Annotated in this window: 41 protein-coding genes (2 of these 41 running past the window's edge); 25 read left to right on the top strand and 16 right to left on the bottom strand. The window is 67.5% G+C overall.

Annotated features, from left to right (window positions below; all coding sequences use genetic code 11):
* Positions 1-700: the 3' portion of a zinc-binding alcohol dehydrogenase family protein gene (locus IEY58_RS08150; protein ID WP_189044468.1), read on the top strand. The gene continues 314 nt to the left of window position 1, outside the view; 700 of the gene's 1,014 nt are visible here — the last part of the coding sequence; its start codon lies beyond the left edge, outside the window; it ends in the stop codon at positions 698-700.
* Positions 701-887: 187 nt separating this feature from the next.
* Here IEY58_RS08150 and IEY58_RS08145 read toward each other — a convergent pair whose 3' ends face one another.
* The 7 genes from IEY58_RS08145 to IEY58_RS08115 all read right to left on the bottom strand — a co-directional run bounded on the left by IEY58_RS08145 (position 888) and on the right by IEY58_RS08115 (position 7,023).
* Positions 888-1,445 carry a hypothetical protein gene (locus tag IEY58_RS08145; RefSeq protein ID WP_189044466.1) on the bottom strand — a complete coding sequence of 186 codons (558 nt, stop codon included), beginning with the start codon at positions 1,443-1,445 and terminating at the stop codon, positions 888-890.
* Between the two features lie 121 nt (positions 1,446-1,566).
* The gene (locus IEY58_RS08140; RefSeq protein WP_189044464.1) at positions 1,567-2,274 is read right to left on the bottom strand and encodes a class II aldolase/adducin family protein; all 708 of its coding nucleotides are present in this window, start codon (positions 2,272-2,274) and stop codon (positions 1,567-1,569) included.
* A gap of 14 nt (positions 2,275-2,288) precedes the next feature.
* Complete coding sequence (locus IEY58_RS08135) at positions 2,289-3,278, bottom strand: substrate-binding domain-containing protein (protein WP_189044444.1); 990 nt, start codon at positions 3,276-3,278, stop codon at positions 2,289-2,291.
* A 37-nt stretch (positions 3,279-3,315) separates the two neighbouring features.
* A complete protein-coding gene (locus tag IEY58_RS08130) occupies positions 3,316-3,843 on the bottom strand; it encodes a MarR family winged helix-turn-helix transcriptional regulator (protein WP_189044443.1) in 528 nt (175 codons plus the stop codon).
* Positions 3,844-3,901: 58 nt separating this feature from the next.
* Positions 3,902-4,705 (bottom strand): sugar phosphate isomerase/epimerase family protein, encoded by an 804-nt coding sequence (locus tag IEY58_RS08125; protein ID WP_189044442.1) that lies wholly within the window; start codon positions 4,703-4,705, stop codon positions 3,902-3,904.
* Complete coding sequence (locus tag IEY58_RS08120) at positions 4,705-5,865, bottom strand: dihydrodipicolinate synthase family protein (RefSeq protein WP_189044440.1); 1,161 nt, start codon at positions 5,863-5,865, stop codon at positions 4,705-4,707. Before IEY58_RS08120 ends, IEY58_RS08125 begins: the two co-directional genes overlap by 1 nt.
* A 3-nt stretch (positions 5,866-5,868) precedes the next feature.
* Complete coding sequence (locus tag IEY58_RS08115) at positions 5,869-7,023, bottom strand: Gfo/Idh/MocA family protein (RefSeq protein ID WP_189044438.1); 1,155 nt, start codon at positions 7,021-7,023, stop codon at positions 5,869-5,871.
* A 402-nt stretch (positions 7,024-7,425) separates the two neighbouring features.
* Between IEY58_RS08115 and IEY58_RS08110 the strand changes: the two genes are divergently transcribed.
* Complete coding sequence (locus IEY58_RS08110) at positions 7,426-8,064, top strand: VPLPA-CTERM sorting domain-containing protein (RefSeq protein ID WP_189044436.1); 639 nt, start codon at positions 7,426-7,428, stop codon at positions 8,062-8,064.
* Positions 8,065-8,145: 81 nt separating this feature from the next.
* Here IEY58_RS08110 and IEY58_RS08105 read toward each other — a convergent pair whose 3' ends face one another.
* The 4 genes from IEY58_RS08105 to IEY58_RS08090 all read right to left on the bottom strand — a co-directional run bounded on the left by IEY58_RS08105 (position 8,146) and on the right by IEY58_RS08090 (position 18,562).
* Positions 8,146-9,828 carry a response regulator gene (locus IEY58_RS08105; protein WP_189044434.1) on the bottom strand — a complete coding sequence of 561 codons (1,683 nt, stop codon included), beginning with the start codon at positions 9,826-9,828 and terminating at the stop codon, positions 8,146-8,148.
* A gap of 13 nt (positions 9,829-9,841) precedes the next feature.
* Complete coding sequence (locus tag IEY58_RS08100) at positions 9,842-16,168, bottom strand: HAMP domain-containing protein (RefSeq protein WP_189044432.1); 6,327 nt, start codon at positions 16,166-16,168, stop codon at positions 9,842-9,844.
* A 510-nt stretch (positions 16,169-16,678) separates the two neighbouring features.
* A complete protein-coding gene (locus tag IEY58_RS08095) occupies positions 16,679-17,572 on the bottom strand; it encodes an NmrA family NAD(P)-binding protein (protein WP_189044430.1) in 894 nt (297 codons plus the stop codon).
* A 114-nt stretch (positions 17,573-17,686) separates the two neighbouring features.
* The gene (locus IEY58_RS08090) at positions 17,687-18,562 is read right to left on the bottom strand and encodes a helix-turn-helix domain-containing protein (protein ID WP_229743568.1); all 876 of its coding nucleotides are present in this window, start codon (positions 18,560-18,562) and stop codon (positions 17,687-17,689) included.
* Between the two features lie 456 nt (positions 18,563-19,018).
* Between IEY58_RS08090 and IEY58_RS08085 the strand changes: the two genes are divergently transcribed.
* Positions 19,019-19,663, top strand: coding sequence for a hypothetical protein (locus IEY58_RS08085; protein ID WP_189044428.1), 645 nt, complete (start codon positions 19,019-19,021; stop codon positions 19,661-19,663).
* Between the two features lie 80 nt (positions 19,664-19,743).
* On the opposite strand, the gene IEY58_RS08080 is transcribed toward IEY58_RS08085, so the two are convergent.
* The gene (locus IEY58_RS08080) at positions 19,744-20,343 is read right to left on the bottom strand and encodes a TetR/AcrR family transcriptional regulator (protein WP_189044426.1); all 600 of its coding nucleotides are present in this window, start codon (positions 20,341-20,343) and stop codon (positions 19,744-19,746) included.
* Between the two features lie 99 nt (positions 20,344-20,442).
* On the opposite strand from IEY58_RS08080, the gene IEY58_RS08075 reads away from it, so the two are divergent.
* The gene (locus IEY58_RS08075) at positions 20,443-21,480 is read left to right on the top strand and encodes a saccharopine dehydrogenase family protein (RefSeq protein WP_189044424.1); all 1,038 of its coding nucleotides are present in this window, start codon (positions 20,443-20,445) and stop codon (positions 21,478-21,480) included.
* Positions 21,481-21,520: 40 nt separating this feature from the next.
* Here IEY58_RS08075 and IEY58_RS08070 read toward each other — a convergent pair whose 3' ends face one another.
* The 4 genes from IEY58_RS08070 to IEY58_RS08055 form a co-directional block, all read right to left on the bottom strand.
* Positions 21,521-22,189 carry a TetR/AcrR family transcriptional regulator gene (locus IEY58_RS08070; RefSeq protein ID WP_189044423.1) on the bottom strand — a complete coding sequence of 223 codons (669 nt, stop codon included), beginning with the start codon at positions 22,187-22,189 and terminating at the stop codon, positions 21,521-21,523.
* Positions 22,190-22,268: 79 nt separating this feature from the next.
* On the bottom strand, positions 22,269-22,802 hold the full coding sequence (locus IEY58_RS08065) for a DUF3617 domain-containing protein (RefSeq protein WP_189044421.1): 534 nt from the start codon (positions 22,800-22,802) through the stop codon (positions 22,269-22,271).
* A gap of 14 nt (positions 22,803-22,816) precedes the next feature.
* A complete protein-coding gene (locus tag IEY58_RS08060; protein WP_189044419.1) occupies positions 22,817-25,759 on the bottom strand; it encodes a caspase family protein in 2,943 nt (980 codons plus the stop codon).
* Positions 25,756-26,781, bottom strand: coding sequence for a YMGG-like glycine zipper-containing protein (locus IEY58_RS08055; protein ID WP_189044417.1), 1,026 nt, complete (start codon positions 26,779-26,781; stop codon positions 25,756-25,758). Before IEY58_RS08055 ends, IEY58_RS08060 begins: the two co-directional genes overlap by 4 nt.
* 371 nt (positions 26,782-27,152) lie before the next feature.
* Between IEY58_RS08055 and IEY58_RS08050 the strand changes: the two genes are divergently transcribed.
* The 21 genes from IEY58_RS08050 to IEY58_RS07950 all read left to right on the top strand — a co-directional run.
* Entirely contained in the window at positions 27,153-28,886 is a 1,734-nt protein-coding gene (locus tag IEY58_RS08050; protein ID WP_189044415.1) for a tetratricopeptide repeat protein, read from the top strand.
* 168 nt (positions 28,887-29,054) lie between these two features.
* Positions 29,055-30,098, top strand: coding sequence for a type VI secretion system protein TssA (gene tssA / locus IEY58_RS08045; RefSeq protein ID WP_189044413.1), 1,044 nt, complete (start codon positions 29,055-29,057; stop codon positions 30,096-30,098).
* 113 nt (positions 30,099-30,211) lie between these two features.
* Positions 30,212-30,742 carry a type VI secretion system contractile sheath small subunit gene (gene tssB / locus IEY58_RS08040; RefSeq protein WP_189044405.1) on the top strand — a complete coding sequence of 177 codons (531 nt, stop codon included), beginning with the start codon at positions 30,212-30,214 and terminating at the stop codon, positions 30,740-30,742.
* A 4-nt stretch (positions 30,743-30,746) separates the two neighbouring features.
* Positions 30,747-32,240 (top strand): type VI secretion system contractile sheath large subunit, encoded by a 1,494-nt coding sequence (gene tssC / locus IEY58_RS08035; RefSeq protein ID WP_189044396.1) that lies wholly within the window; start codon positions 30,747-30,749, stop codon positions 32,238-32,240.
* A gap of 75 nt (positions 32,241-32,315) precedes the next feature.
* Entirely contained in the window at positions 32,316-32,801 is a 486-nt protein-coding gene (locus tag IEY58_RS08030) for an Hcp family type VI secretion system effector (RefSeq protein WP_189044388.1), read from the top strand.
* A gap of 152 nt (positions 32,802-32,953) precedes the next feature.
* Complete coding sequence (locus IEY58_RS08025; RefSeq protein ID WP_189044386.1) at positions 32,954-33,763, top strand: type VI secretion system accessory protein TagJ; 810 nt, start codon at positions 32,954-32,956, stop codon at positions 33,761-33,763.
* Positions 33,764-33,768: 5 nt separating this feature from the next.
* Positions 33,769-34,299: a type VI secretion system baseplate subunit TssE gene (gene tssE / locus IEY58_RS08020; RefSeq protein WP_189044384.1), complete on the top strand. Its 531-nt coding sequence runs from the start codon at positions 33,769-33,771 to the stop codon at positions 34,297-34,299.
* Positions 34,299-36,176, top strand: a complete 1,878-nt coding sequence (gene tssF / locus IEY58_RS08015) for a type VI secretion system baseplate subunit TssF (RefSeq protein ID WP_189044376.1) — start codon at positions 34,299-34,301, stop codon at positions 36,174-36,176. The genes tssE and tssF overlap by 1 nt, the downstream gene beginning before the upstream one ends.
* Positions 36,140-37,207 carry a type VI secretion system baseplate subunit TssG gene (tssG, locus tag IEY58_RS08010; protein ID WP_189044367.1) on the top strand — a complete coding sequence of 356 codons (1,068 nt, stop codon included), beginning with the start codon at positions 36,140-36,142 and terminating at the stop codon, positions 37,205-37,207. The genes tssF and tssG overlap by 37 nt, the downstream gene beginning before the upstream one ends.
* Before the next feature lie 70 nt (positions 37,208-37,277).
* Entirely contained in the window at positions 37,278-40,022 is a 2,745-nt protein-coding gene (tssH, locus tag IEY58_RS08005; RefSeq protein WP_189044365.1) for a type VI secretion system ATPase TssH, read from the top strand.
* A 47-nt stretch (positions 40,023-40,069) separates the two neighbouring features.
* Positions 40,070-41,410, top strand: coding sequence for a type VI secretion system baseplate subunit TssK (gene tssK / locus IEY58_RS08000; protein ID WP_189044363.1), 1,341 nt, complete (start codon positions 40,070-40,072; stop codon positions 41,408-41,410).
* 167 nt (positions 41,411-41,577) lie between these two features.
* Positions 41,578-43,149, top strand: a complete 1,572-nt coding sequence (tagH, locus tag IEY58_RS07995; RefSeq protein WP_189044354.1) for a type VI secretion system-associated FHA domain protein TagH — start codon at positions 41,578-41,580, stop codon at positions 43,147-43,149.
* 53 nt (positions 43,150-43,202) lie between these two features.
* Positions 43,203-43,691: a type VI secretion system lipoprotein TssJ gene (gene tssJ, locus IEY58_RS07990; protein ID WP_189044352.1), complete on the top strand. Its 489-nt coding sequence runs from the start codon at positions 43,203-43,205 to the stop codon at positions 43,689-43,691.
* A gap of 40 nt (positions 43,692-43,731) precedes the next feature.
* The gene (icmH, locus tag IEY58_RS07985; protein ID WP_189044350.1) at positions 43,732-45,126 is read left to right on the top strand and encodes a type IVB secretion system protein IcmH/DotU; all 1,395 of its coding nucleotides are present in this window, start codon (positions 43,732-43,734) and stop codon (positions 45,124-45,126) included.
* 75 nt (positions 45,127-45,201) lie between these two features.
* Positions 45,202-48,804 carry a type VI secretion system membrane subunit TssM gene (gene tssM, locus IEY58_RS07980; protein WP_189044348.1) on the top strand — a complete coding sequence of 1,201 codons (3,603 nt, stop codon included), beginning with the start codon at positions 45,202-45,204 and terminating at the stop codon, positions 48,802-48,804.
* 16 nt (positions 48,805-48,820) lie between these two features.
* Positions 48,821-49,621: a type VI secretion system-associated protein TagF gene (gene tagF, locus IEY58_RS07975; protein WP_189044339.1), complete on the top strand. Its 801-nt coding sequence runs from the start codon at positions 48,821-48,823 to the stop codon at positions 49,619-49,621.
* Positions 49,622-49,628: 7 nt separating this feature from the next.
* Positions 49,629-50,384 (top strand): PP2C family protein-serine/threonine phosphatase, encoded by a 756-nt coding sequence (locus IEY58_RS07970; protein WP_189044337.1) that lies wholly within the window; start codon positions 49,629-49,631, stop codon positions 50,382-50,384.
* Between the two features lie 120 nt (positions 50,385-50,504).
* Positions 50,505-51,068, top strand: coding sequence for an OmpA family protein (locus IEY58_RS07965; protein ID WP_189044335.1), 564 nt, complete (start codon positions 50,505-50,507; stop codon positions 51,066-51,068).
* Positions 51,069-51,184: 116 nt separating this feature from the next.
* Complete coding sequence (locus IEY58_RS07960) at positions 51,185-52,729, top strand: alpha/beta fold hydrolase (RefSeq protein ID WP_189044333.1); 1,545 nt, start codon at positions 51,185-51,187, stop codon at positions 52,727-52,729.
* Between the two features lie 207 nt (positions 52,730-52,936).
* Positions 52,937-54,721, top strand: coding sequence for a ShlB/FhaC/HecB family hemolysin secretion/activation protein (locus IEY58_RS07955; protein ID WP_189044331.1), 1,785 nt, complete (start codon positions 52,937-52,939; stop codon positions 54,719-54,721).
* A 27-nt stretch (positions 54,722-54,748) separates the two neighbouring features.
* Positions 54,749-57,671: the 5' portion of a two-partner secretion domain-containing protein gene (locus IEY58_RS07950; RefSeq protein ID WP_189044329.1), read on the top strand. Its footprint extends 10,472 nt past the window's final position; only the first 2,923 of its 13,395 coding nucleotides appear in the window; its start codon is at positions 54,749-54,751; its stop codon lies beyond the right edge, outside the window.

The raw sequence follows: 57,671 nt of genomic DNA, 5'->3' as shown, positions 1-57,671 counted from the left end.
GGACGAGCGCATCGTCGGGCGCAAGCCTACGTCGCTCTCCTTCACCGAGGCGGCAGCACTGCCGCTCACCGCGATCACCGCCTGGGAACTGCTGTTCGATCGCTTGGGCGTGCCCTACGGCGTCAAGACCCAGGAGGGCGCCATCCTGATCATCGGCGGCGCTGGCGGCGTGGGCTCGATCCTGATCCAGCTCGCCCGGCGCCTGACCGGTCTCACGGTCATCGCCACCGCCTCGCGGCCGGAGACGGTCGAGTGGGTGAAGGTCATGGGCGCCCATCACGTCATCGACCATCGCCAGCCGCTTACCGAAGGTCTGAAGGCGATCGGGCTGCCCGCGGTGCCCTATATTGCCGGCCTGACCGCCACCGACCGGCATCTGCCGGCCATCACCGACGCGCTGGCGCCGCAAGGCCATTTCGTGCTGATCGATGACCCGAAGGTGCTCGACGTGGCGCCGTTCAAGCGCAAGAGCGCGTCGGTGCATTGGGAGTTCATGTTCACGCGCCCGGTGTTCCAGACCCCGGACATGGCGGCCCAGGGCCGGCTCTTGAACGAGGTGGCCGATCTCGTCGACGCGGGCGTGCTGCGCACGACACTGAACGAAACGCTGGGCCCGATCAATGCCGACAACCTGCGCCGGGCGCACGCGCAGATCGAAAGCGGCACCACGATCGGCAAGCTCGTGCTGGCTGGCTTTTAGAGGGTGATGGAGGCGCGCTTACGGTCACGCAGCCACCGGTCCGTTATCTCCCTCTCTGCCCCATTGGGGCGGAGAGGGCCGGGGTGAGGTGGGGAGCACTTCACTATCAACGCCTTGCGCGGCGCAGCCACCTCATCCTAAATCCTTTTCCCCCTGAAGGGCGGAGAAGGACTTGACTGGCGCCCGACTAGAAAGGAATCGGGTCCGGGCTGTCGCCCGAGAGCAGCATCTGGGGCACCTGGTGGAATTTCCAGGCCGACGTGTCGTCCGCGCGGTCCAGCACCCAGACCACGTCGAACCGGGTGCCCGGCCAGCTCTGCGGGCAGAGCGTGTTGTTGCCGACGATGTCGTTGACGATCGTCGGAATGTCCTGGTGCTCCCACGCCACGAGGACCGGGATCGTGAGGCCGGCGAGCTTGGGGGCGAGGTCCTTTTCATCGCCCTTGGTGAAATTGGTCGACAGCGGCACGTTGATGAGCGTCGAGAGCTCCAGCACCGTGTGCTGCGGGCGCCAGCTGTTGCTGTGCTTTGCCACCTTCGAGGCGTAGATCGCCTGCGGTTGCGCGAGCTTCGGGTCGAGCGGCGTGCCGCTGAGCGGGGCGAAGAAGCGGGCGAGCGCGCCCGATCGCTGCCAGCCCCGGACGATCAATTCTTCCGGATCCTGCTGGCCGGCCGCGGAAACGCCTTGAGCCGCGTCGGTCGGTTTCTCGGCGTGGCGGATGAGCATGATCTTTCGAGCCGTCATGGGTCGGGCCCTTCCAGATGCGTGATGCGATGGATCTATTGACGATACGACTCGGGGGGAGGGCGCGCAAGTTTTCGTTGAGCGCATCGATGGTCTTCGCGCCGCCGGCTAGGATTGGCCGTCAGGGGCGGGCGGCAGCCTCGCGCCACAGGTTCCAGGCGCGATCGATCTGGCCGTCGTTGGTCGCCGACGCGGCCGCCGCTTCTTCGGCAGTCAGGAACACGGGCGGGCCCAGCCGAAGGGCGTCGGCCTGGAGCCGGGCGTTCACCTCGGTATAGACCGCGCGGAACACAGCCTGGCGGATGGTATTGCCGACGACTGTCGAGCCGTGGCCGCGCATCAGCACGACGGCGGCAGGCCCCAGCCGTTCGGCGAGTGCGACACCCAGCGCCGGTGTGCGAATCAGCATGTCGGTCGCCGGGCCGGCCGTATCGCGGATCTCGAACACGGGTACGGCCTCGGCCAGGAAGCCGCTCATGTGGCAGATCGGGCGGAGCGGCGCCTCCGGCACCACGCCGAACGGCACCACCGCCGGCGAGTGGCTGTGGACGACCGCCATCACGTCCGGCCGCGCCCGATAGATCTCGCCATGGATGAAGCGCTCGAGATAGGGGCGCGGGCCGTTCGGGTCGACCAGCGTGCCGCCCAGATCGAATTCCAGGATGTCGGCCGCCTGCACCTGGGCCGGCGCCATGCTGCGCGCGAGCAGGAACCGATCGGCCCGGCCCGGATGGCGGGCGCTCACATGGCCGAAGCCGTCGACGACGCCCTCGTGGAACAGGATATGGTTGGCGGCGACCAGTTCCTCGATCGTGGCGGCGAGATCCATGGGCGGGCTGCTCCTCAGATGCGGAAGCGGGAAAGCACTTGGCTCGGGAACAAGTCCTCGGGTGTCAGCAGACGATGGCACACGCCCTGCTCGTGGGCGTATTTCAGGAACGCCTCCAGCGTCGTGCGGTTGGCGTCGACGCCGTAGGGCCAATGGTCTTCGCCGAACAGGTCCTGGGCGCGCCTGGCATGCTCGAAGCACCAGGGGATCGGGAAGCGCGGCGCCGTCACCTCGAGCGCGCGGGCGACGCTCCGACGCTTCGCCTCCTCGAACGCCTTCAAGAGGCTCATCGCGACCCAGGGATTGGTGTCGACCACATCGCGCTTCAGTGCCACCACATGCATGATCGGGAAGATACCGGTCGTGCGGTAATAGTCCGCCTCGACCGCCATATAGTCCTCGAACAGCCGGCGCACGTTTGGATGGCCGTGCTCGAAACAGTCGGGCGCGTGGGCGGTCAGCACCGCGTCGACCTCGCCTTCCACCAGCATTTGGCTGAGGCTTTTGGTCGGCGCCGGCGTCAGCCGAATGCCCTCAGGCAGGTCGAGCTTGACCTTTTCGCCGCGGCCCGGTTCGTTCACGCCGGCCTGGATCCAGTCGATGCTCTTGAGATCGACGCCGTACTGATGCTTGAGGAAGCCGCGCGAATAGACTGCGGCGGTCTGCGCCCATTCCGGGATGCCGATGCGCTTGCCGGCCAGGTCCGTCGGGCTCTGCACCGGCCCGTCGCGCCGGACATAGACCGACGAATGCCGGAAGATGCGCGACGGGAACACTGGGATCGCGGTCAGCGAGCGGTCGCCCTGGGAGATCAGCGAGGCGTATTTCGCGAAGGACAGTTCCGACACGTCCCATTCGCGGTGCTTCAGGAAGCGGAAGAAGATTTCTTCGATCGGCAGGCTCAAGGCGGTGAGCCGGATGCCCTCCGGCACCACCCGCCCGGCGGTCAGGTCCTCGACATGGTCGTAGCGGCTGATGGCGAGCGTGAGCGGGATTTCGTTCATGAGAGCAGCCCTTCGAGCCGGGCGTGACGGCCCGATATTACTTCGCTACCGAAGCTTCTTGTCCGGCATCGTCAATGTCAAGCCGTTCGCCGCCGCGCCGTTCGGCCTGGCAGCGCGCCAGATTGCCGCGGATGCGGTCGAGCACCAGGCGCAGGAAGCCGATCTCGCCGTCGCTCAGGCCATCGAGCGCCGCCCGGTTCGCCTCGATGGCGAACGGCAGCAGGCGATTCTTGAGGTTGCGGCCGGTCTCGGTCAGATGGACATGGATCTTGCGCCGGTCGTCGGCCGAGCGGCGCCGCTCGATATAGCCGCGCTGCTCCATGTTCCGGAGCTGCTCGACCGTCGTCTGCTCCGTGGCGCCGACGCGCTGGCTCAGCTGTCGCTGGGTAAGCCCGTCTTCCTCCCAGAGCGCGCGAAAGAAGTACCACATGCCCATCGGGATGTCGTAGGGCGCGAGACGGTCCTGCAGTTCCTGGGCGAACTGGCGCTGGGTCGCGCGCAACGCGGCGCCGATGCTGTAGGCGAGCGGATAATCGACGGTGGTCTTTGTGGCGGGATCGATCATGACACAGGTCGAAATTAGTTCGGCGCCGAAGGAGTATACCGTCACCAGCTCCCGCAAATCAAACGGCGCTCGTGAAGCGCTCCTTCATCACGCCCAGGACCTCGTCCGGATCGCGCCGCCACCAGTCGCGCTCGGACATGATCTCGACCTCGATCAGGCCGTGATAGCCCGCCGCCTCGACCTGGGCGCGCAGGTCCGGGATGTCGATGACCCCGTCGCCCATCATGCCGCGATCGAGCGCTGTGTCGCGCGTCGGCACCAGCCAGTCTGAGACATGGAAGCCCAGGATGCGCGATCCGGCGCGCGCGATGCTGCGCGCGATCTCCGGGTCCCACCAGATATGATAGACGTCGAGCGCCACGCCGACGCCGTCGCCCAGCGCATCGGCCAGGTCGAGCGCCTGGGCCGTGGTCGAGAGCACGGCGCGGTCGGCGCAGGTCATGGGGTGGAGCGGTTCGAGCGCCAGCTTGACGCCGGCTGCGCGCGCATGGGGCAGGACGGCGGCAAGCCCGTCGGCAACCATGCCGCGGGCGCGGGCCAGGTCTTTTGAGCCCGGCAAGAGCCCGCCTACCACCATGACCAGGCAATCCGCACCAAGCGCTGCCGCCTCGTCGATCGCCCGTTTATTGTCCTCGATCGCATTCGGCAGGGTGAACATGCCGCCGCGGCACAGGCCCGAGACGTGGAGGCCCGCGTCGCGGATGTGACGGGTGGCCCGCTCCAGCCCATAGGCCGCGAGCTTGTCGCGCCAGGGCGAGATGCCAGGAATGCCGTGGCGCGCGCAGCCCTCGATGCATTGGGCGAGCGTCCACTGTTCCCGGACCGTGATCGTGTTGAGCGACAGGCGCGAAAGGTCGGCCATCACCGGACTCCGTGGAGCGCCATGACCATGGCCATGCGCCGGCAGGCCTCATCCGGGTCGGCGAGCAGGCCCGCCTGGTCGGCCAGGCGGAACAGTTCGGCCAGGTGCAGAGCGCTCCGGGCCGACTGCTGGCCCCCGACCATGGCGAAATGGTCCTGGTGGCCGTTGAGGTAGGCCATGAACACGACGCCGGTCTTATAAAAGCGGGTCGGCGCCCGGAAGATGTGGCGCGACAGCGGTACGGTCGGCGCCAGGATCTCGTGGAATTGCGCCTCATTGCCGCGCGAGAGGTTGCCGAGCGCCGCGGCCGCGGCTGGCGCGATGGCGTCGAAGATGCCCAAGAGCGCATCCGAATGGCCCTGATCGTCGCCGGCGATGAGCTCTGCATAGTTGAAGTCGTCGCCGGTATACATGCGCACGCCGGCGGGCAGGCGCCGACGCATGGTGATCTCCTTGTCCTTGTCCAGGAGCGAGATCTTGATGCCGTCGATCTTGGCCGAGTGGGCTGCGATCACGTCGAGGCAGGTCGCCATGGCGTCTCTATGGTCGGCCGCCCCCCAATAGCCCGCGAGCGCCGGGTCGAACATCTCGCCCAGCCAATGGATGATGACCGGGGCCCGCACCTGGCCGAGGATGCGGTCATAGACGCGCATATAGTCGTCAGGTCCGCGGGCCGCCGATGCCAGCGCGCGTGATGCCATCAGGATGATCCGGCCGTTGAGTTTCTCGACCGCGGCGCATTGCGTCTCGTAGGCAGCGATCACGTCATCGATCGTGACGTCCGGCCCGGGCGTCAGATGGTCTGTGCCGGCGCCGGACGCGATCAAGGCACCCGGCACGTCGCGGGCAGCGTCGAGCGCGCGGCCGATCAACTCGAGGCTGGCCGGCCAGTCGAGCCCCATGCCGCGCTGCGCCGTATCCATGGCTTCGGCGACGCCGAGCCCCAAGGACCAGAGATGGCGGCGATAGGCGATGGTGCGGTCCCAGTCGATCGCCGGCGCGCCCCAGGGATCATGCTCGGCCAGCGGATCGGCCACGACGTGGGCGGCGGAAAACGCGATGCGCGAAAACGGCGGCGTGGCGGCCGGGAAGGCGCGTGGCGGCCGGGTCTGGTAATTTTCGACCGTGCGGTCGGGCCGGGGCAGGTGGATGCTCGGCATGGCTCAGATCTCCAGCGCCTCGAGGTCGATCCAGCGCCGCTCGCGCCAGGACTGGAGCCCGGCTTCGGCCAACTGCACGCCCTTGGCGCCGGCCGCGAGGTCCCACGGGAAGTCGGCGACCTCGCCCGCGACATGGCGCAGGAACAGCTCCCACTGCGCGCGGAAACCGTTCGGGTAGGGGATGTTGTCCGGCACTTCCTCCCAGGCGTCGAAGAAATCGATCGGCTGGACGATGTCCGGGTTCCACACCGGCTTCGGCGTGTTGACGCGCGACTGGGTCCGGCACTTCTGCAGGCCGGCGACGGCCGAGCCCAGGGTGCCGTCGACATGGAAGGTCACGAGGTCGTCGCGCCGCACGCGCGTGCACCAGGAGGAATTGATCTGCGCCACGATGCCGCCATCAAGCTGGAACGTGGCATAGGCAGCGTCGTCCGCGTCGGCCTGATAGGTCCGGCCCTGTTCGTCGACCCGCTCAGGGATATGGGTGGCGCCCAGGCACGAGACCGATTTCACCGCGCCGAACGTATTGTCGAGCACGTAGCGCCAGTGGCACAGCATGTCGAGGATGATGCCGCCGCCCTCAGCCGCCTTGTAGTTCCACGACGGCCGCTGCGCCGGCTGCCAGTCGCCCTCGAACACCCAATAGCCGAACTCGCCGCGGACCGAGAGGATGCGGCCGAGGAAGCCGCTGTCGATCACCAGCTTGAGCTTGCGCAGGCCGGGCAGGAACAGCTTGTCCTGCACCACGCCATGCTTGATGCCGCGCTCTTTGGCGAGGCGCGCGACGGCGACGGCGTCCGCCAGGTTGTCGGCGATCGGCTTCTCGCAATAGACATGGCGGCCGGCCTCGATCGCCCGCTGCAGCAGGCCCGCGCGCAGCTGGGTCGTGGCCGCGTCGAAGAAGATCTCGTCCTTGGGGTCGGCCAGCGCCGCATCGAGGTCGGTCGTCCAGCGCGGGATGCCATGGGCACGGGCGAGCGCCTCGAGCTTCGCGGCGTTGCGGCCGACCAGGATCGGGTCGGGCATCAGCATGTCGCCCGACTTGAGCTTCAAGCCGCCGTCGGCGCGGATCGCCGCGATCGAGCGGATCAGATGCTGGTTCGTGCCCATGCGGCCCGTGATGCCGTTCATCACGATGCCGATCCGCCGTTCCGCCATGGCGTCCTCCCCTTCGTGTCGAGCCGCCGGCGTTGGTGCCGGACGATAAAGTAACTAGTTGGTTACTTTCGGGCGGAGGCGGGGCGGAGTCAAGCGGGTGAGGGGGCTCATCGGCCGGCACCCAGCCGGGACTTGGTGCGCGTTGCGCCCAGATTTCGGCTGTGTGCGAAATAAAATTCACCGGGGAGATGAGACTCTAGTGCAGGTCGCGCATTTTATCGGCAATATCTGTGTTTACGGTTGAGTAACCAATATTGAGAGCAATTAAGATAAATTTTATTAATGTGTCGTTAGTTTTGACAAATCTGCTTGGCGAGAAATTGAATTGTTCAGGCTTTAAGCCAAAATTTGAAATTGGCACGCTGTTTGCTGACAATGGTTCCGTCATAAATGATGGGGACGATGATGAAGAAACTTCTTTTGGCCCTGGGCGCCATCCTCGCGATGTCGACCGCGAACGCCAAAGCGGACGTGATTTTCAATTCTTCGCTGGCCGGCGGTTTCGCCTATACCGAGACGAGGCCGTCGAGCTTCAATTACGCCGCCGTCTTGCAGTTCAGCCAGAACGTCACGGTGTCTGAACTTGGCGTCTATACGAGCGTCGACAATGCGCAGAACATCAAGTTTCTGATTTTCTCGAGCGGCGTGTCCGGCGGGGCGGAAAGCCTGCTGCTGAGCGATACCAAGAGCTTCGCTCAAAATTCGGCTCAAACCTTCATCTATTCGGATCCGATCGATTTCACGTTCCTGGCCGGCCGCACGTACGATGTGGGCATCCTGGGGGCGAGCGGGTCGATCACCGGCAAGTATGTGCCCGGCAATTACACGCAAGACGGCGTGACGGAGATCAGCCGGAACGCCAACTTCAACAATTACAACGCGCCGACGACGGGCGACTATGCGGGCGTGTCGCCGTTCGTGGAACTGGTGTCGGGCCCCACTTCCGTCCCCGAACCCGCGTCGGTCACGGTTCTGGCCGCCGGTTTGATCGGGCTCCTGGCCTTTGCCCGGCGGGCGCGCTACGCGCAGCAAGGTCGCTGAGAAAACCCTGAAACCGTCGCAGGCGGGCCTCGGCGCAGGAGGCCTCGCCCACGCCGGCGAAGCAAGCCGTCGGTCGTTTCCTTAGAGGCGCATGGCCGGCTTCGCTGCCAGCAATTTCACGAGCAGATCCGCCAACGCCTGCTGACGGTAGGGCTTGGACAGGAATGAGATCGAGGCGCCTTCGTGGTTCAGCGCATCGGCGTAGCCGGTGGCGACGATGATGGGCAGGTCGGGCCAGCGCCGGCGGAGCTCGGCCGCGAGCTCGAGACCGGTCATTCCCGGCATCGCGTGGTCGCTGATGACGCAGTCGATCGCGAGGCCCGCCGTGAGCAGCGACAGCGCGTCGCTGGCCGACTTGGCGCAGAAGGCGGCGTGACCGAGGTCTTCCAGCATGGCGGCGACGGCATCGCTCACCAATTCGTCGTCCTCGACGACCAGAACCTTGTACATCGCGACGCCGGTTGGCGGTGATGTCGCCGCCGGGGCGACCGCGGGGCCGGTGTCCGCCTGCTGTTCCGGGAAGAACAGCGACACGGTGGTGCCCTCGCCCGGCTGGCTGGCGATCTTGAGGAAGCCGCCGGACTGCATCATCAGGCCGTGCACCATGGAAAGGCCAAGCCCCGTGCCCTTGCCGAGCTCCTTCGTGGTGAAGAAAGGTTCGGTTGCGCGTTTCAAGGTGGCCTCGTCCATGCCGAGGCCGCGATCGACGACCGAGATCGAGACATACGGCCGGGCTTGACCGGTGGCGGCCTGCGGGTCGACCGCCTGTTGGCGCTCGGCGGCGATCACGACCTGACCGGCGGTCGCCATCGCGTCGCGGGCGTTGAGGACCAGGTTCAGCAGAGCGAGCTCGAGCTGATTGGGATCGGTATGGATCGCTGGCAGGCTGTCGGGGAGCTCGGTCACGAGCTGGCACGACGGCCCGAGCGAGCGGGACAGCATCTCGGTCATGCCGAGGATCAGGCGGACGACGTCGAGCCTTTCGGATTTCAGCTCCTGCCGGCGGGCGAACGCCAGCATGCGCTTCGTCAGGTTGGCGCCATGCTCGGCCGCGCGCACCGCGCCCTCGAGCAGGCTGCGGCTGCGCTGATCCTCGCCCAGGCGTTTCTCCAGCACCTCGAGATGGCCGAGGATCGCCATCAGCAGATTGTTGAAGTCGTGGGCGATGCCGCCGGTCAGCTGGCCGAGGCTTTCGAGCTTCTGCATCTGATGCATGGCGCTCAACGAGGCTTCGTGCGCGCGCGTCCGCTCCTCGACGCGCCGCTCGAGCTCCCCGTTCTGGTGCTCGAGTGCCGCGTTTGCATCGGCGAGCTGCAAGGTCCGCTCCGCGACGCGGGCTTCCAGCGCCGCGTTGAACTGTTCGAGCTCATGGGTCTTGCGGAATAGATCGAGAAAGACCCGCACCTTCGCGCGCAGCAGGCTGGGTGCTACCGGGACCGGAACATAATCGACGGCGCCCTCCTCATAGCCGCGCATCAGGTCAAGGTCCGTCACCTGCACGGCCGAGACGAAGATGATCGCCGTGGTCTGGTAGCGCGGATGCTCGCGGATCATGCGCGCCAGCTCGAACCCGTCCAGCTCCGGCATGCACACGTCGATCAGGATGACTGCGATCTGATGACGGATCAGCATTTCGAGCGCATCGCGCGCCGAATTCGCCTTGATCAGGTTCTGGCCCAGCTCCTCGAGCACGGATTCGTAGCTCAGGAGCTTGGCGGGCTGGTCGTCGACCAGCAGAATATTCAGCTTCTCACGTGCTTCCAAGGCGGTGTCTTTCCTAACGGTGCAGCCACATCCGCAGAGCCGAAAGCAATTGTTCGGTGTTGACCGGCTTCGCCAGGTAATCCGAGGCGCCCGCTTCGAGGCATTTTTCCCGGTCGCCCTTCATCGCCTTGGCCGTCAGCGCGATGATCGGCAGGCGCCGGAAGACCGGGTTCGACCGGATGACCTGCATGGTCTGATACCCGTCCATCTCAGGCATCATGATATCCATCAGCACGATCGCAAGATCAGGCGTGGTCTCGACCAGGTGGATCGCCTCGCGCCCGGTGGTCGCCGCCAGCACGTTGATGCCGCGCCGCTCCAGCACGCTCGATAGCGCGAAGATGTTGCGCGCGTCGTCGTCGACCAGCAGGACTGTCTGGCCAACCAGGTCCTCGTCGGAGCTGTGCAGCTGCTCGATCATGCGCTGCTTCTCCAGCGGCAGGTCGGCCACGACCCGATGCAGGAACAGCGCCGTCTCGTCCAGCAGGCGCTCGGGCGATTCGACGCCCTTGACCACGACGCTGCGCGCCATGGTGTGCAGCCGCGCATCCTCTTCCGGCGAGAGTTCCCGGCCGGTGAACACGACGATCGGCACGAGCGACAGCTCCGGATCGTCGCGGATCTCGTCCAGCAGGTCGAAGCCGCTCATGTCCGGCAGCTTGAGGTCGAGCACGACGCAGTCCCACGTGCCGATGCGCAGCATGGCGAGCGCCTCTTTGCCGGTCTCGACGCCGACCATCTCGACATCGTCGTGGCCGAGCAGTTCCTTGATGCCGAGCTGCTCGGCCGGGCTGTCCTCGATGATGAGCAGCCGCTTGCGGCGCGGCTTGGCATATTCCTTGAGCCGGGCCAGTGCCGCTTCCAGGCCTTCGGTCGTCGTGGGCTTGGTCACGAACGAGAAGGCGCCGCGCGCGAGCCCGTGCTGCCGGTCTTCGTCGAGGGTCACGATCTGGACCGGGATATGCCGCGTCGCGGCGTTCTGCTTCAGCTGGCTCAGCACCGTCCAGCCGAGCATGTCCGGCAGGAAGACGTCGAGCGAGACGGCGGTCGGCTGATAGTCATGGGCGAGTGCCAGCGCCTCGGTGCCGGTCATGGCAACCAGGACCTTGAGGCCCGCGTCGTGCGCCAGATCGACGATGATCCGGGCGTAATGAGGATCGTCCTCGACGACCAGCAGCACCGCGTCGCCCGCCGTGAGGGTCGCGCGATCGTCCTCGACCCCCTCGACCACCCGCTCGACGGTCTTGAGCGCCTGCTGGGTCACCAGGTGCTGGGTTGCGGCGAGTTGGGTTGCCGCGTGGACCGGCTGCCCGCTCGGCTGGCGCAGCGTTGCCGCGACGCCGGCGTAGGCGATCGGCAGGTAGAGCGTGAAGGTGCTGCCGACATCCATCACGCTGCGGAGCTGGATCTCGCCGCCCAGGAGGTTCGCGAGCTCGCGGCTGATGGCGAGGCCGAGGCCGGTGCCGCCGTATTTCCGGCTCGTGCTCGCGTCGGCCTGCTGGAACGCCTCGAAGATCATCTTCTGCTTTTCGGGCGGGATGCCGATGCCGGTATCGGCGACCTCGAATGCCACGACCTGAGGGGCGGTCGACAGCACCGGATGGTCCGGCGTCCAGCCGCTCTTCGCCGCCGAGATCGAGAATTTGACGCCGCCTTGCGAGGTGAACTTGAAGGCGTTCGACAGCAGGTTCTTCAGCACCTGCTGCAGGCGTTTCGAGTCCGTGACGATGCTGCGGCCGGCGTTGTGCTCGACCCGCACCTCGAACGAGAGGCGCCGATTGTCCGCCTCATGGCGGAACGGGCGGCTGATCACATCGGCCAGGTTCTGGAACTGGATCTCCTCGGCGTCGACCGAGACCGTGCCGGACTCGATCTTCGACAGGTCGAGGATGTCGCTGATCAGGTTCAGGAGGTCGGTGCCGGCACTATGGATCGTGCGGGAGAACTCGACCTGCTTCGGCGTGAGGTTGCCGTCCGGGTTCTCGCCCAGCTGCTGGCCCAGGATGAGGATGCTGTTGAGCGGCGTCCGGAGCTCGTGGGACATGTTCGCCAGGAACTCGGACTTGTACTTGGACGTGAGCGCCAGTTCGGCCGCCTTCTCCTCGACTGCGCGCCGCGCTTGCTCGATTTCCTGGTTCTTGCGCTCGACCTCGACGTTGCGCTCGGCCAGCTGCTGGGCCTTCTGCTCGAGCTGCTCGTTGGTCTGCTGTAGCTCGGCCTGCTGGGATTGCAGCTCGATCGCAAGCTGCTGGGACTGCTTCAGCAGGCCCTCCGTCTGCATCGTCGCCTCGATGCTGTTCAGCACGATGCCGATGCTGGCGGTGAGCTGTTCCAGGAACGAGATCTGCAGGTCTGTGAAGCTGCCGACCGAGGCGAGCTCGATCACCGCCTTGACCTGCCCTTCGAACAGCACCGGCAGGATGATGATGTTGCGCGGCTGCACGCGGAACAGGCCCGAATGGATCGGCACCGCATCGGACGGCACCTCGGTCACGAGCATGCGCCGCGTCGTCTGCGCGCATTGCCCGACCAGGCCGTGCCCGGGCATCAGCCGTTCGGGATGGCCCGCGGCCTCGTCGTCGGCGAAGGCGGCAAGCAGCCGGAGGCTCGCATCCGGTTCGACCAGATAGATCACGCCGTTCTGCGAGTTGATCAGCAGCGCCAGCTCGCTCAGCAGCATGCGCGCCACGGTCGCGAGATCGCGCCGGCCCTGCAGCATGTTGGTGAAGCGGGCGAGGTTGGTCTTGAGCCAGTCCTGATCGGTATTGCGGTCGGTCGTGAGCCGCAAATTGTCGATCATGGTGTTGAGATTGTCTTTGAGCTCGGCCACCTCGCCGCGCGCGTCGACCTGGATCGAGCGCGTCAGGTCGCCCTTGGTCACGGCGGTCGCGACCTCGGCGATCGCGCGCACCTGGGTCGTGAGATTTGCCGCCAGCAGGTTGACGTTGCCGGTCAGGTCCTTCCAGGTGCCGGCCGCACCTGGCACGTTCGCCTGGCCGCCCAAGCGCCCTTCGACGCCGACCTCGCGCGCCACCGTCGTTACCTGATCGGCGAAGGTCGCGAGCGTCTTCGTCATGTTGTTGATCGTCTCGGCGAGGGCGGCCACCTCGCCCATCGACTTCACCGTCAGGTTCTGTTCCAGGTCGCCGTTGGCGACCGCGGTCACGACCTTGACGATGCCGCGCACCTGCTCCGTCAGGTTCGCGGCCATGACGTTGACCGTGTCGGTCAGGTCCTTCCAGGTGCCGGCGACGCCGGGCACCACCGCTTGGCCGCCGAGCTTGCCCTCGGTGCCAACCTCGCGGGCGACGCGCGTCACCTCGGAGGCAAAGGCGTTCAGCTGGTCCACCATCGTGTTGATGGTGTTCTTGAGCTCGAGGATCTCGCCCTTCACGTCGACCGTGATCTTGCGCGAGAGATCGCCGCGGGCCACCGCCGTCGTCACCTCGGCGATGTTGCGCACCTGGGTCGTGAGGTTCGCGGCCAGGAGGTTGACGTTGTCGGTCAGATCCTTCCAGGTGCCGCCGACGCCGGGCACCACCGCCTGGCCGCCGAGCCGCCCCTCGGTGCCGACCTCGCGCGCGACGCGCGTCACTTCGGCCGCGAACGAGCGCAGCTGCTCGACCATGGTGTTCAAGGTTTCCTTGAGCAGCAGGATCTCGCCGCGCACGTCGACCGTGATCTTCTTCGACAGGTCGCCGTTCGCGATGGCGGTCGCGACCTCGGCGATGTTGCGCACCTGGCCTGTCAGGTTCGACGCCATGAAATTGACGCTGTCGGTCAAGTCGCCCCAGGTGCCGGCGACGCCCGGGACCACCGCCTGGCCGCCCAATTTGCCCTCGGTGCCGACCTCGCGGGCGACGCGCGTCACTTCCGAGGCGAAGGCGTTCAGCTGATCGACCATCGTGTTGATGGTGTTCTTGAGCTCGAGGATCTCGCCCTTCACGTCGACGGTGATCTTGCGTGAGAGGTCGCCGCGCGCGACCGCTGTCGTCACCTCGGCGATGTTGCGAACCTGGGCCGTCAGGTTGCCGGCCATGGAGTTGACGCTGTCGGTCAGGTCCTTCCAGGTGCCGGCCACACCCGGAACCTGCGCCTGGCCGCCCAAGCGCCCTTCGGTGCCGACCTCGCGCGCCACGCGCGTCACCTCGCCCGCGAAGCGGTTGAGCTGGTCGACCATCGTGTTGAGCGTTTCCTTGAGCTGCAGGATCTCGCCGCGCACGTCGACGGTGATCTTGCGCGACAGGTCGCCGTTCGCGATGGCGGTCGCGACTTCGGCGATGTTGCGCACCTGGCCGGTCAGGTTGCCGGCCATGGAATTGACGCTGTCGGTCAGGTCCTTCCAGGTGCCGGCGACGCCCTTGACCTCGGCCTGGCCGCCCAATTTGCCCTCGGTGCCGACCTCGCGGGCGACGCGGGTCACCTCGCCGGCGAACGCGTTCAGCTGGTCGACCATCGTGTTGATGGTCTCCTTGAGCTGCAGGATCTCGCCCGAGACGTTGACCGTGATCTTTTTCGACAGGTCGCCCTGGGCCACGGCGGTCGCGACCTCGGCGATGTTGCGCACCTGGCCGGTCAGGTTGCCGGCCATGGAATTGACGCTGTCGGTCAGGTCCTTCCAGGTGCCGGCGACACCCTTGACCTCGGCCTGGCCGCCAAGCTTGCCCTCGGTGCCGACCTCACGCGCGACGCGCGTCACTTCGGAGGCAAAGGCGTTCAGCTGGTCGACCATCGTGTTGATGGTGTCTTTGAGCTGCAGGATCTCGCCCGAGACGTTGACGGTGATCTTCTTCGAGAGGTCGCCGCTCGCGATCGCGGTCGACACTTCGGCGATGTTGCGCACCTGGGCCGTCAGGTTCGACGCCATGGAATTGACGCTCTCGGTCAAGTCCTTCCAGGTGCCGGCGACGCCCAGCACGTTCGCCTGGCCGCCCAAGCGCCCGTCGGTGCCGACCTCGCGCGCGACGCGCGTCACCTCGCCGGCAAAGGCATTCAGCTGGTCGACCATCGTATTGATGGTCTCCTTGAGCTGCAGGATCTCGCCCGAGACGTTGACCGTGATCTTCTTCGAGAGATCGCCGCCGGCGATGGCGGTCGCGACCTCGGCGATATTGCGCACCTGGGCGGTCAGGTTCGACGCCATGAAGTTGACGCTGTCGGTCAGGTCCTTCCAGGTGCCGGCGACGCCGGGCACCGTCGCCTGGCCGCCCAAGCGCCCTTCGGTGCCGACCTCGCGCGCCACGCGCGTCACTTCCGAGGCAAAGGCGTTCAGCTGGTCGACCATCGTGTTGATGGTGTCCTTGAGCTCCAGGATCTCGCCGCGCACGTCGACCGTGATCTTGCGCGAGAGATCGCCGCGCGCGACCGCCGTCGTCACCTGCGCGATGTTGCGCACCTGGTCGGTCAGGTTGCCGCACATGGCGTTGACGCTGTCGGTCAGATCCTTCCAGGTGCCGGCGACGCCGGGCACCGTCGCCTGGCCGCCCAGGCGCCCTTCGGTGCCGACCTCGCGGGCCACGCGCGTCACTTCCGAGGCGAAGGATCGCAGCTGGTCGACCATCGTGTTGATGGCTTCCTTGAGCTGCAGGATCTCGCCGCGCACGTCGACCGTGATCTTCTTCGACAGGTCGCCGTTCGCGACGGCGATCGTCACGTCCGCAATGTTGCGCACCTGGTCGGTCAGGTTCGACGCCATGGAATTGACGCTCTCGGTCAGGTCCTTCCAGACGCCGGTCACCTCGCGCACCTGCGCCTGACCGCCGAGCTTGCCGTCGGTGCCGACCTCGCGCGCGACGCGCGTCACTTCCGACGTGAACACGCTCAATTGCTTGATCATCGTGTTGACGATCGTCGCCGAGCGCAGGAACTCGCCCTTGAGCGGCCGGCCGTCCACGTCGAGCCGCACCGTTTGCAGCAGGTCGCCCTGCGCTACGGCGGTGATCGCCCGGGTGACGGCGGTCGTCGGCCACAAGAGATCGTCGATCAGCGTGTTGATCGACGCCTCCATCTCGCCCCAGGCGCCATGCATCATGCTGAATTTCACGCGCTGCCGTGTCTTGCCGTCGCGCCCGACGACCTGGCCGACCAGTTCCAGCTGCTGCGCCATCCGCTGGTTGGCGGCGACGATCTCGTTGAACGTGTCCGCGACCTTGCCGGCAAGGCCGGTCTGATCGCTCGCGAGGCGCACGGAGAAATCGCCGACGCGCATCGCCTGCAAGGCCTTCAGCAGCGGATTGAGATCGAGATCCTGGTCATCGGCCGCTGCCTGAGCCAAGGCGCCGACGCCGGGGCCGCGGGACGTCAGAACGGCGTTGGACGACGTGTTTCCCTCTTGCGGCATGATCTGTCTCTTATGTCGGGCAAGACGACAATGGTGCTTGGATATTTCCTTTAGACAGGCCGGTCGTTGTTCAGGCCTTGGCCTAACGAGCTTTGGAGGCGATCGACCGGCGGCCGAACGAATTCTTTCCGGAACCGGGGGAGATTATCATGGCCTCAGCCGGGCGCGATGCCGAAATTCCTGGCATTGCGGCAAGGCCCGGCATCCGTCGCGAGGCGGCGGTGCCGTGGTATGGGTGCTAAGCGCCTTTCCAGATACGCCCGGGACGAGCTATCAGCGCCCCGTCCTAGCGGCGTTGGGCGCTAAATCGCCGTGTAACCGCCGTCGACCGCGATCGTGGCGCCGGTGACGTAGGAGGCGGCTTCGTCTCGGCCGCAGACGCCCGCACCCTCATGGCTGAGCACATTGCCGTCAGCGCGGTCGACGCGGTTGAGGAGGGGCTCGTCCGCATCTCCCTCAACAAGCGCCGGGTGTGAGATGCGTGCTGACGAAACGCCCGCGGCGGCCGGCTTAGCGGGACGACAGGAGTGCCGCGAAGACGGCCGAGAGGTCCGTTGTGCCGCGGCGAAGCTCGCCGACCCCCGCTTCGGCGTCGATCTGCCCGGCATTGTGTGCGTCGTAGAGTTCGCTCACGAGCGCGGCATAGCCAGGGCTGAGGCCGCCGCGCTCCAACGTCGCCATCCATTGGGCGCGCGGCAGCTCCCGTGCCACGACCGGGCGGCCGACGATTCGGCCGAGCGCTGCCGCCGCGTCCTCGGCCGTGTAGCGGCGCGGGCCTTCGGCGTGAATGATGCGCGGCCCTGCGCCATCGACCCCGGTGCCGTCAGCCGGCGTCGTCAGCAACGCCGCCGCGATCGGCCCCAGATCCGGTGCCGAGATGGTCGGGAACCGCTTCGTCACCGGGTGGTGGAGCATCGGCAGGATGCCGGTCTCGGCCGCGACGGCAATGACGCGGACCCAGTTCTGCATATGCTCGGCCGAGCGCAGAAACGTGAGCGACGCCGGCAATGCGCTGAGCCGCACCTCCATATGATGGAACGCCAGCGTGACGCCCGTGCCCGCGGCGAGCTCGGCGCCGTAGTCCGAGATGGCGAGCACCGTCGGGACGGCGGCCGCGGCGAGCGCGCCTGCGACCGTGTCGATGGTCCGCCGCATCTCCGCTGCCGGGTCATCGGCACGGAACGGGACCGGGCAGATGATTTGCGCGGCCGTGGCACCTTCAAATGCCGCGCGGAGTGCTGCCGGGTCGTTCAGATCGGCAACGGCGATTTCGCAGCCTAGTGCGCTGAGCCCCTCGGCGCGCGCGAGATCGCGCACCACGGCGCGGACGGCGGCGCCATTCGCGCGAAGGGCCGCCACTGTGGCCCGCCCGGCCTTGCCCGTTGCGCCTAAGATCACGTACATCCTCGTCTCTCCGCCCTTGATGATACCGGACGAGGATGCCTGGCAGCCGCGGGCCGGTCGCGCAGAGGCGGCCCGATCTTGAGCAGATTCAGCCGGGAAAATCGGGCTGCCCGCTCATCGCGACTGCCGGATGAGTTCGCGCGGGCTCACGCCCAACAGGCGTCTCATCCAATGTGCCAGATGGCTCTGATGGGCGAAGCCCGCCGCCAGCGCCGCTTGGGCGATCGCCATCTGGCCGCCGGCGAGCAGGGCCCGCGCACGCTCGACCCGGCGCGCAATCACATAGCCGTGGACCGGCTGACCCATGGTCTGCCGGAACAGGAGCTTGAGCTGCGTCAAACTGAGCCCGGCCACGGCTGCGAGCTCGGCAAGGCCGAGTTCCCGGTCGAGGTTGTTCTCGATGAACTCGACAAGGATCCGACGCTGCCGCGGGGTCAGCTCGCCGGAAGAGACAAGCGGCCGCACGCCGGCGCCCTCGGCGAGGCGCGCCGCAAGCGCGATCCCCAGGCTTTCCGCATAGAGGCGGCCGGAGGGCGCCGGCGCCTCCAACTCCGCCTTGAGCGCCCAGGCGATATGCTCGATGCGCTCGTCGCGCATCTGGAAGCGAGGCGCCAGAATCGCTCGACCGCTGTTGAGGCTGGATTCATCGGCCGCCCGTGCCAGCAGCATCGGGCTCAGCGAGATACGGAAGATGGTGCAGGGGCGATCATCCGCCCATTCGCCGTCGAGCCCGGCCGGCACGAGGTCGATATCGCCATGGGCCTGCACCCTTCGGTGCCTCTGCCCGTCGCAGCGGCAATCGGCATTGACCGCCGGCCCGAAATGGATGCCGAGCCGATGCCAGGCCGAGCCGGGGACCCTTGTGAGTCCCGGCTCGACCCGGCGCAACTCGCAATGGAGGCCCGCCCAGCCGTGGCCTTCGCTCGACAGAATGATCGCGCCGGACGGAGAAGCCCGGAGAGTTGCCGGCCGTTGCATGAGAGAAGCCATCGACTACCTTGCGGGATATCAAGACAAACAGCTTAGCCTAAGTATAGCGGCTTGAGATCAACTGCGCTCCGGCGCGAGATTCTGGCGCGAGATTCTGGACCGCATCGGCTCAAATTCCATGAGACCAGCGGCGGCGGCTGGCTCGAATTGGGGGCGACCCGGCGCAGATTAATCGAGACGGGCGCGAAGTCATCAGCGTCGGCGCATATTCGATGAGACAGATCACAGTGGCAGGCTTGCCGTCACCATCATGGCGCGATGATCACGGACTATTTCCTTGGCGGAAGGGCAAGAAGGTCCTCGAAGGTGTTCATGGAAGCGCTATCGAGAGACAATTAGGTGATCGTATTCACACCGCATTCTCGCTCTGATTGTGTCAGGCTTCTCTGGTCGGCATGATGATCTGCATCGGACGATCGACATCGTGCACCATCGATTTGTTCGACGAGGGCGGCCATGTGGAAGAGGATCGGCGGGCATACGATACAGGCTCCGAAGCAGGTAACATTTCAGAAGACGGTTCGAACGGTAGACGGCTCCACCCGCATGGAGACGGTAACACGACCAACAAATGGTGTCGTTCACGGGAGAACGCCCGAGGACCTCGTCGCTTATCTGGCAGAGAACGCGATGAGCTCCGTCGACTTTCCACTCCCTCCTACCGGGTTTCAACTCGTAGCGCAGGGCAACGCCGTCGGAAGGGCTGCCGGGGACGATAAGTCCCTTGTCGCTGGGCCGCTGAATAGCTGCGCGTCAGTCATCTATGTGGACGGGACCAATTTTGGAACTAGAGCTTATGTTCACCATGCGCCAGGAGGCATACTGAGGCCTTCGCGCACGAGCGCTGCAACCGAAGAAAAAAAGTCGGATGGAGAAGATGGCGATATCGAGAAGGCGCTCGCCCATCTCAAGATACCTGTCCATCAAGCATACGTGATCTATGCTCACTCCAACCTGAATGATTTTGATTTTTATAGCGAATACATAAAAATGCTTATCAACGCTGGAGTTCGGGAAAATCGCATCATCCAGATCAGGATAGATGGTGGTTTTTGTGGCTTCGGGATCACTTCCGACCGGGTGCTATGCTGTTATGGTTAGCGCGCCCTCATGCGATCGCAGCCTGAATTCTCGTTTTGTCAGCTTAGCGTGAATTCCTGTCCTTTCTATGGCGTCACCCCTTAGATGTAGCGGCTTGCCTCGATCAGCGCCTGCGCCGCGCGGCGGAGCAGGGGCGTCGACTCGCCGGGTTCGAAGAGCTGTGAGCTCACAAAAGCGCCGTTGATGAGTACCGCAAGCTGGCCGGCAAGTTCATCCGGGCGGGCGACGCCCAGTCGCTCCGCAATGGCTTTCAGCCGCAGGCGCATCTGGCGCTTGTGGGCGGCGGCCACCTTCCGCGCCGGATGGTCGATCTCGGGGAATTCCGCGGCAACGTTGATCTGCGGACAGCCGCGGTAATTGGTGCGCCCGACCCGTTCGCCGATCCATTGGAGGTGAGCGCCCAGTTCGGCCATGGCATCGTCGCGATGCCGGTCGGCGACGCGATCCCAGGTCCCCCAGAAATCCTCGTCCTCGCGCTCGAGAAAAGCGGCGACGAGATCGTCCTTGGTCCCGAAATGCCGGTAGAGGCTCGTCTTGGCCACGCCGGCCTTCTCGACGACGAGATCGACGCCGACCGCCCGCACGCCGTGCCGGTAGAACAACATGCTCGCGGTTTCGAGAATTCGCGCCCGGACGTCGGCGGTGCTGTGAGCGTCTGAAATCACGGCGGTCTTCGGCATTGGTGTCTCCCGATCGGCTCTTTAGCACATCCATGCTTGACACGCTACAGACCTGTACGTATCGATAGAACAAACAGGTCTGTAGCGTGAGAGGCAAGAATGAGCACGAACAGCAGGCGAGCGACCGGACCGGCCGTAGCGGTCGTCGGTGCCACGGGGCACACGGGTCGCTTCGTTGTCGCGGAATTGCAGCGCCGCGGGATCGCGCCGATCGCAATTGGCCGCGACGCGGCGGCACTCGACGCAAACTTCCACGACCAGGGGATCGTCTGCCGCCGGGCATCGGTCGATGATGCGGCGTCGCTTGATCGGGCGCTTGATGGCGCCTGGGCGGTCATCAATTGCGCAGGCCCCTTTCTCGACACGGCGGGCGCCGTGGTGTCCGCGGCGTTGCGCGCCCGCATCCATTATCTCGACGTCACTGCCGAGCAGCCGAGTGCGCGGGCCGTGCTCGACAATTACGATGCCGCCGCGCGCGATGCGGGCGTCGTTGTCATGCCTGCCATGGGATTCTACGGCGGTTTCGCCGATCTGCTCGTCACGGCCGCGCTCGGCGACTGGGACAGCGCAGAGGCGATCGAGATCATGATCGGTCTCGACAGCTGGCATCCGACGCGCGGCACGCGCATCACGGGCGAGCGGAACACTGCGCGGCGCCTGGTGGTCACCGGCGGACAACTGGCGCCCCTCCCGTTGCCTGCTGCCGAGAAGCATTGGGAGTTCGGCGATCCGCTCGGCCGTCAGGCCGTGGTCGAACTGCCGTTTTCCGAGATCATCCTGATCGCGCGGCATGTGAAGACGGCCGAGCTCCACACCTATCTGAGCCGCATCGCGCTCAGCGATATCCGCGATCCGGCGACGCCGGCCCCGCAGCCGGCGGATGCGACGGGACGCTCGCCGCAGCGCTTCGTGGTCGATGCCGTCGTGAAGCGCGCTGGAGAGAGCCGCCGTATCGCCGCGCGCGGACGGGACATCTACGCCTTTTCGGCGCCGCTCGTCTGTGAGGTGGCCGAGCGCCTGCTCGAGGGCAAGTTCAGCAGTGTGGGGGCACACGCGCCCGGCGCGATCCTGGATGCCAGGGACGTGCTGGCGGCGCTCGCATTCGATCACCCTGCGTTCGAAATGATGGGGGCGTGACCGCTGCCGGCCCTCACCAAATCGTCAGGTGCCCGGCGCCTCACGCCGCCCGCAAATAGCCCATCACCACCGCCACCACATGCTGCTCGCGCGTCCGCATCTCGTCGGGGGCAGCGAGCGGGCGGCCGAAGATGGCGGAGAGCGTGTGGATGTTGGAGCAGTAGAAATAGCTCAAGGCCGCGATCGAGATATAGAGCTGCATCGGGTCGACGCCGGGGCGGAATACGCCCTTGGCCTCGCCGCGCGCGAGCAGGTCGCCGAGCATGGCCAGCAGCGGCGAATACATCTCGCGCACGCGGGTCGAGCGCTGCAGGTTCCGGCCGCGCTGCAGGTTCTCGTCGTTCAGAAGCGCCAGGAACTCCGGATGGTCGGCGTGGTAGCGGAAATTGAAGCGCACCAGTGCCACCATGCCGTCCTCAGGTTCGAGGCGCATCAGGTCGAGTGCGCGCTCCTTGAGGCGCATTTCCTCGTAGACCCGCTCGAGCACGGCGAGCCACAGCGCCTCCTTGTTGCCGACATAGGCATAGATGAGGCGCTTGTTGATGCCGGACCGCTCGGCGATCGCATCGACCCGCGCGCCGGCGAAACCTCGCTCGGCGAACTCTGCGAGGGCCGCGTCGAGGATGCGCCCGCGCTGCGCCGCATGGCGCTGCGGCGCCTCGGGCTCCGGGGAGGCGACGTCAGGCGGTGTGTCGAGCAGGCTCGTCATGGTCCCGACACCGTGACCGCAAGCCGCCGCCGGTGCAAGGGCGCCCGTAACCGGCCAGTTACGAGGTCAGTTCGGCGGGTCAGTTCATCGGCTTGACCGAGCCGCAGTCGGTCGATACCCAGTGGCCGGTCTGGGTCGCGTCAACCGACAGGGGGATGGTGTTGCCCGAGCTGTCGGTACGGACGCCCGACATCTTCACCGTGCCATGGACGTGGGTCCGGTCGTCGAACACCACGTCGACATGGCCGTGGCCGTTGTTCTGCGGGCTTTCGCACACGAGGTCGAACGACAGGCCCTTGGCGCTGCGCTGGACGTTCTCCTGACGGCATTTGCCGCCCTGGTTCGGCTCGCCGAACCGGGCGAGCGTCTCATCGGTCACGCACATCTGGCGGGTGCTCGACGTCGGCGTGCCGCCCGGCGGGTTGACGCCCAGCTTCTTCATCTTCTCCTGCATCGCCGGCGGGATCGTGATGCCGGCGATGGTCGTCGTCACCTGCATCTCCCAGAGCCCGGTGTCGAGCGGGATATCCGACGCGCGCGCGGCGCCGGAGACCAGTACCGCCAAGGCGGGCGCAAGAATCGTGGCCGGAAGGATGATGCCTCGCTTCGTCATACCGTATCTTCCCCTCAATGCAGGATCTTGCCGACCGGGAAGGAGCGGAGCTCGCTCTGTGCCGCCTTGAACTCGGCATCCTGCTCGTGGCCCTTTTCCCGGGCCAGCTGGCCCACGCGCTTGGAGACATATTCCCCAAGCGCCAGCGCGCCGATGTCGCCGTCGGCGTCCTGCCCGGCCCGGCCGTGCAGTGCTTCGTTCAACGCATAAACGAAGACGCCGTTCCGGTTGTCATAGCTGTCGAGCGCCTCCTGCACCGAGCTCGACGCCGCCAGGATATAGCGGCCGCTCTCGTGGCCGACGTTCGCGAGGTCGTCGGCCGTCACCGTGCCGGAATGGCAGGTGTCGAGGAACAGGAGCGCATCGTGTGCCTGGATGCGCGAGAGCGCGGTCACGAGCGTCGTCTCGTCGATGGCGCCGCGCGCCAGTGCCCCCATGGACGAGATGTCGGCGACGTCCTGCGGCACCAGCAGGAAACGATGGGCATCGTCGCTCGCGACACCATGGCTCGCGACATAGAACAGGAACGTATCGCGGCTGCGCACCAGATGGGCCAGGCGCTCGAACGCGGCAAGGATGCCGGCCCTGGTCGCCTCCTGGTCGGTCAAGAGCGTGAGATCGACCGACTTATAGAGCGGGGCGGACGACTGCTTGATGCTGTCGGCGAAGGTCTTCGCGTCGGCCACGGCGAAATGCAGCGCCAGGTTCGGCAGCGCGTAGCGATCGATGCCGATCGCCAGCACGTAGAGCGTGCCGCGCTGGTCGCCCGACGCCTCCTCGGCGCTCGAGAAATCCAGGATCGGCGTCTCGGCGAAGATGCTGTTGCCGCCATCGTAGGCGCGGATCTGGACGATGTCGTGGCCGGGGTCGAGCGGCACGTCGATATCGGCGGTCCCGGCATTGCTGGCGAGGGGCGGCGATGGGAAGCGGCCGGCGTTGCGCTCGTTCACGAAGGCATCGATGGCGCCCACGCCGAGGCCGCGGTCGCCCAGCTTCAGATGCAGCCGGAGCGTGCCGGCGCCGGGCGGCAGCACCGCCTCGTGCCGCGCGCCGAACGCGACGGCCGTGCAGCCGCCGGCGGCAGGCACGCAGGCGCCGGTGACCTCGACCGTCGGCTGGCGGGCCAGGCGCCCGCGGATGTCGCCGAGTTCGGCCAGGTGCGCGCGGGCCGGCCCGGGATCGCCGGCAAGCCGGGCGCGGACCGCGGCCGGCGCATAGAGCGTGCGATAGGCTTGGGACGAGCTGACCCATTCCGGCTGCTGATTGTGGGCGCGGTTCAGATGGACGCCGATCAAATCGTCGCCGCCGCGGTCGGCATGGTCGAACAGGCCTTCGGGCGTGAACAGGATCCAGCGTGCGCCGTCGCCATGGATGAAGAGCGCCGCGCGCTCGGTGAGCGGCGCAGTGGCCTCGAGCCCGTACCAGCGAACCGTGCCGTCGAGCAGGGCGGCGATCGCGACCTTGCCGTCGGCGCTCGCACTGACCGCCCAGACGGCGGCCGGCACCTCGACCGCGGCGATCGGCTTGCCGTCGCGCCCGACCAGGCGCAGATGCGTGTCCGTGCCGATCAGCACGCGCTCGTCGCCCGGCAGGATGGTGAGGGCGCGGGCGAACTCCGCCTTGTCGAGCGCGACCGCGGCCGGCCCAAGCCGCGGGGCGTTCGAATCCTGCCAGCCGCTCGGGGCGAGCCCCGGTGCCGTGAGCCGTGGTCCGGCGAGGCCCGGAGCATTGTCCGCGGCCTTGGTCAATTGCCGGTTCGCGGCATCGAACTGGAGCGTGCCTTTGCCGGTCGAGAATTCGATCGTCTGGCCGTCGGCCGAGACGGCGAAGCGGCCGCCGCGCGCCGGGCGCAGGTCGACAAGCGGCGCTTCCGGCTTGCGGGCAATCTTGCCATCCGCGCCGATGCGGCCCCAGCCCGGATCCTCGGTCGCATAGACGGCACCGCCGCCGGGCACGGCCAGAATGTGCCGGATCGTGTCGCCCGCGGCCGGCAGGTCGACGGCAGGCCCCAGTCCGAAGTCGCTCCAGCGGCGCAAGACGTTGGCGGCCTCATTGCCGGTGCCGCTGCCCTTGTCGCTGCGGGCGTAGCCGCCGGCCAGAAGCTGAACGCCGCCGCGATCGTCGGCGGCCCAGGCAAGCGCCAGCAGGCCCGAGCCCTTGAGGCCGGTCGTATCGGGCGTGAACACAGGCTTCAGGCTCTGGGCGTTCAGCACGTCGACGCGCAGCCGGCCCTGCTTGTCGGCATTCTCATAGGCAACGCCCAGGAGCCCGCCATCGGGCGAGAGCGCCAAGCCCCAGGGCTTCAAGCCTGGGGCCGGCTGTGCCTCGACGAGCTTCTTGCCGTCCGCGCCATAGACCCGGACCTTGCCGTCCGCGGCGGCGGCATAGAGCCGGTTCTGCCGGTCGATCAAGACCGTGCGCACCGGGCCCTCGATCGACCGGTCCTCGAACAGCGACTTGCCGTTCGTGGCGTCCCAGACCCGGACGCCGCCCTGCATCAGGCCGGCCGCGAACCGCGTGCCGTCGGGGGCGACGGCGAGATCGCTGACCGGCGCCGGCAGGCCGGGCAGGAGGCTCGTGAGCACGCTCTTGTCCGCGTCGAACACATAGATCGAAAAGCCGTTGCCCCAGCTGCCGCCGGTGGCGCCGCCGGCGAACACGCGGCGGCCGTCGGGCGAGAGGGCGACTGCATAGATCTCGCCTTCCTCCCGCGGGCCGATCGGTGGGCGCAGCACGGCCTTCTCGCGCCCGTCGGGCAGCGACCAGAGCCGGACCGTCTTGTCGAAGCCGGCGCTCGCCATCAGGTGGCCGGAGGCGTCGACCGCCAGGCGCGGAATGGCGCCGGTATGGCCGCCCGCCTCGATGCGCAGGTAGGGCGTCTGCGGCGGCTCCTCGGCCGTGGCTGCAGCCAGTGGCCAGAGGAGCGCCAGAAGAACCGCGAGTGCCGCGCGGATCAACCGGCGACCTCGAAGCCGCTCGCGACCGCGGTCTCCGAGACGGCGACGCTTTGCGCAAAGGCGTCGCGCCGGGCGGCGTTGCTGCCGTCGAGCGTGCGGACGTCGCTGCCGTTCGTAGCCGCGGGGGCGCTCGGCACGCTGACCGGCACCGACCGCGATCCCGCCTGCTGCAGGTCGGCGACCTGAGCATAGCCGCGGGCGCCCGTGTCGGTCTGGACCAGCGCATAGTCGCCGCGCTTGACCGTCACCGTCACCGGCTGCTTCGCCTGGATCTGGGCGATGTCGGGCGCCGCCGGGTCCGGACGCAGCTTGAGCGTGCCGGCACGCCGCATCGTCGCGGGCTTCGCCGGATAGGACTCGGCCGAGACGAAGGCGGGCACCGGGCTCGGCGCCAGGTTGTCGGCCGCGACGTCGAACTGCTGGCCGCGCTGTGCGATCTGGCCGTTGATCTTCTGGGCGAGCGCCAGGTCGCGCTGCGCGCGCTGGCGCACGACGCCCATCTGCGCCACTGCCGTCGGGCGGTCGATCTGATGGGCGGCATAGGCGGCATTGATCTGGCCGGCCTGGCGGAAGCGGCAATCCATCAACTGGTCGAACGCGAGCTGAGTCTTGTCGATCTGGGCGTTCTCGCGGGCGAGGTCGCCCTGGACCTGGTTGAACATGCCGGCCTGGTCGCGCTGCTGCTGGCGCACCGCCGTCCAGTAGCCGCCGGCAGCACCGAGGGCGGCACCAGCCGCGGCGCCGATCGCCGCCCCCTTCACGTCCTTTGAGAAGAGCGCGCCGGTCGCGGCGCCGAGGAGGCCGCCGATCGCAGCACCCTTCAGGATATCCTCGGCATAGAAATCGCCGGTCGAATCGAGGGCGACCAGCTGCTGGCGGCAGGAATCCGTGCCATCGTCCGCACCGATGCGGGAACTCTGGGTGCTGATGCCGGCCGCGGCGCAGCCGTTCAGGACGGCGAGCGACGCGACGAGGGCGACACCCCGGCGGGCAATCTCAATTTTCTTGTTGTGCTGAGCCATCGCGACACCATCGTAAAGTGGCGCCCCGCGGCGGTATCGGCCGAGCCGCCGCCGGGCACGAATATGAGCAAGCGAACAGACCAGGACGGAAGATGCGCCAGTATACCAGGGTACGCAATCCCGGCGCTCGTCCGTCTGTCGGCGGTCATTCTTACTGAAATCGATGACGGTTCGTGAGAGGTGGCTCACAGCGAGAGCCGCACGAGGAGAATGACGCCTCGCCATGATTGCGCGTGGGTCAATTCCCTGAGACAGTCGCGTCCGCGTTGCAGGCGGGCGAGGGGGCTCGGCCCCTGTTGCGGTGTGAACGCGGTCACCGGTGCGCGTCACCGGACTAGGGTCGAATGGGCGCACGATCGGGGGGAGGATCGATGCTGAGCGACGCGGCGGCTGTGGAGATGCAGATCCGGGACTGGCTGGTCCAGGCGACCGCCTTCCACAAGGCGGCCCTGCTGACCGAGGCCGCTGAACTTTACGAGCGCATTCTCGCCGCGGACCCGGGCCATGCGGCGGCACTGCACCTTCTGGGCGCGCTGCGTCATGTCCAGGGACGGTTCGACGAGGCGTCCCGTCTGCTCGAGGCGGCGGCCGCGGCGGCGCCCGGCAATGCGTCCGTCCATCATGCGCTCGGCGCGGCACTGCGCGGGGCCGGCCGGATGGACGAGGCGCTTGCGGCCTATGACCAGGCCATCGCCTTGCGCCCCGACCTTGCCGAGGCGCACAACCACCGGGCCGTGGCCTTGCAGCAACTGGGGCGCCTCGAGGCGGCGATCGACGGCTATCAGGCGGCGATAGTTCTCCAGCCGAACTACGCTGAGGCCCACAACAATCTCGGCACGGCGCTTCGCCGGGCCAAGCGTCCGGACGAAGCGCGTGTGGCCTATCGGGCGGCGCTGACGCTCCGGCCCGGCTATGCCGACGCGCTCGCCAACCTCGGCAAGCTCGAGGCCGAGGCCGGCGAACGGCTGGCGGCGATTGAGGCCTATCAGCGGCTCATCGACCTGCACGGTCCCGACGTCGATGTGCTTCAGGCGCTGGGCGACCTGCTTGTCGTTCTCGACCGGGACGAGGAGGCGCTCGGCTACTACGCCGCAGCGCTCGAGCTTCGCCCGCGCGATGTGGGGCTGCTTGATCGGCTGGGCGTGGCGCTTCTGTCGCTCAACCGCCGCGCGGAGGCGCTCGGCATCCTGCACACCGCCGTCGGCATCGATCCCCGCCACGCGCCGGCGCAGCTGCATTACGGCATCGCGCTCGAGAAGGCGGGACAGGTCGAGGAGGCCATGGCGGCGCAGCGCACCGCCATCGCGCTCGATCCGGCCCTGCCGCTCGCCCGCTTCTCGCTCGGCGTCCTCTGCCTTGCTGTCGGCCGCTCGGACGAGGCGCATGCGCTCTTCGCCGACTGGTGCCGGGACCAGCCGGACCATCCGGTTGCGCGGCACATGCTGGCCGCTGTTTCCGGCGTCGATGTTCCGGACCGCTGCTCGGCCGACTACATCGTCGATACGTTCGACGCCTTCGCCAAGACGTTCGACCAGCAGCTCGAGCGCCTCGAGTATCGCGCGCCGCAGCTGATCGGCCGGCTGCTGCAGGCCCATGCCAGAACGGACGACCAGGGGCTCGCGGTCGTCGATCTCGGCTGCGGCACCGGCCTCTGCGCCGAGGCGGTACGGGCTTTCTGCGGCACGCTCGTCGGCGTCGACCTGGTGTCGGAGATGCTGGAACGCGCGCGGCGCCGCGCGCTTTACAGCGAGCTCGTCCGGGCGGATCTGGTCGATTTCCTGACGGGCCGGCCCGCGGCGTTCGACCTCGCGGTCGCCGCCGATTCACTCATCTATTTCGGCGATCTCGCACCGCCGCTCGCGGCGACGGCGGTGGCGCTGCGCGACGGCGCGCGGTTCGCCTTCTCGCTCGAGGCAGGGGCTGACGGCGGGACCGACTACATGCTGGCGCCGTCGGGGCGGTATCAGCACACCGAGGCTTATGTGCGCAGCTGCCTCGCCGCCGCCGGGTTCGGGCTTGTCGACTGGTGGCGCGAGCCCCTCAGGACGGAAGGCGGCCGGCCGGTCGTCGGCCACATCGTCCTGGCCGAAAAAACCTCGCGTTAATCGTGTGGCCACACCCGTTCACATTGACACGGCGGGGCACTCAGGATAGCCTCAAAATATTGAAAACGCTTAGTGACAAGGTTGTGGCAGAAACGAACGATCTGCCCGAATCGGGTCCTTGTCCTGTCTCCGCTTTTTTTGATCTTTCTCTCGCAATTCGGTTTGACCGTGGCGGCTTTTGATATCGAGCACCTGCTGGCAGAGATCAGTCCGGACGCCCCATGCGGCGAGAATCTGGAATATGACGCTGCGTTCATCGCGCTGGAACAGGCGGCGAAGCCCAAGGCCGAGCAGCAGTTCGGCACCACGATCATCCCCGGTGAGGAGCCGGATTGGGTCGAGGTGCGCCGGCTCGCGCTCAAGTTGCTTGAACGCACGAAAGACTTGCGGGTCTACGACCAGCTGCTGCGCGCGTCCCTCCGCCTCGACGGCGTGACGGGTTTCGCGGGCGGCCTTGCGCTGCTGCACGGCGTGCTGGGGCGCTATTGGGAAGGGCTCCATCCACAGCTCGATCCGGACGACGACAACGACCCGACGTTCCGGGTCAACGTTGTTGCCGGCCTGTGCGATCCCGAGAGCTTCCTCCAGCCGCTGCGCGAGACGCCGCTGGTGAGTTCGCGCAATTTCGGCCGGTTCGGGCTGCGCGACATTGCTGCCGAGGGCGGCGAGGAAGGGCGCGCAGACCAGGCGGCGGTCAACGGGGCCTTCCTCGAGGCCGCGGTCGACGCTTTGCGGGAGACGGCGAACGCTATCCGCCGTGCCGCGGACGATGTTCGCGGCATCGAGAACGTCATTACCGACCAGGTGGGTGCCAGTAACGCGCCCGATCTCTCCGCACTCGGCGCCGTGCTGCGCGAGGCATCGCGCGTGATGACCCAGCGGCTCGAAGCCCGCGGTATCCGCGAGGAGGAGGAAGTGGTGCCGGCCGAGGAAGCGGTAGCGGACGAGGTCGACGGGGCGGCGCCGGCGGCGCCGCGCCCGGCCGGCGGCATTTCGGTGCCCGGACAGATTTCGAACCGTGAAGATGTTCTCAAGACGCTCGACCGGCTCTGCGAATATTATGCGCGCTACGAGCCGTCGAGCCCGGTCCCGCTGCTGCTGCGGCGGGCGAAGCGCTTGGCGCCGATGAGCTTCCTGGACGTTTTGCAGGACCTCATCCCCGACGCGGTCACCAAGGCCCAGATATTCAGCGGCCCGGCCGCGGAGGAGTGAGGCCGTGGCGGCGCCTGCGGATAATCGACGGAAAAGCAAAGGGACGGTGCCCGCGCGGTTCAAGCGCCTGACACTGGCCAAATACCCGAGAAACCCAGGGAAGAGAGGCGGACATGGCCAAGGCAAGTAGTCAGAAATTCATCGCCCGCAACCGGGCGCCGCGCGTCCAGATCGAGTATGACGTCGAGCTCTACGGCTCCCAGAAGAAGGTGCAGCTGCCCTTCGTCATGGGCGTGTTTGCCGATCTCTCGGGCAATCCCACGGAGCCGCTGCCGTCGGTCGCCGACCGCAAGGCGGTCGAGATCGACGTCGACAATTTCGACGAACGCCTGAAGGCGATGAAGCCGCGCGCCGCGTTCTCGGTGCCGAACACGCTGACCGGCGAAGGCAATCTCCAGGTCGATCTCACCTTCGAGAGCATGGAGGACTTCACGCCGGGCGCCATCGCCCGCAAGGTCGGCGCGCTCAACCAGCTGCTCCAGGCGCGCAGCCAGCTGTCCAATCTCGTGACATACATGGACGGCAAGACGGGGGCGGAGGAACTGATCGGCAAGCTGCTGACCGATCCGGCGCTGCTGCAGGCGCTGGCGTCGGCGCCGAAGCAGACGGAAGCAGAGTCGTCATCGACCGGGTCGGGGGAATAAGCCAATGTCCGAGCTGCAAGGCGCGGCCGCGCAGGGCGCGGCCCAAACGATCGAGTTCAACGAGTTCGCCAACCTGCTCGAGAAGGAGTTCCGACCGAAGAGCAGCGAGGCGCAGTCGGCGGTCCAGTCCGCGGTCAGGACGCTGGCCGAGCAGGCCCTTGCCAGCTCGATCACGATCTCGGCGGACGTGGTCAACACGATCAACGCGATCATCGCGCAGATCGACCAGAAGCTGACTGAGCAGATCAACCTCATCCTGCACAACGAGGATTTCCAGAAGCTCGAGGGGGCGTGGCGCGGCCTGCACCATCTCGTCAACAACACCGAGACGGACGAGCTGCTGAAGATCCGGGTGATGAACATCTCCAAGAAGGATCTCGCCAAGAACCTGAAGAAGTACAAGGGCACGGCCTGGGACCAAAGCCCGATCTTCAAGAAGATGTACGAAGAGGAATACGGCCAATTCGGCGGCGAGCCTTATGGCTGCCTGGTCGGCGACTATCATTTCGATCATTCGCCGCCGGACGTCGAGCTCCTGTCTTCGATGGCGCAGATCTCTGCGGCGATGCACGCGCCGTTCATTTCCGGCGTGGCACCGTCGCTCATGCAGATGGATAGCTGGGCCGAGCTCAGCAATCCACGCGATCTGACCAAGATCTTCCAGACGCCGGAATATGCCGCCTGGCGCTCGCTCCGGGAGTCCGAGGACGCGCGCTATATCGGCCTCGCCATGCCGCGCTTCCTGGCGCGTCTGCCCTATGGCGCCAAGAGCGACCCGGTCGAGGAATTCGATTTCGAGGAAGAGACCGAGAGCGCGGACAGCAGCAAATATGTCTGGGCCAACTCGGCTTATGCCATGGCGCTCAACATCAACCGGTCGTTCAAGCTCTACGGCTGGTGCTCGCGCATCCGCGGCATCGAGTCCGGCGGTGCGGTCGAGGGGCTGCCGACGCACACGTTCCCGACGGACGACGGCGGCGTAGACATGAAGTGCCCGACGGAGATCGCGATCAGCGACCGGCGCGAGGCCGAGCTCGCCAAGGCGGGGCTCATGCCGCTCATCCACAAGAAGAATTCGGACTTCGCGGCCTTCATCGGCGCCCAGTCGCTGCAGAAGCCTGCCGAGTACGAGGATCCGGATGCCACCGCGAACGCCAATCTTGCGGCGCGGTTGCCGTACCTTTTTGCTACTTGTCGCTTTGCCCACTACCTGAAATGTATCGTCCGCGACAAGATCGGCTCCTTCAAGGAGCGCGAGGACATGCAGCGCTGGCTGCAGAAGTGGATCACCCAGTATGTCGACGGTGATCCGGCCCGCTCCAGCGAGGAGACCAAGGCCATGAAGCCACTTGCGGCGGCGCAAGTGGTGGTCGAGGAAGTCGAGGGCAACCCCGGCTATTACACCTCGAAATTCTATCTTCGTCCGCACTATCAGCTCGAAGGCCTGACCGTCTCGCTGCGGCTGGTCTCCAAGCTGCCGTCGGCGAAGGCCGCCTGACATGTGACACGCGCGACACTCGCTGAGTGTCGCGCACTTGTACTCTATTCATAATTAGCGCAATGGGAGACGACGATGGCCGTAGATATGTTTTTGAAGCTGGACGGTATTGACGGCGAGGCCAAGGATTCCGTTCACAAGAAAGAGATCGACATTCTCGCCTGGTCTTGGGGCATCTCGAACAGCGGCACGTTCCACATGGGCGGCGGTGGCGGTTCGGGCAAGGCGAACTTCCAGGACATTTCGGTCACCAAGTATATCGATTCGTCTTCGAACGCCCTGATGCTCAACTGCTCCAGCGGCGAGCACGTCGCGACCGGCACGCTCACCGTCCGCAAGTCGGGCGGCAAGGAGCCGCTCGAGTACATCAAGCTCGAGCTCAAGAAGATCCTGGTCAGCTCGATCTCGATGGGCGGCTCGGGCGGCGAGGATCGCCTCACCGAGAACGTCACGCTCAACTTCGCCGAATTCTCCTACGGCTACACCGAGCAGAAGGAAGACGGCTCGGGCGAGGCCGAGAAGTACGCCAAGTGGAACATCGAAGAGAACAAGAAGGTCTGATCCCATAACCGCGCTTCCCGGTCCCAAGAGGATCGGGAAGTGCTGCCGGGACAGGATGATGACGAGAATGCGAGGCCGGCGGCGATGGTCGCCGCCGGCTTCGTTCTATCCGGCCGGTTGGGTCGGACCGCGTGCTGGGGAAGGGGGACCGCATGTTTGAAGACCTGCTCCGCGAAGGCGATCTCTCGAAAACCCTGGCGGAATTGCAGGGACGCGTTCGCAAGGACCCATCGAACGCCCATCTCAGGACCTTTCTGTTCCAACTCCTGTCGGTCGAGGGCAGTTGGGACCGGGCGCTGACTCAGTTGAAGGTCGTGGGCGAGCTTGACGCGGGTGCCTTGCCCATGGTGCAGACCTATCGGGAAGCGCTGCAATGCGAGGCGCTGCGGGCGGCTGTCTTCGCCGGCGAGCGCTCGCCCCTGCTGTTCGGCGAGCCGGAGCGCTGGATGGCGCTGCTGCTGGAAGCGCTCAGGCTGTCGGCCAATGGCGCGGTGGCACAGTCCCAGGAGGTGCGCGCCGAGGCGTTCGAGCTGGCGCCAACCAGCACCGGCGCCATCGAAGGCGCCGGGTTCGACACCCAATCCTTTGCCTGGCTCGCAGACGCCGACGTGCGGCTCGGGCCGATGATCGAGGCGATCGTCAACGGCCGCTACTACTGGCTGCCGCTCAACCGCTTGCAGCGCATCGAGATCGAAGCGCCGCAGGATCTGCGTGACGTCGTCTGGCTGCCGGCGCAGCTGACGCTCACGACCGGCGGCGAGACGGTCGCCCTGCTGCCGACGCGCTATCCGGGATCGGAGCGCGCGGAGGAGACGGCCCTGCGCCTTGCCCGGCGCACGGACTGGGTCGATGAGGGCGAGGAGATGTTCACGGGGCTCGGGCAGCGCATGTTCGCGGCCGACACCGGCGAATATCCGATCATGGACGTGCGCCGGATCGTCATCGACGCGCCAGGCGCGTAGCGGGCATGGCGGAGCTCACCCAGCAGGAACGCCTGCAGCCGTCGCTGCTGGACCGGCTGATCGACATGGCGCCGGAAGAGAAGCAGGAGTCGCGCGACCAGCGCGTGCTGTCGCTCCGGCGGTTGCGCGAGGGTGTGCTGCGCGATCTCGCCTGGCTCCTCAACTGCACCAATCTCGCGACGGTCCAGGACCTCGATCCCTATCCGCATGCCGCCGATTCCGTCGTCAATTTCGGCACGCCGGCGCTGGGCGGTCTCACGGCGTCCAATTTCCAGCAGATCTCCGGCGATATGGAACGGCGGCTGCGCCAGGTGATCGCCACGTTCGAGCCGCGGATCCTCAAGAACACGCTCAAGGTCCGCCTGCTGATCGATCCCGACCTGATGGCGCACAACGCGGTCGTGTTCGAGATCGAAGGCGAGCTCTGGGCCCAGCCGGTATCCCAGCGCATCTATCTGCGCACCGAGGTCGACCTCGAACTGGGCTCGGTCAAGGTCATCGACGCCAACGGCGCCAACGGCGCCAGGGGGGCCTGATGGACCCGAAGCTGCTGCGCTACTACAACACGGAACTGCAGCATTTCCGGGAAATGTCGGGGGAGTTCGCCAAGGAATTCCCGAAGGTCGCGGGGCGTCTCGGGCTCGACAGCTTCGAGTGTGCGGATCCCTACGTCGAGCGCCTGATCGAGGGTTTCGCCTTCATGGCGGCGCGCGTCCGCCTCAAGGTCGATGCGCGCTTCCCCCGTTTCACCCAGCATCTCCTGGACCTCGTCTATCCGCACTACCTGCAGCCGACGCCGTCGATGGCGGTGGCGCGGTTCTACCCGGATCTGACGGAAGGCGGGCTCGCGGACGGCTTTCCGATCCCGCGCGGCACGGCGCTCATGAGCCTGCTCGGCAAGGGCGACCAGACCGCCTGCGAGTACCGCACCGGCCATGACGTGACGCTCTGGCCGCTCGAAGTGGCCGAGCTCGAATATCTGGCGTCGCCCGGCGCCGTCGCGACGCTCGGCGTCGGCGAGATCCAGGGCGCGCCGGCGGCGATCCGCCTCCGGCTCAGGACCACGGCCGGCATTCCGTTCGACAAGCTGCCGCTCGACCGGCTGACCTTGTTCCTGGGCGACGTCTCCGAGAAGTCGGTGCGGCTTTACGAGGCGCTCGTCGCCCATGCCCAGGCGATGGTGGTGCGGCCGACCAGCCGGCCGTTGCCGTGGCAGGAGATCGTGCGCACGGCGCCGGTCCGGCCGCTGGGCTTCGAGCCGGATCACGCGTTGCTGCCGTTCGGCGGCCAGTCGTTCGACGGCTACCGGCTGCTCCACGAATATTTCGCCTGTCCCGCCCGCTTCATGTTCGTCGACCTCGTGGGGCTGGCGCCGGGCTTCCGGCGCTGCGCCGACACCGAAATCGACATCATCATCATGCTGAAGCGGGCCGACACGCGGCTCGACCACGCGATCGGGCCGGCCGACTTCACGCTCTTCTGCGCGCCGATCATCAACCTGTTCCCCAAGGTCGTCGACCGGATCCACCTCACCGATCAGACCGAAGAGCATCACGTCATCGTCGACCGGACGCGGCCGATGGATTTCGAGGTCTACCGGGTTCTGTCGGTCGGCGGCATCGCGGCCGGCACCGAGGTGACGCAGGAATTCCGGCCGTTCTTCGGGGCGACCGACCTCGGCGGCGGCGATCCGGGGCGCGCCTATTACGCGGTGCATCGCGAGCAGCGGCTGCTGTCGATGCGGCAGCGTTCACGCGGCCCGCGCTCGTCCTACATCGGCAGCGAAACCTTCATTTCCCTGGTCGACGCCGACGAGGCGCCCTATCGGCACGACCTGCGGCAACTGGCGATCGAGGCGCTCTGCACGAACCGCGATCTGCCGCTCGAGATGCCGGTCGGCAAGGGGACGACCGACTTCACCATGCAGCTGGGCGCGCCGGTCGACACGATCCGCTGCGTCGCCGGCCCGACCTGGCCCAGGCGCTCGCACGCCGAGGGCGACACGACCTGGCGCCTCATCAGCCATCTGTCGCTCAACTACCTGAGCCTGCTCGACAAGAATGCGGAGGAGGGGGCAGCGGCGTTCCGCGAGCTTCTGGCGCTCTATGCGGACCTGGGCGAGCCCAGCGTGCGCAAGCAGATCGAGGGCGTGCGCTCGGTCACGAGCCGGCCGGTCGTCCGGCGCGCGATCCACCCGGGGCCGATCGCCTTCGTGCGCGGCCTCGAGATCACGCTCACCTGCGCCGAGGAGGCGTTCGAGGGTACCGGCGGCTTCCTGCTCGCGGCCGTGCTCGAGCGGTTCTTCGCGAAATATGTGTCGATCAACTCCTTCACCGAGACCGTGTTCCGCACGGTCACCAGAGGCGAGATCATGCGATGGCAGAGACGACCCGGCCAACGCCATCTGGCCTAGAAGCGCCATCTGGCCCAGACGCGCTCTATGGCCTTGCGCTGATGCAGGCGCTGGCCGAGAAGCCGTATCGCTTCGGCTTCTTCCAGGCGCTGCGCCGGCTCGAGAATCTCTATGCCGACCGCCCGCGCATCGGTACTTCCGAGCATGCGGCGGAGGATCCGGTGCGCCTGGCGCAGGAGGCGCACCTGGTCGCCGCCCCCGCGACGCTGGCCGCGTTCGAGCCCGGCAGCCCCGGCGGCCTGCCGCGGCTCACCAGCTATTTCTTCGGCCTGTTCGGGCCGCAGGGCCCGCTGCCGCTGCACCTGACCGAGTTCGCGCGCGAGCGGCAGCGCCACCATGGCGATCCGACCATGGTGCGGTTCATGGACCTGTTCCATCACCGCATGCTGTCGCTCATGTACCGGGCCTGGGCAATCAACGAGCCGACGGTGAGCTTCGATCGGCCGGGCGACGACCCGTTCGGCCGCTACCTGGGCGCTACCTTCGGCCTCGGCATGGGCGAGCTGCGCGACCGGGACGAGCTGCCGGACGCGGTGCGGCTGCATTATGCCGGGCTGTTCGCAGCGCAGACGCGTCCGGCCGCCGGCCTGCAGACGATCCTCGCCGGCTATTTCGGCCTGCCAGTCGCGATCGAGGAATTCGTGCCGGGCTGGATGAAGCTGCCCGACGAGCTGCGCTGGCATCTGGGATCCACGCCCGACAGCGGCACGCTCAGCCAGTCGGCCGCTCCCGGTGCCAGGGTCTGGAGCTGCCAGCACAAATTCCGCATCGTGTTCGGCCCGCTCAGCCTCGAAGAGTATGAACGACTGCTGCCGGGCGGCGAGAGCCTGGCGCGGCTCGTGCCGCTCGTGCGCTTCTACATGGGCGACGAGCTCACCTGGGACATCAAGCTGATCCTCCGGCGCGAGGAGATCCCGCGGTTCGAACTCGGCGGCCGGAACCGCCTCGGCTGGACCAGCTGGGGCCTGTCCTCGCCGCCGACGCGCGATGCGCAAGACCTGGAACTGAACCCGCTGGGGCGGGCCGCTTAAGACTGCCCACCCTCCATGGCCACGAAACAGCAGGAACCTTTTGGAAGAACCTGCCGGTAGGAGTTGAGAGATGACCGAGATCAGCCGCGTCGCCTTGTTCGGCAAGCTCAATCCCCTCGCCTACAAGGCGATCGAGAGCGCCACGATCTTTTGCAAGATGCGCGGCAATCCGTTCGTCGAGCTCGTGCATTGGCTGCACCAGATCCTGCAATCGCCGGACTCCGACCTGCATCGGATCATCAAGCATTTCGAGCTCAATCCCTCGCAGCTCGCGAAAGACATCACGGACGCGCTCGACCGGCTGCCGCGCGGTGCGGCGTCGATCTCGGACCTGTCGGTCCATGTCGAGGATGCGGTCGAGCGCGGCTGGGTGTTCGGCTCGCTCATGTTCGGCGAGAACCAGGTCCGGACCGGCCATCTGGTCGTGGGCCTGATCAAGACCACGACGCTGCGCAATGCGCTGACCGCGATCTCCAAGGAATTCGGCAAGATCAGCGGGGATATGCTGACGGCCCAGTTCGGCAAGATCACCGGCGGCTCGCCGGAAGAGGCGATGCGCTCGACCGATGGGGCGGCCGCCCCGGGCGAGGCGAGCGGTGCCATGCCGCCGGCGCAGATGGGCAAGCAGGAGGCGCTGAAGCGCTTCACGGTCGATCTCACCGAAAAGGCGCGCAAGGGCGAGATCGACCCGATCGTCGGGCGTGACGAGGAGATCCGCCAGGTCGTCGACATCCTGATGCGCCGACGCCAGAACAACCCGATCCTGACCGGCGAGGCGGGCGTCGGCAAGACGGCGGTGGTCGAGGGCTTCGCGCTCCGGATCGTCGCCGGCGACGTGCCGCCGATGCTGCGCGAGGTGAGCCTGCTCTCGCTCGACATCGGCCTCTTGCAGGCCGGCGCCAGCATGAAGGGCGAGTTCGAGAACCGGCTGCGCCAGGTGATCGACGAGGTCCAGGCCTCGCCGAAGCCGATCATCCTGTTCATCGACGAGGCGCATACGCTCATCGGCGCCGGCGGGGCGGCCGGCACGGGCGATGCGGCCAACCTGCTGAAGCCGGCGCTCGCGCGCGGCACGCTGCGCACGGTCGCGGCCACGACCTGGGCCGAATACAAGAAGTATTTCGAGAAGGATCCGGCACTGACCCGCCGCTTCCAGACCGTCCAGGTCGACGAGCCGACCGAAGAGCGTTGCATCCTGATGATGCGCGGCATGGCCTCGGTCATGGAGAAGCATCACCGGGTGCAGATGCTGGACGAGGCGCTCGAGGCGGCCGTCCGGCTTTCGCACCGCTACATCCCGGCACGCCAGCTGCCCGACAAGGCGGTGAGCCTGATCGACACGGCGGCAGCGCGCGTCGCGATCAGCCAGCATGCGGTGCCGGCCGAGGTCGACGACAGCCGCCGCCGGATCGAGGCGCTCGAGACCGAGCTCCAGATCATCGGCCGCGAGACCGCGATCGGGCTCGACACCGTACATCGCCAGACGAACGTGACCGAGGCGCTGGCCGCCGAGCGTGACCGGCTCGCGGGGCTCGAAGCGCGCTGGCAGACCGAGAAGGACCTGGTCGACAAGGTTCTGGCGCTCCGCGCCAAGCTGCGCGGCTCGACCGGCACGGTCGAGGGTACCAAGACCAAGCTCGAGGCGGCCGCGGCCGAGGTGGCGGCCAAGGAGCCGGCGGCCACCACGGGAGCCGCGGCCCCGGTGGCGCCGGCCGAGGGGGCGGAGCGCGAGGCGCTCTTGGCCGAGCTCAAGGGGCTGGTGACGGAGCTCGAGACGTTGCAGGGCGACAGCCCCTTGATCCTGCCGTGCGTCGACGCGCAGGCCGTGGCCTCGGTCGTCGGCGACTGGACCGGCATCCCGGTCGGCCGCATGGTCAAGAACGAGATCGAGACGGTGCTGAAGCTCGCCGACACGCTGAACCAGCGCGTCATCGGCCAGAGCCACGGGCTCGAGATGGTCGCAAAGCGCATCCAGACCTCGCGCGCCGGGCTCGACAACCCGAACAAGCCGATCGGCGTGTTCATGCTGTGCGGTCCCTCGGGCGTCGGCAAGACCGAGACCGCGCTGGCGCTGGCCGAGGCGCTCTACGGCGGCGAGACCAACGTTATTACTATCAATATGAGCGAGTTCCAGGAGGCCCACACGGTCTCGACCCTGAAGGGCTCGCCGCCGGGCTACGTCGGCTACGGCGAGGGCGGCATCCTGACCGAGGCGGTCCGGCGCAAGCCCTATAGCGTCGTGCTCTTGGACGAGGTCGAGAAGGCGCACCCGGACGTGCACGAGATCTTCTTCCAGGTGTTCGACAAGGGCGTCATGGAGGACGGCGAGGGCCGGCTCATCAACTTCCGCAACACGCTCATCCTGCTGACCTCCAACGTCGGCAGCGACCTCATCATGAACATGTGCAAGGATCCCGAGCTCCTGCCGGATGCCGAGGGGCTGGCGAAGGCGCTGCGCGAGCCGCTCTTGAAGGTCTTCCCGGCGGCGCTCCTCGGCCGCATCGTGACGATCCCCTACTATCCGCTCAGCGACGAGATGCTGGCGGCGATCATCCGGCTGCAGCTCGGCCGGATCGAGAAGCGCATCAAGGCCAACCACAAGATCCCGTTCACCTATTCGCCCGACGTGGTCAAGCTGGTGGCGACGCGCTGCACGGAGCTTGAGAGCGGTGGCCGCATGATCGACGCGATCCTGACCAACACGGTGCTGCCGACCTTGAGCCAGGCCTTCCTCGAACGGATGCTCGAAGGACGGCCGGTCAGCAAGGTCGAGGTCGGCGTGGCCGACGGCGACTTCACCTATGCCTACGACTGATCGAAAGGTGCTAGGGATGCCGGGGATCGGCGGGGGAAGGAAGAGGCATGTCCTGGGACAATAAGGTCAATTGGTCGGAGGGCATGTTCCTCGGGCCGCAGCATTTTCAGCAGGCCGACCGCTACATGGAAAAGCTGGTGCGGGGCCGGACGGCGCCGCTCCGGCCGTTCGGTTGGGGCCTGACGCATCTGCGGTTCAACCGTGAGCTGCTCAGCCTCGGCAAGCTTGCGATCGAGGAGGCGCGCGGCGTGCTGGAGGACGGCACGCCCTTCGCCATTCCCGAGGATGCGGACCAGCCGATCCCGCTCGAGCCGCCGGAGACGACGCGCGACGCCGTGATCTACCTGGCGCTGCCGGTGTACCAGCCGGGGGCGGCCGAAGCCGATCGGCGGCTGGGGCTCGAAACCGCCGCACGCTTTGTCGTGGCCGAGCAGGCGGTCGAGGACGCCAATGCCGACAACCGGTCGGCCGCGACGGTCGAGGTCGGGCAGCTGCGCTTCCGCCTGCTGATCGATGGGATGGACCGCAACGGCTTCATCTGCCTCGCCATCGGCCGGATGGTCGAGATTCGATCTGACCGGCAGATCGTGCTCGACGACAGCCACATCCCGACGGTCGCCGACTGCCAGGTCTCGAAGAATCTTTCGAACTACCTGACCGAGATCCAGGGGCTGCTGCATCACCGCGGCGAGGCGCTGGCGGCGCGCGTCTCGGATTCGGGCACGCGGGGTGCCGCAGAGATTGCGGATTTCCTGCTGCTGCAGCTGGTCAATCGCTACGAGCCGATCTTCGCGCATGCGACCGAATGCCCGTCGGTCCATCCCGAGGCGTTCTTCAGCCTCGCGGTGCAGCTGGCGGGCGAGCTCTGCACGTTTACGACCCCGGGCAAGCGGCCGCCGGCGTTCGGCACCTATCGCCACCACGACCTGACGGCGACGTTCGGGCCGGTCATCCGCTCGATCCGGCAATCGCTGAGTGCCGTCATCGAGCAGACGGCCATCTCGATCCCCCTGCAGGAACGCAAGTACGGCATCTATGTCGCCGCCATCATGGACAAGCAGCTGCTCGCGACGGCGGGCTTCGTGCTCGCAGTCCGCGCCGACATCCCACCGGAGCGACTGCGGCAGACCTATCCGTCCCAGGTCAAGCTGGGGCCGGTCGAGAAGATCCGCGACCTCGTGAATTCGGCGCTGCCCGGCATCGGCATCCGGCCGCTGCCGGTGGCGCCGCGCCAGATCCCGTATCATGCCGGTGTCACCTACTTCGAGCTCGACCGGTCGAGCCCGCACTGGAAGATCCTGCAGGCCTCGGGCGGGCTGGCGCTTCATGTCGCGGGCGATTTCCCGGGGCTCGACATGGCGCTCTGGGCGATCCGGGAACTGCAGTAGAATAGGGCGAACCCATTGAATTGTTTCGCGCCTATTGTGCGCATGGTAGTACACTCTGCACCTGTTCTGCGGTCGCGGGGCCGGGAACGAGGCGCGGTTCGGTCGCACCCGTCCGAGGTCGGACAGTTGCGGGCGTTGGGTTTCATGGATCGGTCGAGAACCCGTCGATGCCTTTGATCGTTTCCATGCAGGTGACCGATCCGGCGCTGGGCGCGCAACCGCCGCGGCGCCTGCAGATCGACGTGCGCCTCAGCATCGGGCGAGGCGCGGACAACGATCTGGTGCTGGTCGACCCGAGCCGCGTGCTCTCGAAGAATCATTGCGTGATCGAGGCGTCGGGCTCGGGCTATGTCGTCATCGACCGCAGCACCAATGGCGTCTTCCTGAACAACAGCCCGGAACGCCTGCCGCGCGACATGCCGACGGCGCTTCAGCCGGGCGATCTGCTGCAGGTCGGCGGCTACGCGTTCGAGGTGACGGCGCTGCAGCCGGGCGCGGCTACGGCCGATTTCGGCGACGAATTCGCGCCGTGCCCGCCGACGGTGGCCGAGCGGGATCCGTTCGACGACTTGCTGGCCGATTTCGGCGCCGAGCCCAAACCAACAAGCGGGCAGGGGCGGCCAGGCGGTGCGGGAGATTTTACGCCGTTCCAATCTTCCGCGTTCGATACACCGCTCACGGACCACAAGCGGGCCGACCACCAGCGGTCGGACCCGTTCCTCGATCCGCCGGTCCAGCGGCCGCTGTTGCCGGAGGCGGATGACCTGTTCGGCCCGCCCTCGGGGCGCGAGGAATGGGTCGGCGGCTCAGAGGCCGACCATGTCGATGGCCCGAATGCCTTCTTCGCGCCGCCGAAGGTTGTAACGCCCAACATCCCGGACGACTGGGACGAGCTTCTCGATTTCTCGGCCCCGGCGCGGCCTGCCCCTGAAGCTCCAACGGCGGCGGGCCCAGCTGCAGCCGCTCCGGTCGAGCAGCCGATGCGCAACGCGTTCGACGAGCCCTCGCTCGAGATGCCGCCCGTCGCCCGGCCGGCGCCGCAGGCGCCTCACCCGACGCGATCAGCCGCGGCACCGGCGACGGCGGCCGATCGCGGCGCGGTCGCGGCCCTGCTCGCGGCGACCGGCGTCACCGGCGTGGCACTCGACGAGGCCCAGAGCATCGCCGTGATGGAGCGCGTCGGCCGCATGCTGGCGGCGCTCGTCCCGGGCCTGATGGAGATCCTGGCGGCGCGCGGATCGACCAAGCAGGAGTTCCATATCGAGCGCACCATGCTGGGCGCGCACGACAACAATCCGCTGAAATTCGCCGGCAGCGTCGACGAGGCGATGCGCGTCATGCTGCTGCAGCATGTGCCGGGCTTCCTGCCGGTCGACGAAGCGGTGACCCAGGCGCTGGGCGACGTCAAGGCGCACCAGCTGGCCGTCTTGGCCGGCATGCAGACGGCGCTCAAGACGGTGATCGGCCGGTTCGAGCCCGGGCAGCTCGAGGCACGGCTTGAGCGCAGCTCGCTCCTCGAAGGCATCCTGCCGCAGGCGCGCAAGGCGAAATATTGGGACCTGTTCAGGGCGCTGCACGGCGAGATCGTGCGCGAGCTGCAGGACGATCTGCAGAAACTGTTCGGGGCAGACTTCGCCGAGGCCTATCGGGCCCAGGTCGAACGCCTTGCCGCGGGCAGCGAGGCGGAGAGCGCTTCAGGGGACGGCAGGGGCAGCGGCATGGGAGCGGCGGCCGGCTAAGTCGGGACTAAGCCGCGCGGCATCCCGCGCGGATCGCATCGGGGGGCGAAGTGGTGAGCAAGCAGCTGAGACTGACGGAACTTCTGGCCAAGGGGCTTTGGGCCGGCGCCGCCGCGGCGACGCTCGCGGCCTGTTCGTCGCCGCCGCCACCGCCGCCGCCCACCGTCGTCTCGCTAGCCCTCACGGCGACGGGGACGGTCAACCCGGGCGTCGACGGCGCGCCGGCACCGGTCATGCTGCGCATCTATCAGCTGGGCGCCGCCGGCGCGTTCGAGAAGGCCGATTTCTTCCAGCTGAACGACAAGGATCAGGCGCTGCTCGGCCCCGACCTGCTCGGTCGCGACCAAGCCGTGCTGACGCCGGGCTCGACCCAATCGATGAAATTCGAGGTGAAGCCGGGCACACGCTTCATCGGCGTTACTGCGGCATACCGGGATATTGATCATGCGATCTGGCGCGCCGACGTGCCGGTGCCGCCCAACGCCACGACCGACATCGCCGTCAATGCCGACAAGCTGACCCTGTCGGCGACCGCGAAATAGCCAAGGGCGCTTCCCTTTTCTCGGACCAGGCGGGGCCGACATGACGATTGACGATCCTTTCGCGGAGCCCGGCGACAGCGAGCGCACGGTGATCCGGCCGAACCCGGGCGGGCGGCTCACCCAGTCCCCCGGTGGAGCAGCACCCGGTGGAGCAGCACCCGGGGGAGCGACGCCCGGCGGTGCCGCACCCCCGCCGCGGCCGGCGCCGCCGCTCGCCCAGGCCATGGCCGAGCCTGCGGGCCGGCTCTGGGACGCGATCACGCTCAAGAATCTCAATCCGCTGGTTGCAGCGGCGGCACCGCTCCTCGGCCTTGCGGTCCGGCTCAAGAACCGCGCCCAGCACAATGACGTGGAGGCGCTCCGCGACCGGGTGATCGGCGAGATCAACACGTTCGAGCGCACGGTGACGCCGCTGGGATTGCCGGTGCAGACGCTCCGTGCCGCGAAATACGTGCTGGCGGCCCTGCTCGACGACCTGGTGCTGAACACGCCGTGGGGCAGCCGCAGCGTCTGGTCGACCAAGAGCATGGTCGGCACCTTCTTCACCGAGACCTGGGGCGGCGACCGGTTCTTCGACCTGCTCGCCCAGCTGAAGAAGGACCCGGCGGTCAATCTCGACATGCTGGAACTGGTCTATTTCTGCCTGGCGCTCGGTTTCGAGGGCAAATACCGCGTGGCACAGCGCGGCGCCTCGGAACTGACGCTGGTGCGCGAAGACCTGTTCCGCCTGATCCGCAACAACCGCGGCGAATACGAACGCGAGCTGTCGCCCCGCTGGAAGGGCGTGCCGGCGGCGCACCGCGGGCTCGTGGCCTTGGTGCCGACCTGGGTCGTCGCCGCGGTCACCGCGGCGCTGCTGGCGCTCTGCTATGCCGGCTACAGCTTCGCGCTCGCCGACCGGTCGGACTCGAGCTTCGAGCGGCTGGCGGCGCTGCCGCCGAACGGGCCTATCAAGCTCGCCCGCGTGGCCGCACCCTTGCCGCCGCCGCCGGTGCAGGATCGTGCCGCCAAGCTGCGCAAGTTTCTGGAGCCCGAGATCCGCGAGGGGCTCGTGACCGTGCTCGAGGATGCCCAGACGATCACCGTGCGCATCCGCAACACCGGCATGTTCGGCTCGGGCAGTGCCGACGTCGCGGACAGCTTCAAGGCGACGCTGCTCCGGATCGGCGAGGCGGTCAACGACGAGCCGGGTGCGGTGCAGGTGACCGGTCATTCCGACAATGTGCCGATCAAGTCGCTGCGCTTCCCGTCCAACTACGAGCTGTCCAGGGCGCGCGCCCAGGCCGTGCTCAAGCTCCTGGCGCAGAAGGTCAAGGACCCTGGGCGGCTCTCGGCCGAAGGCAAGGCCGACTCCCAGCCGATCGCGTCCAATGCGACGGCGGAGGGGCGCGAGCAGAACCGCCGTACCGAAGTGATCCTCATCAAGCCGAGCTGAGCCCACCCACGCGAACGACATGCGGGCAACCGGCCCCGGTCAGGGGTCTCGAACGACGGGCGCCACGAGGAACCGATGCTGACGAATTTGCGGAAGATCTTTTTGTCGAAGCTGGCGCTGACCATCCTCGGCGTGCTGATCATCGCGCTCCTGATCTGGTTTATCGGGCCGCTGATCGGGATCGGCGACGTCCGGCCGCTCGACAGCGTGCTGGCGCGCGCCTTCGCCATCCTGGTCGTCGTCGCCATTGCCGGCTTCATCTACCTGCTCTCGCGCTTGGGCGAGCAGCGCCAGAACAACCAGATGGCGGCGGCGGTGACGGCGAGTGCCGCGGCCGACGTCGGCAAGGAGGAAGTCGACGAGCTGGCCGGGCGCCTCAAGGAGGCGCTCGAGCTCCTGAAGAAGAGCCGCTTCGCCGGCTCGAGCGGCCGCAAGTACCTCTATCAGCTGCCGTGGTACGTCATCATCGGCCCGCCGGGCGCCGGCAAGACCACGGCGCTCGTCAATTCGGGCCTGAGCTTCCCGCTCGCCGACAAGCTCGGCAAGGGGGCGATCAAGGGTGTCGGCGGCACGCGCAGCTGCGACTGGTGGTTCACCGACGAGGCCGTGCTGATCGACACTGCCGGCCGCTACACGACCCAGGACAGCGAGAGCGCCCAGGACAAGGCGGCCTGGACCGGGTTCTTGAAGCTGCTGAAGCGCCACCGGCCGCGCCAGCCGCTGAACGGCGTGCTCTGCGCGATCGGCATCAGCGATCTGACCGGCGCCACCGCGGCGCAGCGCTCGGAGCATGCCCGCGCCATCCGCGCCCGCATCCAGGAGCTCTATGCCGAGCTGGGCGTCCGCCTGCCGGTCTATCTGCTGTTCACCAAGGCCGACCTGGTTGCCGGTTTCGTCGAGTTCTTCGACGACTTGGCCCGCGAGGATCGCGACCAGGTCTGGGGCATGAGCTTCGACTATAAGCCCGGCAAGGACGAGGCGAGCGCCGTCACGGCCTATGGCGCGGAGTTCGACGGGCTGATCGGCCGGCTCGACGACCGGCTCATCGAGCGGCTGCAGCAGGAGACCGACATCCAGCGCCGCGCGCTCGTGTTCGGCTTCCCGCAGCAGGTGGCGAGCCTCAAGGAGACGACCGTCCAGTTCCTGAATGAGATCTTCGAGCCGAACCGGTTCGAGCAGCCGATCCTGCTGCGCGGCGTCTATTTCACCAGCGGCACCCAGGAAGGCACGCCGATCGACCGGCTGATGGGCGCCATGGCCTCGACCTTCGGGCTCATGCGCCAGCAGGTCGCCGGGTTCAGCGGCAGCGGCCGCAGCTATTTCCTGACCCGGCTCCTGCGCCAGGTCGTGTTCGGCGAGGCCGGCCTCGTCAATGCCGACCCGCGGGTCGAGCGGCGCAACCGGCTGATCCAGGTGTCCGCGATCGCGGTTGCCGGGCTCGTGTTCATCGCCCTGGTCGGGCTCTGGACCATGAGCTATCTCGGCAACGCCGCGCTGCTCGACAAGTCGGACGCCGTGGCCGACGCCTATGCGGAGCAGGCGAAGGCGTTGGCGCCTGAGCATGTGCTGCCGGGCGACTTGAAGCAGGTGAACCAGCTGCTCGACATCTTGCGCGACGCGCCGGCTGGCTACGCCGACCAGGACAAGTCCGTGCCGACCTCATTGGGCTTCGGCCTCTACCAGGGCGACAAGATCGGCAGCCAGGAAATCGACGCCTATCACCGGGCGCTGGGCGGGCTCCTCCTGCCGCGCCTGCTCTTGAGGCTCGAGAGCCAGCTCAACGCCAACCAGGCGAAGCCGGATTTCCTTTACGAGGGGCTCAAGGTCTACCTGATGCTCGGCCGCCAAGGCCCGCTCGACAAGGCGCTCGTCAAGCACTGGATGGCGCTCGACTGGAGCGTCCAGTTCCCGGGCGACGAGAACGACCCGCTCAGGAAGGACCTCGACGGCCATCTGGATGCGCTCTTGAAGGCGCCGCTGCCCGACATCGCGCTCGATGGCGGGCTCGTCCAGGCGACCCGCGTCATCCTCAACCGGCTGCCGCTCGCCGAGCGCGCGTTCAGCTTCATGAAGACCAATCCCAAGGTCTCGTCCCTGCCGGACTGGCGCATCTCGGAGAATGCCGGCCCGGCGGCCGCCCGCGTGCTGCAACGGCCGTCGGGCCGGTCGCTCGCCGACGGCATCCCGGGCCTCTACACCTATAACGGCTTCTACAACGTGTTCCGCGTGCTGCTGCCCGACATGGCGCGCGAAGTCGCGAAGGAGAGCTGGGTCGTGGGCCAGGAGGCTTCGATCGGTGAGGACCCGATCGCACTCTCGCGCCTGCAGAACGACGTGACCGCGCTCTATCTGAACGAGTTCGGCACCCAGTGGGACAGGCTCCTGGGCGACGTCGCGATCATCCCCTTCACCAACGTGAACCAGGGTGTCCAGACGCTCGGCATCCTCTCGGCCCCGGATTCGCCGCTCCGCGCGCTCATGGTGTCCGCGGCCAAGGAGACCTGGCTCTCGAAGCCGCCGCCGACCGGTGCCGCCGGCGCCGCCCAGGCTGCCGCCGGGGCGGGCGGTGTCGCACAGGCCGCGGCCGCCGTGCAGGCGCAGGTGGGGGCCCAGGCGCAGGATCGCCTCGCGCAGATGCTGGGGGCGGGGACGCAGCAGCCGGGCGGTGTCGTCGACCAGGCGGCGCGCTATACCGACCAGCATTTCAAGGCGCTGCACGATCTGGCTGACGGTCCGCCCAACGGCCCGCTGGCGATCGACGGCACGATCGCGGCGCTGGGCGACCTCTACAAATCCATGAACAAGCTGGGCGCCACCAACAACCAGGGCGGCGCTCTCTTGGGTGCTGCCAGCGCCGGCGACGGCGGGGCCGCGGCCCAGCTGCAGGCCAACGCGGCGCGCCTGCCGGAGCCGCTCAAGAGCGCCATCGGCGCCGTCACCCGGTCCTCGTCGACGCTCACGGTCGGTGGCGCCCGGTCGCAGCTCAACGGGCTCTGGACCTCGTCGGTCCTGCCGTTCTGCCGGGCGGCGACCGAGAATCGCTATCCGATCTACAAGAACGGCTCGTCCGACGTGACACTCGACGATTTCGCCCGGCTCTTCGCCAAGGGCGGCCTCATCGACGCGTTCTTCCAGACCAACCTGGCACCGTTCGTCGACATGTCGACCAATCCCTGGCATTGGCAGAAGGTCGACAACCAGGATCTCGGCATCCCGCAGTCGGCGCTGACCCAGTTCCAGATCGCTGCCGGCATCCGCGACAGCATGTTCCCGAACGGCGGCGGCAAGCCCGGCGTCAATTTCGAGATGGTGCCGGTGACGCTCGACTCGGTCTCGACCCAGGTGCTGATCGAGCTTGGCGGCCAGAACCTGTCCTATGACCACGGGCCGCCGCGCGGCGTGCGCATGCAGTGGCCGGGCACGGGCGGCAGCAGCGTGCGCGTCAGCTTCCAGCCGCAGGCGTCGGGCGAGCAGACGACCCTGCAGCAGGACGGCGTCTGGTCCTGGTTCCGCCTGCTCGACCAGGCGCAGCTGCATTCTGCCGGCGGGCCGGACCGGTTCAACGTGACCTTCGCCAGCGGCAAGCGGACGGCGACATTCGAGATCCACGCCGACAGCGTGATCAATCCGTTCGCGTCGAACCAGCTGTCGCAGTTCCGTTGTCCGTCGTCCTTGTGAGCCCTCTGCGCCGGCCATGACGCAGTCCCTGCCCACGACTCTCGCCTATTACGGCAAGCTGCCGGCCCGCGGCGACTTCGTCGGCCGACGGCTCGCCCGCGAGACCATCGGGCTCTGGGACGACTGGCTGCAGCAGTCGATCGCCCGCAGCCGGGAGGCCGTGGGCGCCCAATGGCTCGACCTCTATCTGGTCTCGCCCCTGTGGCGTTTCGTGCTGCCGGCTGGCCTGTGCGGCCGGACGGCGCTTGCCGGCGTCATGATGCCGAGCGTCGACAAGGTTGGCCGGGCCTTCCCGCTGATGCTCGCGGCCGAGCTCGCGGACCTCGAGCCCGCGGCTGTGCTCGCCGGTGGCCAGGGCTGGTTCTCGGCGATCGAGGATCTGGCGCTGGCCGCGCTTGCCGAGGATTTCGCGCTCGAGCAGCTGGATGCGCCGCTGGCGGCGTTCGCGCCCGGCGCCGTGCCGGCGGTCCGGTCGGCGGAGCTTGGCCCGATCGGCCTCGCCATGCCGTGGGGCGGCGCGGACGACACGCGGACGCTGGCGGAATATGGCCAGGGATCGGACCGGTCCCTCTGGTGGACGCTCGGTTCCGAGCGGGTGTCGCCGGTGCTGGTCCTGGCGCGCGGCCTGCCCGCGCCGGACGGCTTCGCCGCCTTCCTGGACGGCGACTGGGCACGACACGACTGGTCCCTGGCGGCGGCCCCAGACGGGCCCATGCCTGATGGGGCTATTTCAGAGGGAACCGCGCCCGACGCCGGCACATCTGGCGCTTCCTCGGCGTTGGAGGCAGAGTTGTTGCCGTGGGACAGGGAGGAATGAGGCTCGTATGGCGCGTATGACCGACTTCGCTGTCGCCTCGGCCGCCGCGACCGATGTCGGGTCCGTGCGGAAGCGGAACGAGGATGCCTATCTCGAGCGCTCCGACATCGGGCTGTGGGTGGTGGCGGACGGCATGGGCGGGCATGACGATGGCCAGCTCGCCTCGAACGCGATCGTGCAGACGCTCGACGCGCTCGCAGAACCGGCCGACGGCACCAGCTTCATCGGCGAGGTGCGCACGCGGCTCGCGGAGGTCAACGCGCAGTTGGTCGCCACCGCGGCCGCCAAGGGCAGTGCCGCCGTCATCGGCAGCACGGTCGTGGCGCTCATGACCTTCGGCCGTTTCTTCGCCTGCCTCTGGGCCGGCGACAGCCGGCTCTACCGGTTCCGCCGCGGGCAGCTCGACCTGATCACCCGGGACCATAGCCAGGTGCAGGACATGGTCGATGCCGGCCTCCTGACCCCGGACCAGGCGGAAAACCATCCGCTGGGCAACGTCATCACCCGTGCCGTCGGTGTGGCGCCGACGCTCGAGCTCGACAAGGTGTCGGATCCTCTGGAGCAGGACGACGTGTTCCTCTTGTGCAGCGACGGGCTTTCGAAGGCGATGGGCGATACGACCGTGGCCGGGCTCCTGGTCGAAACGCCTTTTCAGGAGGTGCCGCGCCGGCTGATCGATGCCGCCTTGGCCGCGGGCAGCAAGGACAACGTCACCGTCGTGGTCGTGCGTATCGGGCCGGAAAAGACTGCGGTCGTCGGTTAAGAACGGCAGATCGCGGATGAATTCGCCGCAACCTTGAGGCGTTGATGGGGCGCCCCGTTTGCCGTATTACTCTCTCGCTTGCTCGCAAGCCTTGTGGAAGCTCGTTTGGGGCATATTCCGATGATCGCGAAATTTTGGAAGACATTCGTCGCCGGCCTGGTCCTGGCCGTGGCGTCAACCGGCGCGTACGCCCAAGTGCAGCAGATGGGGGCGACGCCAAAGCCCGACGATCTGATCAAGGCCTTGAAGCCCGATGCCGGCGCACCGGGCGCGCTCAGCGTGCGCGGCATCCGCGTGCTCAACGCGACGCCGGGTGGCGCTACTGCAGCGGCGCATCCGTCCGCCGTAGCGCTCGACGTCAAGTTCGCGCTGGGCTCGGCCGACCTCACCGACGCCGCGCGCCAGACCATCGGCCAGCTGGCCAAGGCCATCAAGTCGGACCAGCTCGCCCCCTACCGCTTCCAGCTTTCGGGCCATACCGACAGCACCGGCAAGCCCGATGCGAACATGGAGCTGTCGCAGCGCCGGGCCGAGGCCGTGAAGGCCTATCTGGTGGACAATCTCGGCGTGGCCGCCGACCGGCTCCAAGCCGTCGGCCGCGGCCAGGAGGAGCCGCTCGATCCGGCCCATCCGGAGAGCGGCGTCAATCGGCGCGTCCAGGTCGCCATTCTCGGCGCGAAATAGACGCTTTCGGCCATGCACCCGTGATGGCCGGCCCAGACGTCGGTGGACTGGGCGTCGGTGGACCGGGTGTCGGCGGGTGTGCGGCCGGTGCTTCGCGGCAGGGAGCGGTGTGAGCCATGAGACGGGGCGTGGCCATAGCGGGGCTGGCTGGACTGGGTGTGGCACTCGGTCTTGCCGGCGTGCTGTTGGTGGGCGCCTTCCATCGCCCGGCGCCGCCGCGCGCCGAAGCTGCCGCGCCGCGTGCCCATGGCGCACCGCGGGTCGAGACGGTCGACTGCTGGTTCAAGGTGCCGGCCGGGCGCGTCGCGCGCTGCGGGCGGCTCAAGGCGCCCGAGAACTGGGGTGCGCCTGACGGCCGCGAGGTCGTTGTCCCCTTCGTCGTCTTCTCCGGTGGGGCCGGTGCGGCGCCCGATCCGGTGATCTACATCAACGGCGGCCCCGGCGAGCCGTCCGGGATCGGCGCGAGCGAGATCGGGCGCTGGTGGGGCATCCTCAGTTCCGCCAGCTGGGCCCAAGGGCGCGACGTCGTGGTGTTCGACGAGCGCGGCGTCGGCCTGTCGGAGCCGACGCTCACCTGTCCCGAGATGATTGAGATCGGCGAACGGCTGTTCTCGGACCCGATGCCGCCGGCGGCGGTGAATGCCGCCTGGGCCGAGGCGGCGGGCCGCTGCCATGCCCGCTTGGTTGCCGCCGGGATCAAACTCGAGCGCTACAATACCAATGCGATCGTGCATGATCTGACTGCCCTCATCGATGGCCTGGGATATCGCAGCTGGAACCTGCTCGCCGTCTCCTACGGCACGCGCGTGGCGCTCAGCTTTCTCAGGGACCATGGCGTCGGCACGCGCAGCGTGATCCTGGATTCGGTCTATCCGCCGTCAGTCAAGGCCTATGAGGATGCGGCCGGCAGTGCCGCGCATGCCATGGCCGGTCTCGTCGCCTATTGCGCCGGCGACCCGGCGTGCCGGGCGGCCAATCCGCATTTTGCCGCGGCGCTGCAGGCGCAGATCCACCGGGCGGCGAAGGAGGCGCTGGTCGTGCCGCTGCACCGCCCGGGCCAGCCGGACAGGCGGGTCTCGCTCGACGACGCCAAGCTCGTAGAGGTGCTGTTCTACGGTTTCTATCGGAGCGAGGACCTGCGCAAGCTGCCGGGCGCAATCACGGCGCTCGACCAGGGCAACGCCGGGCCGTTGGCACCCTTCGTCGAGGCGGCGCTCGACAATTACCGCTCGCCCGACACCAGCCACGGGCTCTATCTCTCGGTCACCTGCCATGATGAATTCCCGTTCGACGATCCGCAGGTGGTCGAGCGCGCGGCCAGCGCATCCGGTGATCTGCGCCAGTTCGCGCTATCCGATCTGGCGCTCGCGGCCTGCCCGGCCTGGCCGGCCGGGATTGCCGCCAAGGCGGAACGCCAGCCGGTCGAGAGCGACGTGCCGATCGTGCTGCTGTCGGGCGATCTCGATCCGGTGACGCCGGCCGCCTGGGCCAAGACGGCGCTCGCCACCCTGCCGCACGGCAGCCTGTTCCATTTCCCGGGCGTCGGACACGGCGTGCTGGCGGCGAACGCCTGTGCCGACCGGATCGTGCGCCGGTTCCTTGCCAAGCCTGAGACGCGCCCGTTCGACGATTGCCTGCTGACGCTGACCAGCCAGCCTTAGGGCGCTCGTCGCGTCTGATTTCGGAGCCCGTGTGCGCAGTGAAATTGGTCACAGCGCAAGACTTCGAATCGAAAAAATTTAATGCAGTTACGATTAAACCAGAAGATGATGTCTTGCACGGCATGCGCTGCGCCTCGACCCGCTATGGGTGTTGTCTGGGACGAGCCTTCTGAGTGAGCTAGAACGGTCGACGGGGCGACGCGAATTTTGAATTCCTTGCGATGGACGGCCCGTGTCGGGCGGGCGGCGGGACGGTTCGGACTGGCCGCGATCTGCGCTTCGGCCACGATCACCGTTGCCGAAGCGCAGACTGCGCCGGCGCGGCCGCAGATTCCACCTGGGCTGGTGGCGCCGCCGTCTTCGCCGGTCGAGAAGAATCAGCCGCCGTCTACGCCCACGATCGTCCCGCCGCTCGTGACGCCGCCGTCCGAAGAAGCGATCCCCGAAGGCGGCCAGATCGTCACGGTCCATGCGATCGAGCTCGACGGCAACACCCGCTATTCGAACGAGGAACTGGCCCAGGATTACGGGTCGATCCTGAACAAGCCCACGCCGGTCGGCGAGATCGCGGAGGCGGTCAATCGCGTCCAGCTGCACTATCGCAATGACGGCTATTTCCTGAGTGCGGCGCGCGGTCGCTTCACGCGCGACAAGGAAGGGGTCACGCTGCACATCCACGTGACCGAGGGCTACATCAGCGCCGTCAAGATCGACGGCGAGACCGAAGGCGGCGCCGTCAAGGTCTATGATTTCCTCAGCAACCTGCTCGATTATCGGCCGATCAACATCGCCGATATGGAGCGCTATCTGCTGCTCGCGCAGAACGTGCCGGGCATGTCGGTGCGCGCCGTGCTCAGGCCGGCGGGCGGCGAGAGTGGCGCGGTGGAGCTGATCGCCCAGGTCGCGCGCAAGCCGTTCGACCTGCTGGCCTCGCTCGACAATCGCGGGCCCGGCACTGCCGGCCCGGTCCAACTGCTCGTGAGCGGCGGCGCCAATTCCTTCACCTCGGCCGGCGAGCGCGTGCAGGTTGATCTGTTCAACACGCCATTCAACGTTGAGCAGGTGTTCGGCGAGGTCTCGGCGCAATGGTTCGTCGGCGCGGACGGCCTGCTCATCCGGACCTACGGCGGCTATGGCGTCAACGAACCGGGGCGCGACCTCGGGGCGGAGCGCTACAAGGGTCGGCTCGATCTGGCCGGCGTCGCCGCGCGCTATCCGCTCATCCGCACCCGCCCGCTGTCGCTTGACGTCTCGGCGGCCCTCGACGTGTTCCGCTCGACCATCGATCTCGCCAACGGCTCCGGGCCGCGCACGCGGCAGAGCACGAGCTCGATCCGGGTGGCGCGCGCCGGCTTCGATCTTTCGACCCAGGACACGCTCTGGGGGCTGGTGCCACCGGCGGCGAACAGCTTCGACATCAAGTTCCACCAGGGCTTCAACGGCGCGACGAACGAGCAGTTTCCGGCCCGCCCCGGCGTCGACAACAATTTCCAGAAATTCACGGCCGAGGTCGTCCGGCTGCAGGAGCTGTTCAGCCTGGATGCCTATCGCTTCGCGCTGAAGCTCGCCGCCGACGCGCAATGGAGCCACGACATTCTCCCGCCCAGCGAGAAATTGTTCCTCGGCGGCTCGGCCTACGGCCGCGGCTTCTTTTCGGGCGAGGTCACGGGCGATCGTGCGGTGATCGGCACGGTCGAGCTGCAGGCCAACACGACCTGGTCGAGCTTCCTTGGATGGGCGGGCTTATCGTCGGACGACCTGCCGTTGCGCTACTATGGGTTTTACGACGCGGGGACGATCTGGGATCGCGAGCCGGGGGCGCTGCGCGGCCGGATGGAATCGGTCGGGCTGGGCGTCGAGGCGGCGATCACGCCTGAGGTCACGGCCCTCCTCGAAGGCGTCAATCGATTTACCCTGCGGCCGACCGAATCATTCGCGGCCAACCGCGAGACGTCGCAGGCGGTGTTCTTTCAAGTGCGCTTTCAATACTGACGGGTAGTTCCGAGGGGCGCGGCGGCTATGAGGCGAAAGCGGATCGAAGGCGGGGTGAAGCAGGGGGCAGCGCCACTGAGCGTGGCGCCGGCTGCCGAAGTGCGGCCAGCCGCCGCGCGCCGCCGCTTGTTGGGCACGGTGTGCGTCCTGGCGCTCGCTGCCGCGGCCGGCCCCGCCTTCGCCAACCCGACCGGCGGGACGGTGGTCGCCGGCCAGGCGACGATCAGCCAGACGTCGCCGTCGCAACTCACCATCCAGCAGTCGTCGAACAACGCTGCCATCAATTGGCAGAGCTTCAATATCGCCAAGGGCGAGAAGACCGTCATCGAGCAGCCGGGCAGCTCGTCCATCCTGCTCAACCGGGTGACCGGCGGCGACCCGTCGGTCATCGCCGGGCAGTTGAGCGCCAACGGCCAGGTCGTTCTGGTGAACCCGAACGGGCTCGTCTTCGCCAACGGTGCGCTCGTCAACGTCAACAGCCTGATCGCGACGCCGGCCGACATCAGCAATGCCGACCTCATGGCGGGACGGCTCAAGTTCAACACCGCCTCGCCGAACGCCACGGCCTCGGTCCAGAACGCCGGCACGATCTCGATCGCCGATCATGGGCTGGCGGCGCTCGTCGCTCCAAACGTGCAGAATTCCGGTGTGATCAGCGGACGGTTCGGCAAGATCGTGCTGGGCGGCGCCGAGACCTTCACGCTCGACCTCTACGGCGACGGGCTGATGTCGTTCGACATCACCGGCAAGGTGCGGGCAACGGCCGGGGGCAAGAACGCGCCGCTCGTCTCGAATACCGGCACGATCGCGGCCGAGGGCGGCCAGGTGCTGCTGACCGCCGATGCGGTCGACGGGCTGGTGAGCGACCTCATCCAGGCCGACGGCACGATCTCCGCCCGCAGCGCGCAGGGCAAGACCGGCACCGTCACGGTCGATGCCGGTGCCGCCGGCACGGCGCTGGTCGGCGGCGTGCTGGACGTCTCCGGCCTCGGCGACGATGCGACCGGCGGCAAGGTCGCCGTCACGGGTGCCAAAGTGGGCATCGCCGCCACGGCGCACATCGATGCGACCGGTGCTGCGGGCGGCGGTACTGTCGAGATCGGCGGCGGCCTCCACGGCGCCGACGCGGCCGTGCGCAACGCCCAAGTCACGAGCGTCGCCGCCGGGGCGACGATCGACGCGAGCGCCACGGGCCACGGCAATGGCGGCACCGTCGCCGTCTGGTCCGACAAGGCGACCGCGGTTGCGGGGACGATCAAGGCGCGCGGTGGCGCCAGGAGCGGCAACGGCGGCTTCGTCGAAACCTCGAGCAAGGGCAAGCTCGCCGTCACCGCCAACACGCATGTCGATACCGAAGCGCCGCACGGGCTGATCGGCCAATGGCTGCTCGATCCCACGGACATCACCGTGCAAACGGGGGGGCCGGACGCCCCTTCCCTGACGACCCTGGCCAGCTCGTCCGACAGCGGTAGCTATTCGATCGATCCATCGGTGCTGACGACGCCGCTGGCGAACATCACGCTCTCGGCGTCGGGCAACGTCACGTTCAATGCCCCGGTCACGCTCTCGAACAAATTCCTGACGATCGATGCGAACGGCACGGTCACGATCAATGCCGCGGTCGCGACCGGCGGCCAGAATTTCCGCGTGCGGGCGCAAAACGACAGCGGTGCCGCCAGCAGTTTCGTCGTCACGTCGAGCGGATCGGTGTCGACCGGCGCCGGCTCGATCGACGTCGATGCAACGTCCATTACGCTCGGCGGCAATCTCACCGGGACCGGCATCACTCTGACCGGTGCCACGGCGATCACGGCGTCGACCACACCTGCGCTCAGCGCCGGCAGCGGACTTATCACGCTGGGCGCGGTCACCGGCTCCGGCGACCTGAAGCTCTCAGGCACGGGCGGCGCGACCTTGGCGTCGATCGCCCTGCCCAGCAATATGCTCGACGTCTCGGGGCTGACCGGCGGCACCTTGACGGCGAGCGGGTCGTTCACGGTCGGGACGCTGAGCGGCGCGAGCACCGTGCCGAACCTGGCGCTTAACGGCGGTGGCACGATCGGCAATGCGCAGACGCTGACCAACAGCGGCACCGTGACGCTTAACGGCGTGACGTTCACGGGCGGGCTCGACACGACCGGCGTCGGCGGCACGGTGACCTTGGCGGGCACGATCGCCGGCGCCGGGCTCAGCCTCGGTGCGGTGACGCTCGGCAACGATACGACGCTCAACGCCGGCTCGGGGGCGCTGACGCTGGGTGCGGTCGCGGGCGGCGGGCACAACCTGACGCTCGACGGTTCGGGCACCGATACCGGAACATCGGTCTCGAATGTCGCGGTGCTGACGCTCGGCAAGACGGGCGGCGGCATCACGTTCAGCGGCGCGGTCGGCACGACCGGTGCGCTCACCGCCTCGGCCGGCGCCTACAATGTCGAGTTCGACGGCGGCGGCACGGTGCAGGGGGCGGCGAGCTTCGCCAATACCGGCACGCTCACCATCCCGAGCGGCTTCAATTTCGCCGGCGGCATCACGGCGACGGCGCCGTCGTCGGCGAGCCTCGGCGGCACGATCGCCACGACGAACGCGGCGCTCGATTTCGGCGCCGTGGCACTCGGCGGCAACACTACGCTCAGCGCCGGCACCGGGCTCATCAGCTTGGGCGCGGTTACCGGCTCCAAAGACCTGACGCTGCAGGGATCGGGCGGCGCGACCTTGGCGTCGATCACCCTGCCCAGCAATAAGCTCGATGTGTCGGGGCTGACCGGCGGCACCTTGACGGCGAGCGGGTCGTTCACGGTCCACAGGCTGAACGGCGCGAGCACCGTGCCGAACCTGGCGCTCGATGGCGGCGGCACGATCGATAACGCGCAGACGCTGACCAACAGCGGCACCGTGACGCTCGACGGCATGACGTTCACGGGTGGGCTCGACACGACCGGCGTCGGCGGCA

This window comes from Aliidongia dinghuensis (assembly GCF_014643535.1).
Taxonomy (GTDB): domain Bacteria; phylum Pseudomonadota; class Alphaproteobacteria; order ATCC43930; family CGMCC-115725; genus Aliidongia; species Aliidongia dinghuensis.
This window is presented reverse-complemented; position numbering and strand designations above follow the sequence as displayed.

Bases quoted from the DNA above. Each gene is read 5' to 3' on its own strand.
- IEY58_RS08145 (WP_189044466.1), bottom strand. From the start codon at position 1,445: ATGACGGCTCGAAAGATCATGCTCATCCGCCACGCCGAGAAACCGACC.
- IEY58_RS08140 (WP_189044464.1), bottom strand. From the start codon at position 2,274: ATGGATCTCGCCGCCACGATCGAGGAACTGGTCGCCGCCAACCATATC.
- IEY58_RS08135 (WP_189044444.1), bottom strand. From the start codon at position 3,278: ATGAACGAAATCCCGCTCACGCTCGCCATCAGCCGCTACGACCATGTC.
- IEY58_RS08130 (WP_189044443.1), bottom strand. From the start codon at position 3,843: ATGATCGATCCCGCCACAAAGACCACCGTCGATTATCCGCTCGCCTAC.
- IEY58_RS08125 (WP_189044442.1), bottom strand. From the start codon at position 4,705: ATGGCCGACCTTTCGCGCCTGTCGCTCAACACGATCACGGTCCGGGAA.
- IEY58_RS08120 (WP_189044440.1), bottom strand. From the start codon at position 5,865: ATGCCGAGCATCCACCTGCCCCGGCCCGACCGCACGGTCGAAAATTAC.
- IEY58_RS08115 (WP_189044438.1), bottom strand. From the start codon at position 7,023: ATGGCGGAACGGCGGATCGGCATCGTGATGAACGGCATCACGGGCCGC.
- IEY58_RS08110 (WP_189044436.1), top strand. From the start codon at position 7,426: ATGATGAAGAAACTTCTTTTGGCCCTGGGCGCCATCCTCGCGATGTCG.
- IEY58_RS08100 (WP_189044432.1), bottom strand. From the start codon at position 16,168: ATGCCGCAAGAGGGAAACACGTCGTCCAACGCCGTTCTGACGTCCCGC.
- IEY58_RS08095 (WP_189044430.1), bottom strand. From the start codon at position 17,572: ATGTACGTGATCTTAGGCGCAACGGGCAAGGCCGGGCGGGCCACAGTG.
- IEY58_RS08090 (WP_229743568.1), bottom strand. From the start codon at position 18,562: ATGGCTTCTCTCATGCAACGGCCGGCAACTCTCCGGGCTTCTCCGTCC.
- IEY58_RS08085 (WP_189044428.1), top strand. From the start codon at position 19,019: ATGTGGAAGAGGATCGGCGGGCATACGATACAGGCTCCGAAGCAGGTA.
- IEY58_RS08080 (WP_189044426.1), bottom strand. From the start codon at position 20,343: ATGCCGAAGACCGCCGTGATTTCAGACGCTCACAGCACCGCCGACGTC.
- IEY58_RS08075 (WP_189044424.1), top strand. From the start codon at position 20,443: ATGAGCACGAACAGCAGGCGAGCGACCGGACCGGCCGTAGCGGTCGTC.
- IEY58_RS08070 (WP_189044423.1), bottom strand. From the start codon at position 22,189: ATGACGAGCCTGCTCGACACACCGCCTGACGTCGCCTCCCCGGAGCCC.
- IEY58_RS08065 (WP_189044421.1), bottom strand. From the start codon at position 22,802: ATGACGAAGCGAGGCATCATCCTTCCGGCCACGATTCTTGCGCCCGCC.
- IEY58_RS08055 (WP_189044417.1), bottom strand. From the start codon at position 26,781: ATGGCTCAGCACAACAAGAAAATTGAGATTGCCCGCCGGGGTGTCGCC.
- IEY58_RS08050 (WP_189044415.1), top strand. From the start codon at position 27,153: ATGCTGAGCGACGCGGCGGCTGTGGAGATGCAGATCCGGGACTGGCTG.
- tssB (WP_189044405.1), top strand. From the start codon at position 30,212: ATGGCCAAGGCAAGTAGTCAGAAATTCATCGCCCGCAACCGGGCGCCG.
- tssC (WP_189044396.1), top strand. From the start codon at position 30,747: ATGTCCGAGCTGCAAGGCGCGGCCGCGCAGGGCGCGGCCCAAACGATC.
- IEY58_RS08030 (WP_189044388.1), top strand. From the start codon at position 32,316: ATGGCCGTAGATATGTTTTTGAAGCTGGACGGTATTGACGGCGAGGCC.
- IEY58_RS08025 (WP_189044386.1), top strand. From the start codon at position 32,954: ATGTTTGAAGACCTGCTCCGCGAAGGCGATCTCTCGAAAACCCTGGCG.
- tssE (WP_189044384.1), top strand. From the start codon at position 33,769: ATGGCGGAGCTCACCCAGCAGGAACGCCTGCAGCCGTCGCTGCTGGAC.
- tssF (WP_189044376.1), top strand. From the start codon at position 34,299: ATGGACCCGAAGCTGCTGCGCTACTACAACACGGAACTGCAGCATTTC.
- tssG (WP_189044367.1), top strand. From the start codon at position 36,140: ATGGCAGAGACGACCCGGCCAACGCCATCTGGCCTAGAAGCGCCATCT.
- tssH (WP_189044365.1), top strand. From the start codon at position 37,278: ATGACCGAGATCAGCCGCGTCGCCTTGTTCGGCAAGCTCAATCCCCTC.
- tssK (WP_189044363.1), top strand. From the start codon at position 40,070: ATGTCCTGGGACAATAAGGTCAATTGGTCGGAGGGCATGTTCCTCGGG.
- tagH (WP_189044354.1), top strand. From the start codon at position 41,578: ATGCCTTTGATCGTTTCCATGCAGGTGACCGATCCGGCGCTGGGCGCG.
- icmH (WP_189044350.1), top strand. From the start codon at position 43,732: ATGACGATTGACGATCCTTTCGCGGAGCCCGGCGACAGCGAGCGCACG.
- tssM (WP_189044348.1), top strand. From the start codon at position 45,202: ATGCTGACGAATTTGCGGAAGATCTTTTTGTCGAAGCTGGCGCTGACC.
- tagF (WP_189044339.1), top strand. From the start codon at position 48,821: ATGACGCAGTCCCTGCCCACGACTCTCGCCTATTACGGCAAGCTGCCG.
- IEY58_RS07970 (WP_189044337.1), top strand. From the start codon at position 49,629: ATGGCGCGTATGACCGACTTCGCTGTCGCCTCGGCCGCCGCGACCGAT.
- IEY58_RS07965 (WP_189044335.1), top strand. From the start codon at position 50,505: ATGATCGCGAAATTTTGGAAGACATTCGTCGCCGGCCTGGTCCTGGCC.
- IEY58_RS07960 (WP_189044333.1), top strand. From the start codon at position 51,185: ATGAGACGGGGCGTGGCCATAGCGGGGCTGGCTGGACTGGGTGTGGCA.